This window comes from Aeromonas sp. 82P (assembly GCF_051919365.1).
GTDB classification, from domain to species: domain Bacteria; phylum Pseudomonadota; class Gammaproteobacteria; order Enterobacterales; family Aeromonadaceae; genus Aeromonas; species Aeromonas veronii.
In genome coordinates, this window is the sequence record NZ_JBQBEV010000001.1 from 1,346,428 (window position 1) to 1,401,032 (window position 54,605).

58 protein-coding genes, 1 tRNA gene, 1 pseudogene and 1 other annotated feature (2 of these 61 only partly in view) are annotated in these 54,605 nt (G+C 59.3%); of the genes and pseudogenes, 30 read left to right on the plus strand and 30 right to left on the minus strand.

The genetic code is table 11. The annotated features are described in order from the left end of the window. From ACTG2S_RS06335 to ACTG2S_RS06370, 8 genes and pseudogenes are all read right to left on the minus strand, one after another. Nucleotides 1-106 carry the start of a methyl-accepting chemotaxis protein gene (locus tag ACTG2S_RS06335; protein ID WP_439982172.1) on the minus strand. The gene continues 1,649 nt to the left of window position 1, outside the view, so 106 of the gene's 1,755 nt are visible here — the first part of the coding sequence; its start codon is at nt 104-106; its stop codon lies off the left edge, out of view. A 43-nt stretch (nt 107-149) separates the two neighbouring features. Beyond that, nucleotides 150-719 carry a chemotaxis protein CheW gene (locus ACTG2S_RS06340; RefSeq protein ID WP_268012505.1) on the minus strand — a complete coding sequence of 190 codons (570 nt, stop codon included), beginning with the start codon at nt 717-719 and terminating at the stop codon, nt 150-152. Nucleotides 720-731: 12 nt separating this feature from the next. Beyond that, nucleotides 732-2,657, minus strand: a complete 1,926-nt coding sequence (locus ACTG2S_RS06345; protein ID WP_274160192.1) for a HAMP domain-containing methyl-accepting chemotaxis protein — start codon at nt 2,655-2,657, stop codon at nt 732-734. A gap of 10 nt (nt 2,658-2,667) precedes the next feature. Then, nucleotides 2,668-4,878, minus strand: a pseudogene (locus ACTG2S_RS06350) (chemotaxis protein CheA). 22 nt (nt 4,879-4,900) lie between these two features. Further along, complete coding sequence (locus ACTG2S_RS06355; protein WP_005338780.1) at nt 4,901-5,227, minus strand: STAS domain-containing protein; 327 nt, start codon at nt 5,225-5,227, stop codon at nt 4,901-4,903. A 13-nt stretch (nt 5,228-5,240) separates the two neighbouring features. Continuing rightward, a complete protein-coding gene (locus tag ACTG2S_RS06360; protein WP_005338778.1) occupies nt 5,241-5,609 on the minus strand; it encodes a response regulator in 369 nt (122 codons plus the stop codon). A 9-nt stretch (nt 5,610-5,618) separates the two neighbouring features. Next, nucleotides 5,619-6,833, minus strand: a complete 1,215-nt coding sequence (locus ACTG2S_RS06365) for a methyl-accepting chemotaxis protein (protein WP_047439311.1) — start codon at nt 6,831-6,833, stop codon at nt 5,619-5,621. A gap of 253 nt (nt 6,834-7,086) precedes the next feature. Beyond that, nucleotides 7,087-8,175, minus strand: a complete 1,089-nt coding sequence (locus ACTG2S_RS06370) for a ketoacyl-ACP synthase III (protein WP_047439312.1) — start codon at nt 8,173-8,175, stop codon at nt 7,087-7,089. 226 nt (nt 8,176-8,401) lie between these two features. On the opposite strand from ACTG2S_RS06370, the gene ACTG2S_RS06375 reads away from it, so the two are divergent. The 3 genes from ACTG2S_RS06375 (at nt 8,402) to ACTG2S_RS06385 (ending at nt 12,037) form a co-directional block, all read left to right on the plus strand. Continuing rightward, nucleotides 8,402-9,343, plus strand: coding sequence for a LysR family transcriptional regulator (locus ACTG2S_RS06375; protein WP_047439315.1), 942 nt, complete (start codon nt 8,402-8,404; stop codon nt 9,341-9,343). A gap of 128 nt (nt 9,344-9,471) precedes the next feature. Further along, the gene (locus ACTG2S_RS06380; protein ID WP_047439317.1) at nt 9,472-10,080 is read left to right on the plus strand and encodes a LysE family translocator; all 609 of its coding nucleotides are present in this window, start codon (nt 9,472-9,474) and stop codon (nt 10,078-10,080) included. A gap of 97 nt (nt 10,081-10,177) precedes the next feature. Next, nucleotides 10,178-12,037: a peptidase U32 family protein gene (locus tag ACTG2S_RS06385; protein ID WP_159143111.1), complete on the plus strand. Its 1,860-nt coding sequence runs from the start codon at nt 10,178-10,180 to the stop codon at nt 12,035-12,037. 67 nt (nt 12,038-12,104) lie between these two features. On the opposite strand, the gene ACTG2S_RS06390 is transcribed toward ACTG2S_RS06385, so the two are convergent. Together ACTG2S_RS06390 and ACTG2S_RS06395 are read right to left on the minus strand one after the other, a co-directional pair. After that, nucleotides 12,105-12,578 (minus strand): methylated-DNA--[protein]-cysteine S-methyltransferase, encoded by a 474-nt coding sequence (locus tag ACTG2S_RS06390; RefSeq protein WP_274160199.1) that lies wholly within the window; start codon nt 12,576-12,578, stop codon nt 12,105-12,107. Next, complete coding sequence (locus tag ACTG2S_RS06395; protein WP_274160243.1) at nt 12,575-14,119, minus strand: AlkA N-terminal domain-containing protein; 1,545 nt, start codon at nt 14,117-14,119, stop codon at nt 12,575-12,577. Before ACTG2S_RS06395 ends, ACTG2S_RS06390 begins: the two co-directional genes overlap by 4 nt. A gap of 408 nt (nt 14,120-14,527) precedes the next feature. Here ACTG2S_RS06395 and ACTG2S_RS06400 point away from each other — a divergent pair, with 408 nt between their 5' ends. From ACTG2S_RS06400 to ACTG2S_RS06425, 6 genes are all read left to right on the plus strand, one after another. Continuing rightward, entirely contained in the window at nt 14,528-14,917 is a 390-nt protein-coding gene (locus tag ACTG2S_RS06400; RefSeq protein ID WP_274160200.1) for a type IV pilin protein, read from the plus strand. A 1-nt stretch (nt 14,918) separates the two neighbouring features. After that, a complete protein-coding gene (locus ACTG2S_RS06405) occupies nt 14,919-15,338 on the plus strand; it encodes a GspH/FimT family pseudopilin (RefSeq protein WP_158111416.1) in 420 nt (139 codons plus the stop codon). Further along, nucleotides 15,335-15,727: a type IV pilus modification PilV family protein gene (locus ACTG2S_RS06410; protein ID WP_120414906.1), complete on the plus strand. Its 393-nt coding sequence runs from the start codon at nt 15,335-15,337 to the stop codon at nt 15,725-15,727. The genes ACTG2S_RS06405 and ACTG2S_RS06410 overlap by 4 nt, the downstream gene beginning before the upstream one ends. After that, nucleotides 15,721-16,281 carry a PilW family protein gene (locus ACTG2S_RS06415; protein ID WP_274160201.1) on the plus strand — a complete coding sequence of 187 codons (561 nt, stop codon included), beginning with the start codon at nt 15,721-15,723 and terminating at the stop codon, nt 16,279-16,281. Before ACTG2S_RS06410 ends, ACTG2S_RS06415 begins: the two co-directional genes overlap by 7 nt. After that, nucleotides 16,278-17,897: a DUF7305 domain-containing protein gene (locus tag ACTG2S_RS06420; RefSeq protein ID WP_274160202.1), complete on the plus strand. Its 1,620-nt coding sequence runs from the start codon at nt 16,278-16,280 to the stop codon at nt 17,895-17,897. Before ACTG2S_RS06415 ends, ACTG2S_RS06420 begins: the two co-directional genes overlap by 4 nt. A gap of 94 nt (nt 17,898-17,991) precedes the next feature. Continuing rightward, nucleotides 17,992-18,393 carry a VOC family protein gene (locus ACTG2S_RS06425; RefSeq protein WP_181269725.1) on the plus strand — a complete coding sequence of 134 codons (402 nt, stop codon included), beginning with the start codon at nt 17,992-17,994 and terminating at the stop codon, nt 18,391-18,393. Between the two features lie 107 nt (nt 18,394-18,500). Here ACTG2S_RS06425 and ACTG2S_RS06430 read toward each other — a convergent pair whose 3' ends face one another. From ACTG2S_RS06430 to ACTG2S_RS06445, 4 genes are all read right to left on the minus strand, one after another. Further along, nucleotides 18,501-19,979 carry a carboxypeptidase M32 gene (locus ACTG2S_RS06430; RefSeq protein ID WP_201945745.1) on the minus strand — a complete coding sequence of 493 codons (1,479 nt, stop codon included), beginning with the start codon at nt 19,977-19,979 and terminating at the stop codon, nt 18,501-18,503. Between the two features lie 138 nt (nt 19,980-20,117). After that, the gene (gene smrA / locus ACTG2S_RS06435; protein ID WP_005338734.1) at nt 20,118-20,699 is read right to left on the minus strand and encodes a DNA endonuclease SmrA; all 582 of its coding nucleotides are present in this window, start codon (nt 20,697-20,699) and stop codon (nt 20,118-20,120) included. A gap of 187 nt (nt 20,700-20,886) precedes the next feature. Further along, nucleotides 20,887-21,066 carry a DUF3149 domain-containing protein gene (locus ACTG2S_RS06440; protein WP_005338733.1) on the minus strand — a complete coding sequence of 60 codons (180 nt, stop codon included), beginning with the start codon at nt 21,064-21,066 and terminating at the stop codon, nt 20,887-20,889. A 121-nt stretch (nt 21,067-21,187) separates the two neighbouring features. Continuing rightward, nucleotides 21,188-22,090, minus strand: coding sequence for a TraB/GumN family protein (locus ACTG2S_RS06445; protein WP_274160203.1), 903 nt, complete (start codon nt 22,088-22,090; stop codon nt 21,188-21,190). Between the two features lie 88 nt (nt 22,091-22,178). On the opposite strand from ACTG2S_RS06445, the gene ACTG2S_RS06450 reads away from it, so the two are divergent. Further along, nucleotides 22,179-22,511: a DUF1904 family protein gene (locus ACTG2S_RS06450; RefSeq protein WP_274160204.1), complete on the plus strand. Its 333-nt coding sequence runs from the start codon at nt 22,179-22,181 to the stop codon at nt 22,509-22,511. A gap of 91 nt (nt 22,512-22,602) precedes the next feature. Here the strand turns inward: ACTG2S_RS06450 and ACTG2S_RS06455 are convergent, their stop codons facing one another. The 6 genes from ACTG2S_RS06455 to ACTG2S_RS06480 all read right to left on the minus strand — a co-directional run bounded on the left by ACTG2S_RS06455 (nt 22,603) and on the right by ACTG2S_RS06480 (nt 29,951). Then, nucleotides 22,603-23,430 carry an SDR family oxidoreductase gene (locus ACTG2S_RS06455; RefSeq protein WP_274160205.1) on the minus strand — a complete coding sequence of 276 codons (828 nt, stop codon included), beginning with the start codon at nt 23,428-23,430 and terminating at the stop codon, nt 22,603-22,605. Between the two features lie 128 nt (nt 23,431-23,558). Then, nucleotides 23,559-25,052, minus strand: a complete 1,494-nt coding sequence (locus tag ACTG2S_RS06460) for an OprD family outer membrane porin (RefSeq protein WP_182962977.1) — start codon at nt 25,050-25,052, stop codon at nt 23,559-23,561. Between the two features lie 501 nt (nt 25,053-25,553). Further along, a complete protein-coding gene (locus ACTG2S_RS06465) occupies nt 25,554-27,491 on the minus strand; it encodes a methyl-accepting chemotaxis protein (protein ID WP_274160206.1) in 1,938 nt (645 codons plus the stop codon). 106 nt (nt 27,492-27,597) lie between these two features. Further along, nucleotides 27,598-28,482 carry a DMT family transporter gene (locus ACTG2S_RS06470; protein ID WP_274160207.1) on the minus strand — a complete coding sequence of 295 codons (885 nt, stop codon included), beginning with the start codon at nt 28,480-28,482 and terminating at the stop codon, nt 27,598-27,600. A gap of 187 nt (nt 28,483-28,669) precedes the next feature. Beyond that, nucleotides 28,670-28,746 (minus strand) — tRNA-Arg (locus ACTG2S_RS06475). Between the two features lie 50 nt (nt 28,747-28,796). After that, complete coding sequence (locus ACTG2S_RS06480) at nt 28,797-29,951, minus strand: flagellar assembly protein T N-terminal domain-containing protein (RefSeq protein WP_439982179.1); 1,155 nt, start codon at nt 29,949-29,951, stop codon at nt 28,797-28,799. 206 nt (nt 29,952-30,157) lie between these two features. Here ACTG2S_RS06480 and ACTG2S_RS06485 point away from each other — a divergent pair, with 206 nt between their 5' ends. Both ACTG2S_RS06485 and ACTG2S_RS06490 read left to right on the plus strand, forming a co-directional pair. Further along, on the plus strand, nt 30,158-30,778 hold the full coding sequence (locus ACTG2S_RS06485; protein ID WP_005338718.1) for a FlgO family outer membrane protein: 621 nt from the start codon (nt 30,158-30,160) through the stop codon (nt 30,776-30,778). 10 nt (nt 30,779-30,788) lie between these two features. After that, nucleotides 30,789-31,214 carry an LPP20 family lipoprotein gene (locus tag ACTG2S_RS06490; RefSeq protein ID WP_005349622.1) on the plus strand — a complete coding sequence of 142 codons (426 nt, stop codon included), beginning with the start codon at nt 30,789-30,791 and terminating at the stop codon, nt 31,212-31,214. A gap of 77 nt (nt 31,215-31,291) precedes the next feature. Here the strand turns inward: ACTG2S_RS06490 and pheA are convergent, their stop codons facing one another. Further along, nucleotides 31,292-32,464 (minus strand): prephenate dehydratase, encoded by a 1,173-nt coding sequence (gene pheA, locus ACTG2S_RS06495; protein ID WP_021230338.1) that lies wholly within the window; start codon nt 32,462-32,464, stop codon nt 31,292-31,294. 38 nt (nt 32,465-32,502) lie between these two features. Continuing rightward, nucleotides 32,503-32,624: a sequence feature (Phe leader region), on the minus strand. A 170-nt stretch (nt 32,625-32,794) separates the two neighbouring features. On the opposite strand from pheA, the gene ACTG2S_RS06500 reads away from it, so the two are divergent. The 17 genes from ACTG2S_RS06500 (at nt 32,795) to ACTG2S_RS06580 (ending at nt 45,835) form a co-directional block, all read left to right on the plus strand. Beyond that, on the plus strand, nt 32,795-33,406 hold the full coding sequence (locus tag ACTG2S_RS06500) for an HAD family hydrolase (RefSeq protein ID WP_274160209.1): 612 nt from the start codon (nt 32,795-32,797) through the stop codon (nt 33,404-33,406). A gap of 18 nt (nt 33,407-33,424) precedes the next feature. Continuing rightward, on the plus strand, nt 33,425-33,703 hold the full coding sequence (locus ACTG2S_RS06505; protein WP_005338699.1) for a DUF6482 family protein: 279 nt from the start codon (nt 33,425-33,427) through the stop codon (nt 33,701-33,703). Nucleotides 33,704-33,782: 79 nt separating this feature from the next. Next, a complete protein-coding gene (locus ACTG2S_RS06510; RefSeq protein WP_042054408.1) occupies nt 33,783-34,619 on the plus strand; it encodes a hypothetical protein in 837 nt (278 codons plus the stop codon). 106 nt (nt 34,620-34,725) lie between these two features. Next, entirely contained in the window at nt 34,726-35,298 is a 573-nt protein-coding gene (locus tag ACTG2S_RS06515) for a DUF3157 family protein (RefSeq protein WP_274160210.1), read from the plus strand. 190 nt (nt 35,299-35,488) lie between these two features. After that, nucleotides 35,489-36,130 (plus strand): autotransporter, encoded by a 642-nt coding sequence (locus ACTG2S_RS06520; protein ID WP_019445109.1) that lies wholly within the window; start codon nt 35,489-35,491, stop codon nt 36,128-36,130. 180 nt (nt 36,131-36,310) lie between these two features. After that, nucleotides 36,311-37,258, plus strand: coding sequence for a YbgA family protein (locus ACTG2S_RS06525; protein WP_088869993.1), 948 nt, complete (start codon nt 36,311-36,313; stop codon nt 37,256-37,258). 69 nt (nt 37,259-37,327) lie between these two features. After that, on the plus strand, nt 37,328-38,215 hold the full coding sequence (locus tag ACTG2S_RS06530) for a MerR family transcriptional regulator (RefSeq protein WP_274160211.1): 888 nt from the start codon (nt 37,328-37,330) through the stop codon (nt 38,213-38,215). Continuing rightward, the gene (gene phrB / locus ACTG2S_RS06535) at nt 38,212-39,633 is read left to right on the plus strand and encodes a deoxyribodipyrimidine photo-lyase (RefSeq protein ID WP_439982183.1); all 1,422 of its coding nucleotides are present in this window, start codon (nt 38,212-38,214) and stop codon (nt 39,631-39,633) included. Before ACTG2S_RS06530 ends, phrB begins: the two co-directional genes overlap by 4 nt. Before the next feature lies 1 nt (nt 39,634). Continuing rightward, entirely contained in the window at nt 39,635-40,063 is a 429-nt protein-coding gene (locus ACTG2S_RS06540) for a nuclear transport factor 2 family protein (RefSeq protein WP_005343652.1), read from the plus strand. After that, nucleotides 40,060-40,794, plus strand: coding sequence for an SDR family NAD(P)-dependent oxidoreductase (locus ACTG2S_RS06545; protein WP_274160213.1), 735 nt, complete (start codon nt 40,060-40,062; stop codon nt 40,792-40,794). The genes ACTG2S_RS06540 and ACTG2S_RS06545 overlap by 4 nt, the downstream gene beginning before the upstream one ends. Then, nucleotides 40,791-42,050: an NAD(P)/FAD-dependent oxidoreductase gene (locus tag ACTG2S_RS06550; protein ID WP_274160214.1), complete on the plus strand. Its 1,260-nt coding sequence runs from the start codon at nt 40,791-40,793 to the stop codon at nt 42,048-42,050. The genes ACTG2S_RS06545 and ACTG2S_RS06550 overlap by 4 nt, the downstream gene beginning before the upstream one ends. Next, entirely contained in the window at nt 42,047-42,829 is a 783-nt protein-coding gene (locus ACTG2S_RS06555; protein WP_274160215.1) for a DUF1365 domain-containing protein, read from the plus strand. The genes ACTG2S_RS06550 and ACTG2S_RS06555 overlap by 4 nt, the downstream gene beginning before the upstream one ends. After that, nucleotides 42,829-44,085: an SAM-dependent methyltransferase gene (locus tag ACTG2S_RS06560; protein WP_201937333.1), complete on the plus strand. Its 1,257-nt coding sequence runs from the start codon at nt 42,829-42,831 to the stop codon at nt 44,083-44,085. The genes ACTG2S_RS06555 and ACTG2S_RS06560 overlap by 1 nt, the downstream gene beginning before the upstream one ends. A gap of 2 nt (nt 44,086-44,087) precedes the next feature. Further along, nucleotides 44,088-44,564, plus strand: coding sequence for a DUF2878 domain-containing protein (locus ACTG2S_RS06565; protein WP_263717446.1), 477 nt, complete (start codon nt 44,088-44,090; stop codon nt 44,562-44,564). Then, nucleotides 44,561-44,782: a TIGR02450 family Trp-rich protein gene (locus ACTG2S_RS06570; protein ID WP_005338671.1), complete on the plus strand. Its 222-nt coding sequence runs from the start codon at nt 44,561-44,563 to the stop codon at nt 44,780-44,782. The genes ACTG2S_RS06565 and ACTG2S_RS06570 overlap by 4 nt, the downstream gene beginning before the upstream one ends. After that, complete coding sequence (locus ACTG2S_RS06575) at nt 44,739-45,281, plus strand: chalcone isomerase family protein (protein WP_274160216.1); 543 nt, start codon at nt 44,739-44,741, stop codon at nt 45,279-45,281. The genes ACTG2S_RS06570 and ACTG2S_RS06575 overlap by 44 nt, the downstream gene beginning before the upstream one ends. Before the next feature lie 14 nt (nt 45,282-45,295). Next, a complete protein-coding gene (locus ACTG2S_RS06580; RefSeq protein ID WP_274160217.1) occupies nt 45,296-45,835 on the plus strand; it encodes a DUF3833 domain-containing protein in 540 nt (179 codons plus the stop codon). Between the two features lie 73 nt (nt 45,836-45,908). Here the strand turns inward: ACTG2S_RS06580 and nqrM are convergent, their stop codons facing one another. The 9 genes from nqrM to ACTG2S_RS06625 form a co-directional block, all read right to left on the minus strand. Then, complete coding sequence (nqrM, locus tag ACTG2S_RS06585) at nt 45,909-46,133, minus strand: (Na+)-NQR maturation NqrM (RefSeq protein WP_005338668.1); 225 nt, start codon at nt 46,131-46,133, stop codon at nt 45,909-45,911. 9 nt (nt 46,134-46,142) lie between these two features. Continuing rightward, on the minus strand, nt 46,143-47,180 hold the full coding sequence (locus ACTG2S_RS06590) for an FAD:protein FMN transferase ApbE (protein ID WP_005338666.1): 1,038 nt from the start codon (nt 47,178-47,180) through the stop codon (nt 46,143-46,145). A 3-nt stretch (nt 47,181-47,183) separates the two neighbouring features. Beyond that, a complete protein-coding gene (nqrF, locus tag ACTG2S_RS06595) occupies nt 47,184-48,407 on the minus strand; it encodes an NADH:ubiquinone reductase (Na(+)-transporting) subunit F (protein ID WP_005338656.1) in 1,224 nt (407 codons plus the stop codon). 32 nt (nt 48,408-48,439) lie between these two features. Further along, complete coding sequence (gene nqrE, locus ACTG2S_RS06600; protein ID WP_005338645.1) at nt 48,440-49,036, minus strand: NADH:ubiquinone reductase (Na(+)-transporting) subunit E; 597 nt, start codon at nt 49,034-49,036, stop codon at nt 48,440-48,442. A gap of 3 nt (nt 49,037-49,039) precedes the next feature. Continuing rightward, nucleotides 49,040-49,672, minus strand: a complete 633-nt coding sequence (locus ACTG2S_RS06605) for an NADH:ubiquinone reductase (Na(+)-transporting) subunit D (protein WP_005338644.1) — start codon at nt 49,670-49,672, stop codon at nt 49,040-49,042. Continuing rightward, nucleotides 49,665-50,453 (minus strand): Na(+)-translocating NADH-quinone reductase subunit C, encoded by a 789-nt coding sequence (locus tag ACTG2S_RS06610; protein WP_005358609.1) that lies wholly within the window; start codon nt 50,451-50,453, stop codon nt 49,665-49,667. Before ACTG2S_RS06610 ends, ACTG2S_RS06605 begins: the two co-directional genes overlap by 8 nt. Further along, nucleotides 50,443-51,672 carry an NADH:ubiquinone reductase (Na(+)-transporting) subunit B gene (locus ACTG2S_RS06615; protein ID WP_005338642.1) on the minus strand — a complete coding sequence of 410 codons (1,230 nt, stop codon included), beginning with the start codon at nt 51,670-51,672 and terminating at the stop codon, nt 50,443-50,445. Before ACTG2S_RS06615 ends, ACTG2S_RS06610 begins: the two co-directional genes overlap by 11 nt. Nucleotides 51,673-51,675: 3 nt before the next feature. After that, nucleotides 51,676-53,019, minus strand: coding sequence for a Na(+)-translocating NADH-quinone reductase subunit A (locus tag ACTG2S_RS06620; protein WP_005349684.1), 1,344 nt, complete (start codon nt 53,017-53,019; stop codon nt 51,676-51,678). Nucleotides 53,020-53,453: 434 nt separating this feature from the next. Then, nucleotides 53,454-53,768 carry a BolA family protein gene (locus ACTG2S_RS06625; protein WP_201937325.1) on the minus strand — a complete coding sequence of 105 codons (315 nt, stop codon included), beginning with the start codon at nt 53,766-53,768 and terminating at the stop codon, nt 53,454-53,456. A gap of 203 nt (nt 53,769-53,971) precedes the next feature. Between ACTG2S_RS06625 and ACTG2S_RS06630 the strand changes: the two genes are divergently transcribed. Next, on the plus strand, nt 53,972-54,605 hold the 5' portion of the coding sequence (locus tag ACTG2S_RS06630) for a methyltransferase (protein WP_274160218.1). The gene runs 500 nt beyond the window's last position; the window shows 634 of its 1,134 coding nt (coding positions 1-634); it begins with the start codon at nt 53,972-53,974; its stop codon lies beyond the right edge, outside the window.

Here is a 54,605-nt window from a genome sequence, read left to right on the forward strand (position 1 = left end):
CCAGGACTGCGTGTTGCAGCTGGCCGATTGCGTCGAGTAACTGGGTCCGCTGCCTCACTTCGGTGGCATTGTCTCCGAAGAGTTTTCCTAAGAGTGATTGGGTCATGAGCGTTTCCTTATGCTGCATGTCGTGGAGTATGGAGGCCTGTTCAGGAGGGTTGCAGGCTGCCTTGTGGCAACCTTGCCTGTGGCTGGGCCAGTTCGTTGAGTTGAGCCATCTCATCGAGTGACAACACTTTCCCGGTATCGATGAGGATGACGAATTTGCCGTTGACCTTGCCCATGCCGCTGATGAAATCGGCCCGGATGCGGGCACCAAAACTGGGGGGGGGCTCGATATCTGCTTGTGGGATACCCAGTACTTCCGATACGGAATCCACCACAACGCCAATATCCTGACCTACAGGTTCCTCGCCCTGCGGGGCCACCCCCTCAATAATGACGATACAACTGCGGCGAGTGATGACCGAAGGTGCATTGCCAAAGCGGGCGTTCAAGTCTACGACCGACACTACCGCTCCTCTGAGGTTGATTACGCCGCGAATAAAACCCGGCATCATTGGAACCGGAGTGATATTGCCGTATTCGATGATCTCTTTGACCCCCAGAATATTGATGGCGAACATCTCGTTGTTGATCAGAAATGTCAGGTACTGGGCATCGCCACTGCTCTCGTCAGCGGCCGCTGATGGCACCGTGATGTCGGTGGATGTATGCATGGTCGCCTCCGGTTAAAAGCGGACAAAATCCGCGTCATCAATGGAATGGGATGATGGTTGATTGGGCTGGCTGGCCCGTTGTGGGGGGGCGATGAAACTGCCTCTGGGAGGCATGCCCTTGTGGCCGGTTTCATTGGGCCTGGTGTTGAGCTGCGCACTTTTCTCCAGAGCAAAAAAGGCCATGGTTTGCTGCAGTTCGCTGGCTTGCGAGCTCATCTCTTCGGCCGTGGCCGCCAGCTCCTCGCTGCTGGCCGCATTCTGCTGTGTCACCTGATTAAGCTGGTTCATGGCCAGACTGATCTGGTTGGCTGCGCTGGCTTGTTCCCCGGAAGCAGCATTGATCTCTTGTACCAGGTCAGAGGTTTTGCGAATGGAGGGGACGATCCTCTCCAGCAGGTTGCCAGCCCGCTCTGCCTTGCTGACACTGTCGGAGGAGAGCTCGCCAATCTCCTGCGCTGCGATCTGGCTGCGCTCTGCCAGTTTTCTCACCTCGGCAGCAACCACCGCGAAGCCTTTGCCATGCTCTCCGGCGCGAGCCGCCTCGATGGCGGCGTTGAGGGCAAGCAGGTTGGTTTGGTAGGCAATGTCGTCGATGATGCTGACTTTCTTGGCGATTTGCTGCATGGCGGTCACCGTCTGTTGAACGGATTGGCCCCCTTCGGTTGCCTCCAGCACCGAGTTGCTGGCCATGCTGTCGGTGATCTTGGCGTTCTCGGTGTTCTGATTGATGCTGGCGCTCATCTGCTCGATAGAGGCGCTGGTCTCTTCAACGCTGGCTGCTTGCTCACTGGTGGCCTGGCTCAATGCCTGCGCAGTGTTGCTCACCTGATTGGAGGCATTGGTCAGGTTGTCGGCGGCGTTGCGTACCTCTTCGATGATATTGGTCAGCGCAGTGATGGTCCGGTTGAGGCCGTCTTTGGTCTGGCCAAAAATACCTGGGTAGGGCTCATCGATCCGTTGGGTCAGATCCCCCTTGGAGAGCGCGGTGGCGATGCGCATCACATCTTCCAGGCTGGTATCTGTCACATGGGAGAGGCGATTCAGCAGCTCGGATACCCGCTTGATGTAGCCCTGACGATCCTCCAGCGCAATTTTGTGGCTGAAGTCGCCCTGTTCGACAGCGGCAGTGACCAGCGTTTCGATATCCGTGATCAAGGCCCCCAGTTTCTTGACCATGTTATCCATCGCCATCAAGAGCTGACCCGCTTCATCATTGGACTCTATCTGGATCGATACATCCAGATTGCCATCGGCCAGACTATTGGCCACGCGCAGAGCCTGTTCGATAGGGGTGATGATGCTTTTGATTAGCAGGGTGCCAAACCAAGCTGCGAGTGCGATGCCGACCGCGATAACCACCGCCATGGTTATCAGCATCACGTCATACCAGGATTGCGCTGCGGTATATTCCGACTTGGCCACATTGAGCTGCAGGTTGACCAGCTCGGTGATTTTGTTGCCTATCGGGTCGATGGAGCCATAGAGGGCACCGTCAAAAGTGTTCAGCATGCCAGTAATCATGCCGTGCTGGGTGGCGAGGTATTTCTCCAGCTTGCCAATATCGGTATCGGCCGCGTTGAACAGGGTTGTCGCCTCGGCTGACAAACGCTGTTCATCTGGTGTGAGGGTGGTGGACTGGTAGTGATGCCACTCGTTTTTGATTGTCTGCTGTGCCTGTTGTATCTGCTTCAAAGCCTCTTCTGCCGGGATCAGCCCCGCATTGGCCTTGTTGAGGTTGTCGATGATCGAGACGGCATAGCTGTCGGAGATGGTCTTCAGCTGCTTAAGGGGAACCACCCTGTCGTTGTAAACGCGCTGCAACCCGGTATTGCTGCTCTGCATGTTGTATAACCCGAGGCTGCCAACGGCCAGCAGCAGCAGGCAGAGCATGCAGAGCAGTACAATAAGACGCGATTTGATGGTGGAATTTTTTAACATGATGGTCCCCTCAGTTGATGCTGGATTGAGGCACGTTGCGCGACACTGTCAACCTGTTGAGCTGACAGGATTCCTGAGTGATTGCGTGCTGAATCAGCGAAGGAATGTCGAGGATCAGGGCGACCTCTCCCCCCCCCAGAATGGTTGAACCACTGATGCCCTGCAGGCGCTGGAACAATTTCCCCAACGGTTTGATGACGGTCTGGAATTCTCCCAGCAGTTCATCCACTACCAGTCCGGATTTTTTGCCTGCATGGCTGACCACGACAATGTTCTCGCGCCGCCCCTTGCTGCCATTGGTATCGAAGTAGTGTTGCAGGCGGATAAAGGGCAGCACCTCACCACGCAAATTGATGTAATTGCGACCCTGAGTGTCGGACTGTGCACTCTGGGTCAATTCAACGCACTCGATCACCATATCGAGGGGAATGACGTAGTGGGTGTCGCAGACTCGCACCAGGAAGCCGTCGATGATGGCAAGGGTGAGCGGCAGGCGGATCTGCACACGGGTTCCTTTTCCCGGGATGCTGTCCAGATCGACTGTGCCGCGCAGGGCAGTGATGTTGCGTTTGACGACATCCATGCCAACCCCACGACCGGAGAGGTTGGTTATCGCCTCGGCGGTAGAGAACCCCGGCTCGAAGATCAGGTTGTATATCTCCTGATCCGTCAGCGTGGTGGTTGGGCTGATCAGACCGCGCTCGATGGCTTTTTGCTGGATCCTGGCTTTGTTGAGACCAGCTCCATCATCCCGAATTTCGATGACGATACTGTTGGAGTCATGATAGGCATTGAGATTCAGGGTGCCACGGGGGGGTTTGCCTGCCAGCAGCCGTTGCTCTGCCGATTCGATGCCATGATCCATCGAGTTTCTGACCAGATGCATCAGCGGATCGCCGATCTTCTCTACCACCGACTTGTCCAGTTCGGTCTCGGCTCCGGAGATTACCAGAGTGATATCCTTGTTCAGTTCCTGACTGACATCGCGCACCACCCGCTGGAAGCGGTTGAAGGTATCGCCGATAGGCACCATTCGCAGGCGCAGTGCACTGTCGCGGATCTCTTCCACCAGCATGGCAATGACTGAGGTGGCTTCCTGCAGTTGGCTTTCGCGGGTACGTTGGGCCAGCAGATTGGCTCCTGAACTGGCGACTACCAGCTCCCCGACCAGATTGATTAGATCGTCCAGCTTGTCGGCATGTACCCTGACGTAACGACCCTCTTTGCTCTTGCTCTCCTTGGTCTGGTTCTGTTTTTTCAGGGCGGCATCGACGACGGCTTCGTTGACGGCACCCTGCGCAATCAGGATTTCTCCGAGTTTGGGCGCTTGTTCTGCCGGGGTCGCTTGTTGTGCCTGCAGACCGCTGGCTAACTCCTCTGCGGTGAGGGCGCCGGTGTTGACCAGCAACTGCCCCAGCATAGCGCTATCTTCCGGTAGCGACTCGATCAGGTTGATGAACTCGGTGATCTTGCTGTGGGGCGGCAAGATGGTGATCTGGCAGTCATCTCTGACAAATTCAAAAACATCGCTGATGGCTGCCTTATCTGCCTGCGAGTCGAAGTCTATCTCGTAGCCGAGGTAGCAATTCTCCGGATCGAACTGTTCCCAATCCGGTAGCGCCTGATGGATAGTCTCCACCGAGCATATGGTTCCGAGAGTGCCGAGATAGCGCAGAAATGCGGCCGGATCCATGCCATTGCGCAGCACATCGGGACCAAAACGCAGGGAGATATGCCACAGGGAGGCGGAGCTGGTAATCCCTCCCTCTTTTTCGATCTTGGGTTCCGGCGTATGTACAGTATCTGGCAGCGTGGCATGGGGGACGCACTGATGACGGGTGAGGGTGAGCCTCAGCCGTTCATCCTGGTTGGCATCGCCATCGCTTAACGTGCTGCCCTGTTCTGCAACGACACTGATGAGCGTCTGGATGTGGTCACAGCTCTCCAGCAGATCCTTGATCAGAGGAGAGGTGACGGTGAGCTACTGATTGCGGATCTGGTCTAATAGATCCTCGACGATATGGGTAAACCCGACGATGGGTTGCAGACCAAACAGGCCAGCCGACCCCTTGATGGTATGAGCAGCACGGAAGATGGCACCAATCAGCTCGCTATTGTCAGGGTCAGATTCCAGTGATAGAAGGGCTGACTCCATCTCTTCAAGCAACTCGCGTGCCTCGGCGATATAGGTTTGTAAAGCCTGATCAAGATCGATGCTCACGGTGACTCCTTGTCATGGTGGCTCAGGGCCGTTCGCCATGGGTGATGAGGGTGGGGTCGCCAAAAAAGGCCGAGAGTTGGCAGAGCTCCAGCAGTTCAAGCACAACATGGCTGTGCCAGACCAGCGCCAGGGAGGTGCCCTGCTGCAGAGCGGTCTTCTTCGCTGCCAGCAGCAGTTGCAGCCCGGCGCTGTCTATCTCGGATACCGCTGCCAGATTCAGCTCCAGTTCGTTTCCCTGATGCAATAAGGGCGAGAGAGCATCTTTCAGCTCGCTGACTGTATAAATGGTGATCTCGTCCGGCATGGTCACCACCACCTTGTTGTCGAGTGGCTCACTCTGTAGTTGCATGATGCGCTCCGGATCACGGCATGATGAGCTTGGCGACTGCGGCCAGCATCTGTTCGGGCTGGAAGGGTTTGACCACCCAAGCTTTGGCTCCTGCGGCTTGTCCCTCCTGCTTCTTGCTGTCCTGAGACTCGGTGGTCAGCATGATGACAGGGGTAAATTTGTAGTTGGCCAGCTTTTTGGCCTCTTTGACGAAGGTGATGCCATCCATGTTCGGCATGTTGACGTCACTGATGATCAGGTTGATCTTCTTGCCATCTAGTTTGTTGAGCGCATCTTTGCCGTCAGAGGCTTCCATGACCTCATAACCGGCTCCCTTGAGGGTCATGCCCACGACTTGGCGAATAGTTGCCGAGTCATCCACGATCAGGATCGTTTTGCCCATATCTCTCTCCTAGAAAAATGTGATGTCGGCGCTGCTTGGTTGCGCGTTGACAGAACGGGTGGTGCGACCATGGTGAATATTGCGCTGTTCGTCGGTGGCGTATGAGAGCTCCATCTCTGCCAGCCAGCGATTGGCATCGATCTGGATTGGCCCTGTCGCATTGCTGCTCTGCTCCGAAGCAACCAGATGGCTGGAGAGGCTCTCCATGTTTTGTCTGACGTGGCTGAGGATCTGGCTGACTCTGTCCTGAAATTGCAGCGAGACAATGACGCTGGAGATTTCGCGATGGATATCGGTGCTCTCGTTTTGCAGCAGGGAGGCGGATTCCGCCAGGCTGTCAGTGGCATGGCGAAAACGGGCCAGTACCTGTTCGATTGTCTGCTCCGAGTTGAGCGCCGAGGCGTGATCCCGTGCGGCTGCATTTTCGGCAATCTGGAAGGCGCGGCCGATAGCAGTATTGATGGTGTCTACCTTGTCGGTCATCTTTTGGGCGGTTTCGCTGGAGAGGCGGGAGAGGTTGCGCACTTCATCAGCGACCACAGCAAAGCCACGACCAGCTTCCCCAGCGCGAGCCGCTTCAATGGCTGCGTTGAGGGCCAGCAGGTTGGTCTGGGAGGCGATTTTGGCCACATCCATGGCCATGGTGTTGAGCTCTATGGTGTAGGTGGTCAGGCTTTTTATCTCACCCAGCATGGCGTCCCGATTGGCCTGGGCGGAGTGCAGGATGGCAACTACTTCATTGAGCTGCTGCTGGCTCTCGCTCAAGACTCCAGCCATGCCACGGGAATTGGCATCACCCAGTTCTCCCGCTGCCAGATGAGAAGCATTGACAGCTTCTTCCAGCTTGTTGGCCAAGCCGCTGAAGCGTTGAGTCAGGTCAATCATCGCGGCTTCGGTTTGTTGACGAGAGCTTTCAATTTGCTGGGACCAGATAGGTAGAGCCTTCTCGCACACCTGTTCGAGCCCGATGATGGAGTGGGCGAGAGGATCGGTTGCGACGGTTTGTTCCTCTCCGGCACGATGTCGGAGTGTGTGCTGGTGGAAGTGACTCGATGTCCAGAGCGCGGCGGCAATACCAACCAGCACATTGAGCAGCAGGTAGAGAGGTGACAGCGCATCGGCGAGCTGCAGCAACAGGCAGCTCAGCAGAGCAAGCCCGATGCAGCAAATCCAGCAAACCGATTCCCAAAGCGGTGTGTTCACGCCACTTTTGTGTTGTGCCATACGTAGCTTATCCCTGTGCAATTATTTGGTAAGAGGTAAAGGCGCGGGACCGAAACAGTCATGGTGCCCCTTGACGCTCTTTTCTTTATTTATAGTTGGCACAATAAGGTTAGCGGAAAAAAATTAATTGGCTGCAAATCGGAGTTGTTTGTATCAGCGATTGCCGTATCAAGTGGCTTGCGAAGTGGGGGGAAGAGCCTGGTGGGGATGAAAAGGAGATAAGGAGCCTGAGGATTCAGGCTCCTGATGAGGGTCAAGCCTCGTTGGCGTGAGCCTTCTGGCAACCTTCCACGGCGTGGGCAATCAGTTCCAGCGCGCTCTTGTCACACGGGGGCAGCTCGGCATCGCACGCCTTGATGGGGGTGACGCGATCGCCCCACTTGATGATGGCGGCCCCCCAGGTCAGGCCGGCACCGAAAGCGGCGGTCAGCAGATAGGAGTTCGGTTTGACGCGGCCCTGCTCCAGCGCTTCGCACAGGGCGATGGGCACAGTGGCTGCGGAGGTGTTGCCGTAGTTTTCGATGTTGACCATCACCTTCTCCATCGGCGCATTCATCCGCTTGGCGAGGGTTTCGATGATGCGGATATTGGCCTGATGGGGAACGATCAGGTCGACCTGCTCCGGCGCAATACCGGCCTGCGCCAGCACAGTGCTGGTGGCTTCCCCCATGCCGCGCACGGCGCGTTTGAAGATCTCCGGCCCTTCGAAGTTGAAGGTGAACAGCCCATCGATATCGGCAAAACGCACCCGATCGGTACCGAAGTTCGGTACGTGCAGGATCTCCCGCGCTTCGCTGTCACAGCCCAGCTTGTTGGCGATCAGGCCACACTCCTGTTCGCTTGCCTCGATCACCACGGCACCTGCCCCGTCGCCAAACAGCACGGCGGTATCGCGGCGTGCCCAGTCCAGCAGGTAGGTAAGGCGCTCGGCACCGATCACCAGCACCTTCTTCATCATGCCGCTCTGCACCAGCGAGGTGGCGACGGAGAGGGAGTAGACGAAACCGGTGCAGGCCGCGTTGAGGTCGAACACGGCGGCATTGACGGCACCGAGCTTCTTCTGCACCGCAGAGGCGGCACTTGGCAGCAGGTTGTCCGGGGTTGCGGTGGCCAGGATTATGCCATCGAGATCGCTCGCTTCCAGACCGGCGCAGGCCAGCGCGCGGCGACCGGCCAGGGTGGCGAGATCCGAGGTGCTGACATGGGAGATCCGGCGGGCCTTGATGCCGGTGCGCGGATAGATCCACTCGTCTGACGTATCCATGATGGTGCTGAGGTCGTCGTTGGTCAGCACAGAGGGAGGCAGGCATTTGCCCCAGCCGGTGATATTGGCGTATTTCATCTTGTTACCGCTTCTCAAAGTGGATCGCCCGCGGGCGGAAAATCGTGCAATTATGCCGTACGAGACAACCACTGTCATCTTGTGGTCATGGTTATGTGCGGGGGGATCCGCTGTGCCATCTGGTCGCAAAGGGCTGCAACGTGCTGAACATGGCAGGAAATTTTGCTTAAAACGCGGGACTCCTCTGCCCTAAGATAGGCGTTTCCCCACCGATGAGGGTATCTCCTTGCTCAGAGCCAATCTCAACTTGTTGCCGACCCTCAAGGTGCTGCTGGATACCCGCAATATCAGCCGCGCCGCCGAGCTGCTGCACCTGAGTCAGCCCTCCATCAGCAAGCAACTTGCCCAGTTGCGCAGCGAGTTTGACGACGAGTTGCTCGTGCGGGAGGGGCAACGCTGGCTGATGACGCCAAGGGCCGAACTGTTGGCCGCCCAGCTGGCGGATTCTCTCGGTGCGCTGGAGCGGCTCTACGAGGCGCCCGGATTTGACCCGAGCCGCTGCGAGCGGGTATTTCGGCTCGCCTCCTCCGATTATGTGGCTCAGCATATCCTGCCCGATATCTGTGCCGCGCTCGCCAAAGAGGCGCCGTTGGCGGCGCTGGAGTACAGCCTGTGGGACAAACGTCAGCTGCCGCAGTTGTGGCAGTCCGAGCTGGATCTGGTCTCTACCATCACCGAGCAGGTGCCGGAGCAGATCCGCGGTCTGCATCAGGGGGAAGATCGGCTGGCGGTGCTGATGGGACGTCACCATCCGCTGGCGGGCAAGGCATTGAGTCTCGATGACTATCTCGCCTGGCCTCACCTGCAGGTGAGCGGCGGCGGCGACAAGGACAGCCCGGTGGAGCAGGTATTGGCGCCGCAGGGACTGAGTCGGCGCTGGTTTGCCCGAGTCCCCTTCTTTCAGGCGGCGGTGGAGGTGTTGCTGCGCACCGATTGCCTGATGACCACCCCGGCTCATATCGCCTGGCAGCTCTCCTGCGGCCATGAGCTCACCTTTGTCGATCTGCCCTTTGCTACCCGTGATCAGCAGTATCATCTGCTGTGGCATCAGCGCCACCATCAGGATCCGGCCCACCGCTGGTTTCGCGAGCTGGCCTACCCATTCCTGCGGGATCACCTGCAACGTACCGTCGGCGAGAGTCGCAAGCTGCTCGGTCTCGGCGGTTAGCCCCAGTCAGTTGTGTGGTGCCATAGCCATTGGTTATGGAATCTATTCATAACTTTCACTACTGGCATAATGGCTCAGCCCGTACCCTGAATGCAGGTCATCATATCGAGCATATAAAGAGGAAATGCATGGAACTGACGAGTTGGCTGGCACTGGCCGCAATCTGCGTGATGGGCGCCATCAGCCCGGGGCCGAGTCTGGCGCTGATCATCCGTAACACGGTGCAGGGCGGGCAGGGGCACGGCGTTGCCACCGCGCTCGGCCACGGCCTCGGGGTTGGTATCTATGCGCTGGTCACCGCGCTTGGCCTCTCGATCCTGATCACCCAGACCCCTATCCTGTTTGATCTGATCCACTACGGTGGTGCTGCGTTTCTTGCCTGGCTTGGGGTGAAAGCCCTGCTGGCAAAACCAGCCAGTGACGAAGGGAATGAAGAGGTGCATCAGTTGCGTGGTCGGCAAGGAGCCTTTGAAGGTTTTATGGTGGCCTTCCTCAATCCCCAGCTCGCGGTTTTCTTCATCGCTCTGTTCAGCCAGTTTGTGCGGGCCGATACCGGCTGGAGCGAGGGGGGTATCATGATGCTCACCGCGGGCGGTATTGATGCCGTCTGGTACGTGCTGGTGGCGCTGGTGCTCTCTCGTGGGCCGGTGCTGGCGTGGCTTAAAGCCAAATCCTTTGTGATCGATAAGGTGAGTGGCTTGGTGCTGCTCGGGTTGGCGCTCAAGGTGGTTATCTAATCCTGTATTTCGCAGATACCTTAAGCGGGATCAAGGCACGCAGGCGGTGAATGGGCTAGAGTAGCGCCCATTTGCTGTCCGCCCTGATCCCGAGACCATGCACCAGAACAAGCACCCGTTAAGCCACAACAACCGGTTGGAGCTGCTGGCTCCGGCCAAGAACCTCGCCTACGGCATCGAAGCCATCAACCATGGTGCCGATGCCGTCTACATGGGCGGCCCTGCCTTTGGCGCCCGCAGTGCGGCGGGCAACTCCATCGAGGATATCGAAGCGCTGGCACGTCACGCCCACCGTTTCGGCGCCCAGGTCTTTGTCGCCTTCAACACCCTGCTGCACGATCACGAGCTGGAGCAGGCCCGGCGCCTGACCCACCAGATCTACGAAGCCGGTGCCGATGCGCTCATCGTGCAGGATATGGGACTGCTGGCGCTGGATTTGCCTCCCATCGCGCTCCATGCCAGTACCCAGACCGACAACCGCACGCCGGAGAAGGTGAAGTTTCTGCAGGATGTGGGTTTCTCTCAGGTGGTGCTGGCGCGCGAACTGTCTCTTGCGCAGATCCGCGAGATCAGTGCGGTGACCAATGTGCAGCTGGAGTTCTTTATCCACGGTGCGCTCTGTGTCTCCTACAGCGGCCAGTGCAATATCAGCCATGCCCGCACAGGCCGCAGCGCCAACCGTGGCGAGTGTGCCCAGCTCTGCCGTCTGCCCTGCTCGCTGCAAAAGCCGGATGGCGAAGTGCTGGTGGCCGACAGCCACCTGCTGTCACTCAAGGATATGGATCAGACCGACAACCTGGAGGCCTTGATCGAGGCGGGGATCCGTTCCTTCAAAATTGAAGGGCGTCTCAAGGGGCTCGACTACGTCAAAAACGTCACAGCCTGGTATCGGCAGAAGCTGGACGCCATTCTGGATAGTCGCTCCGATCTGGTGGCCGCTTCGGCCGGCCGTTGCAGCTACAGCTTCACGCCTGACCCCAAGAAGAGCTTCAACCGCGGCAGCACCGACTATTTCCTCCATGGCCGCCAGCAGGGGATCGACTCCACCAAAAGCCCGAAATATGTGGGCGAACCGCTGGGGCGTGTCACCAAGGTGACCCGTGACGGTATCGAGATTGATGGCAAACAGGTCACCCTCAACAACGGCGACGGTTTGGGCTTCTTCAAGCCGAACAATGAGCTGGTGGGGATGCGCCTCAACAAGGTCGAAGGTAAGCAGTTACTCCTGTCAGAACGAATGCCGGGGCTAAAGGTGGGGACAGAAATCTACCGCAACCACGATCAGGCGTTCAGCAAGATGCTGGAGAAGGCGAGCGCGGATCGCCGCATCCGGGTCGATATGGTGCTGGCTGAGTGCGATGAGGGTGTGATCCTCACGCTCACCGACGAGCAGGGCATCAGCGTTGCGGTGACCCTGCCTTGCGACAAGCAGCCTGCCGACAACCCGGAGCGGGCGCTGCAACAGGCGCGGGATCAGCTTGGCAAACTCGGCAATACCCTGTTTGTGGCGCGCAAGATTGAGTTGGCATTCACTCACCCGCTATTTATCGCCGCATCACAGCTCAACGGTTTGCGCCGGGATGGCATCGCTGCACTGGAGGCCGCACGCGTGGCCAGCTACCAGCGCCCCGAGCGACGCATTGCCCTGCGGGATATCAACTATCCCCAGCACCGTCTCTCCTACCTTGGCAATGTGCTGAACAGCGCGGCCGAGCAGTTCTTCCGCGAACACGGGGTGGATCGGATTGCTCCCGCCTATGAGGCGAACAAGGAGGAGCGGGAAGTGGTGCTGATGATCACCAAGCATTGCATCCGCTATAGCCAGAACCTCTGCCCGAACGAGGTGCCAGGTCTCAAGGCCGAGCCGCTGGAACTCAAAATGGGTAAAGACACCTTCCGCCTGCGTTTTGACTGTAACCGCTGCGAAATGCATGTGATGGGCAGCCTGAAACGCTGATCAATGAGCCCCTTTCTCCAGCCGGAAAGGGGCAATTTTTTATCGCAGGTGCTCTACTCAGACTCCTTTAATTGCCCCTCTCCAGCGCCAGCAGCGCTTTTTTAATCTCCAATCCCCCCGCATAGCCGGTCAGGCTGCCGTTTTGGCCGATCACCCGATGGCAGGGGACGATGATCGAGAGCGGATTGCGGCCATTCGCCGCACCCACCGCCCGCACCGCATCGGGTTTGCCGATGGCGCGGGCAATATCGCTGTAGCTGCGGGTCTCGCCGTAGGGGATGTCGCACAACGCTTGCCATACCGCCTGCTGAAAGGCGGTGCCACGGGCGGCAAGGGGCAGGGAGAAGCGCTGCAAGCGACCGGCAAAATAGGCGTCAAATTCGGCGAGGAAGGGAGCCAGCGCTTCGTGATCTTGCTGCCAGCCACTCATATCGGGCAGTGCCCGCAGGCCCGCCACAAAGTCCACGTGCACCAAGCCATACTCGTTGATGGCAACCAGCAGATTGCCGCAGCGGGTCGGCAGGATATCGTAGCGGATCATGGGGTTATCTCCTGTTGTTGGCTATCCTGCTGGTTTTCGTTGCCAGTGGCACGGAGTAGCAAATCGGGCGCTTCACTCATGGCGTGCCACAGCCAGCTGGCTGCATAGCTGCGCCACGGTTGCCATGCTGCGCTTTGCGCCAACACCTCCTTCACCGGCAGCTTGGTGCCGTCGCCGAGTGCCTTTTGCAGCACCAGATCGGAAGCGGGGAAGGCATCGGTATCCATTCCGCAGCGCAGCCGCCAGTAAGAGACCGTCCAGGGGCCTATGCCCGGTAGTGCCAGCAACTGCTCATCACTGGCTGTCGTGAGGGTCAGCTCGCCACTGGCCAGTGCCTTCGCCACTCCCCGCAGGGTACGAATACGGCTGCCGGGCATGCCGATGCCGTCGAGATCGAGTTCGCACAACTGGGCGGGGGTCGGTAGTTGCGCCACCCCGTATTGCGCCTCGGTGCGCGCCACCAGTCGCCCGAGTATGGTGATGGCTCCCTTGACCGAGACCTGCTGGCCGACGATGGCGCGCAGCATCACCTCGTATTCGTCCCAGCCACCCGGCAGCCGAACGCCGGGCCAGCGCCCCAGCAAGCGGGCGAGCAGCGGATCCTGACCGAGCAGATCACCGATCCGCTGCATATCGGCATCGAGATCCCACATCCGGCGCACCCGATAGAGCAGATCGGGCAGCGCCGCGAGCGGCAGATCATGGACGGTAAGCTGCAGGCTATGCCCCTTGCCCTGCGCGATGCGCACCAGCGCGACCTGATCGCCGACCCGGTAGCGCCGCTCATACACCTCACCATCCACCTGCTCCAGCCCGGGGATCGCCCGCAGCCGGTAGAACGCCAGCATGGCCGCCACGTCATACGGAGGGCGGTAGGGCAGTTGCAGCGTCAGGGTTGCGCCGCGCAGCTGCGCGCTCATGTGCTCTGGCGCGTCAGCGTGCTGCTCCTGCTGGCGCAGGGTGCGTGGGGCCAGCCCGTAGGCGTTGAGCCAGGCGTCATTGAAGCGGCGGATGCTGGCAAAGCCAGCGGCAAACGCGATGTCGGTAATGGGCAGCCCAGTTTCAGTCAGCAGCCGTTTCGCGAGCAGCAGGCGGCGCGTCTGCTCCACCTGTTTTGGCGAGGCGCCGAGGTGCTGCTCGAACTGGCGGCGCAGGGTGCGTTCGCTGATCCCGGCCTCTTCGGCCAATTCAGCGAGCGTGCCGTCAGCCAGCTCGCCGCGATCGATGCGCGCCAGCAGACGTGCCAGTTCAACCGGCAGATCGCCACGGGCGGCGGGGGCCAGCTCAGGGCGGCAGCGCAGGCAGGGTCGCAACCCATACTGCTCGGCGGCCGCGGCGCTTTGGAAGTAGCGCACATTGTGCTCGTGCGGTGGCCGTGCCGGGCAGACTGGCCGGCAGTAGATGCCGGTCGAGAGCACGCCGGTAAAGAAGCGGCCATCAAAACGAGCGTCGCGGGCGAGCCGTGCGGCGTGACACTGTTCGCGGCTGAGGGTGTTGATCACCTCATCCGGTGACGACTCAGGGCTTGGCTTTGCATTCATGGTGTTGGCGGCTTTGCTGGAATAGATGGCAAGAGAGTAAGGGGGCTCGGGGGCCATGACTAGCCAGAAACGGACAGAGATAGCAAAAATTGGCCAAAGGTTATTTTGCTCTTTCATTGCACGGCCGGGTTTCACTCTTCGTCACGCTGTTATTCATGTATCGCGGCTCGACAGAAGGGGGCATAACGGACGGGTCGTAGGCACGATTGGCCTAGCTTTATTTGCTTAGCGAGATTAGTGGCGGCGAAAACTGCTTAAAAATTAATAACAGATCACATAACTATCTTTTTTACATTGAGTGTGGCGATTTTGTGTTGTTCAATCGAGTCAGTTAATTTTTGATGATTATTAAGTCGTCACATCTGCGGCCTTAGGCCGACCAATAACAACACTTGCCAAGGATGATAAGTGAACGACTGTAAGGCATGGCCCCATTGCCGGGGCTTTAGTCTGATCGAGTTGTTGATCGCCATGACGGTTGTCAGCATTCTCGCGGCCATCGCGTTGCCAGCGTATCAGGGTTATCTGCAACAGGGACGCCGTTACGAAGCGCAGCAGCAATTGCTGGAGCAGGCGCTCGCCCTCGAACGTATCTATACCCGACAGGGCCGTTATCCCGATACGTTTGCTACCCCTTCCAACACGGATTTCTACCAGTTCAGCTACAGCCAGCAAGATGCTGGCGACTACCTGCTCAAAGCCATTCCAACGACGCGACAACAGGATGAATGCGGCACTCTGACCCTCGATCAGACCGGTTATCGCGCGGCCAATCGCCATGACTGCTGGGGATCATAAGATGAACGTGCGCGGATTTACTCTGATTGAGTTGATGATCACGGTCGGTATAGCCGCCATCTTGCTATTGGTCGGGTTGCCCTCCATGAGTCAGCGCCTCGCGGCCGAACGGCTCGATCGCAGCGCGACCGAACTCGCGTCTGCCTACCGTTTTGCCCGCAGTGAAGCGGTCAAGCTGACCCTGCCGGTGGTGCTGCAGGGCACCGAGAACGGTGGCTGGGTGGTGATGGCTGACAGCAAGTTGCTTCGTCAGGCGGCAGCACCTGCTGGTGGAGTGGTGATCAAGCCGTTTGACCCCATCCAGATCGCGCCAACCGGCAGCAGCAGCCATGCCGAGATCATTCTGGCCAATCGCCTCGGTGAGCAGCGGGTGCTCTGCGTGGCCCCGAGCGGCCAGCTGCTGCAAGGGAGCTGCTCATGAGACACGCCGCACTTGCCCGCCAGCAGGGCTTCAATCTGGTGGAGATCATGGTCTCCATGGTGTTGGCGGTGATGGTGTTTCTCGGTCTCGCCAAGGGGCAGGTGGTCTCGTTGCAGCAGGCGCATTACAGCTTGCAGAGCACGCTGGCTACGATCGAGGCGAGCAACAGCGTGGAGCAGATCTGGAGTTCGCTGTGTGAAGTGCAGCGCAAGCCCGAGCGGTTCACCCAGGCCGATTTTCTTGCCCGCTTCACCCTGCACGAGGGCCACCGGCTGGTGCTACCGAACCGTTATAGCGACAACTTTGTGGTCGCTATCGAGTGGCAGGATGAGCGGGTCTCCGGCGCCAAGCGGGTGGAGCTGAACGCAGGATTTCCGCCTTTATGCTGAGCGTCCCCTCCCGGCAACGAGGTGTCAGTCTTGTCGAGCTGATGATCTCCATGGTGCTCGGTCTGATGTTGATGCTGGCGATTTTTGCCGGTTACGCCCCGATCAAGAGCACGGTCGAGCAAAGCAAGGCGCTGGAGCAGGCGAACGAAGTGTTGCGCTTTGCCACTCTCACCTTTACCAACAGCATCAAGCAGGCGGATCAGCTGATAGCCGTGACCCCTGATCGCCTGACGCTGGCCTTCAAGGTCGAGGGGGGCAGTCCGGTGCTCTCCTGCCTTGGCAACCAGAAAACCGCCGATTTTACCGAGCAGTACCGCTTCACGCCGCCGGTGCTCAGTTGCGATGACGGAGATGGCCCGCGCCTGTTGCTGGCCCATCTTCAGGATCTTGAATTCGGCCAGCAGGGTGCACTGGTCAATATCCGCATCTTGCCCGAAGGGCTGCCGAGCTATCTGGCACCGGGAGTAGATGTGCAGGTGGCCCGCCGCAAGGCGGTCTGGGCAGCAGCGTTGGCCACGTCCGGTGCCAACGCCACAGCAGGGGGATCGGGATGAACAAGGGATTGCAGGGGCAGCGAGGAGCCGTACTGCTGGTTGTGCTGGTGGTGAGCCTGCTGTCGAGTCTGCTGGTGTTTACCAGCATTCAGGAGAACCAGTTGCAGACTCGCCTGAGCGGCAATTTTCACAAGAAGATCAATGCGCAGCTCAGTGCCGAGCAGGGGATGAACGAGAGTTATCGAGCCCTGCATCAGGCCCTTGGCGCTGAACCACGGATAGAGTGGGCTCAACTGGTGCAGAAGGTGCCAAGCAAGGGCGAAGGAGCCATGGCGGGCAGCCGCTTCAGCATCGAGCAGTTGGATGCCGCCACCGGCAGCAAGCTGGCGTTGCAGAGCCATGGCAGCTATCTGGAGGGCAATGCCAGCCTCAACGCCCTGTTTGCCCTTAAGCGCAAGCCTGGCAATCTGATCTTTCAGGATTCGGTGGTGGCATGCGAAGGGCTAAGCCTCTCCGGTAGTGGTTTTATCGACAGCTACGACTCGCGCAAGGGCAAATATGGCGGCACCAACATTAACCAGAATGCCAAGGTGGCGACTGTCAGCGACAAGGCCAATGTGGTGCTCGACGGCAATTCGCCAATTTGGGGCGATGTGCGGGCAACAGGTACCGTGACCCTCAACGGATCTTCTCCCATCTCAGGCAACGTGAATGCCGGGAGTGACGTCATTATCTCCCCCTCTTCGGACAAGATTGTCCGGGTCTCCGGCAATGTGAAAGGGAGCGGCAGTTTGACTCTGAAAGGGGGACGCATCGGTGGTCAGGTGGCGGTCAACGGTAATGTCTCCATGGATTGGGGCACCAGCATCGACAGCGGCAAGCTCAATTATGGTGGCGCTGGTTTTTTTAAAGATCAGGAGAACCAGAAATATCTGGATCCCGAGTACCGCACCCACCCCAAGTTGCCACCCGTGGCCGGGCAGGTGTGTGACCCGCTCAATGTGGTCGCGCTGTCCAAATCGTTCCCTCCTGCCACACTGCCCATCAATGGCCCGCTGACGCTGGGCGCCACCCAGCAGATGGTGCTGACCACGGATCCTGCCACTGGCTCGGTCACCAGCAGCAACCAGCACAAGCCCGGGCTGCCGCTACCCGGCAAGGGGGAGCTGTTTGGCAAGGATCAGACCATTTATCAGCTCGACAGTCTCAATATGGGGGCCGATGCCACACTCACCATCAAGGGGGATGTGGTGCTGCTGATCGACAAGGATTTCACCATGACAGGCAGCAACAAGTTGACGGTGAGCGAGGGGAGCAGCCTGACCCTGATCGTCAGCGGCAAGGTCGATCTTGGGGCCGGTGCCGAGGTGACGGCAGCCAAACAGGGGCTGACCGCTGGCGGTACGCCCGCTATCTCCATCTATTCCGCGTATAGCGGCAAGGATGGGGTCAAGCTGTCGGGCAATACGCCGCTCTATGCTGCTCTCTATGCCCCGCTGACCGAGATGAAGATCAGCGGAAGTGGCGGTCTGTACGGGGCGGTGCGTGCCAAGCACCTGACCGAGAGCGGTGCGGGCGGGGTGCACTATGACGAGGCGCTGGGCATGGCGGATATGGGCGAAGATCAGGGGCCGCCTCCGACGCTGGCACTGCGGCAGTGGCACTTTGTGCAGTGAGGCTGGCGAGCCGCTAAAAAGGATCGAACGGGGCGCGCAACTGTGAGAAGGTGGAGACCTGTCCACCCAGCCGTTCACTGTTGAGGAGTGCTCCATGCCAGGCCCCGCTCGCGCCGGTGCCCTGATCTATGCCAAGGATCCGGGCCTGCTGACCCACTTTTACCGTACATTGCTGCAGATGGTGGTTTGCAGTCAGGATGAGCAGTTGGTGGTGCTGGAAAACAGCGATATCCAGCTGCTGATCCACGCCATTCCTGCGCCCTATGCCGGGCAAGTCGTTATCAAGCGGCCGCCAGCACTGCGGGAAGAGGGGGCCATCAAGCTGTTCTTCACCGTCTCCAGCCTCGCCTGGGCGGAAGCGAAGGCGGCGGATCTCGGCGGCGGCCTGCTGCCACAGCAGTGGACGGGGCCCGGCTTTGTGGTGCGCAACGCCTTCGACCCTGAGGGCAATATCCTGCAACTGCGCGAGTTGCTGGGTTCCCCTGATCCTCTCTGAATTTTCTCTTTTTACAGCATGGTGGTGGTGGCGGCGTGCTATGCCATGCACCGCCATAAAAACGGGGCCTGTCATGGCCCCGTCTTGTTTTACCCGTGTAGCACGCATCACTTCAGATAACGCTGTTCCAGATGCTGGCGCAGCCAGTGCGGGTTGAGCGCTTCACCGGTGGCGCGGCGCACCAGCTCGTCGGTGCTGTGCAGACTCCCCTGTGACCAGATGTTGCGCCCGAGCCAGCCGAAGATCTCCGGCAGGCGGCCCGCCGCGATCACCTCACCCATGCTGCCCAGCTCTTTCTCGAGGGCAAAACGCAGCTGGGCGGCATACATGGCACCCAGGGTGTAACTCGGGAAATAGCCGAACGAGCCGTCGGTCCAGTGAATATCCTGCATGCAGCCATTGCGGTAGTTGCCCTTGGTGGAGAGCCCCAGCCACTGCTGCATCTTGGCATCCCACAGCTCGGGGATGTCGGCCACCTCGATCTTCCCTTCCACCAGATCGCGCTCCAGCTCGTAGCGCAGGATTACGTGGGCCGGATAGGTCACCTCGTCCGCATCGACCCGGATAAAGCCCGGCTCGACCCGGCTGTAGAGCTTGGCCAGATTGTCCGGCGCAAACGCCGCCTGTTCGCCGAAGTGGTGACGAATGTGTGGTGCCAGCAGCGCGAGGAAGGCCGGATGATGGCCCAGCTGCATCTCGCAAAACAGGCTCTGACTCTCGTGGATCGCCATGGAGCGCGCTTCGGCCACCGGCTGACCCAGCAGATGGCGCGGCAGCCCCTGCTCGTAACGGGCGTGACCGGTCTCGTGCACTATGCCCATCAGGCTGGAGACAAACTCCTGCTCGTTATAGCGGGTAGTGATCCGCACGTCGGTCGGCACGCCGCCACAGAAGGGGTGACTGCTCACATCGAGCCGGCCGTGGGCGAAATCAAAGCCGAGCAGTCCCATCACCTCCTGACCGAGCGCTTGCTGGGTCGGGATGGGGAAGGGGCCTTGCGGCAGCAGCAGGGCATCGCCCTTTTGTTGTTCACTCACGGTCTGGATAAGAGCCGGCAGCCAGCTGGCGAGATCGCCGAAGATCTGATCGAGCCGTGCGCTGGTCATGCCCGGCTCATAGAGGGCCAGCATGGCGTCGTAGGGGCGCACGCCAAGCGCATCGGCCCGCAGCTGCGCTACTTCACGGGAGAGTTTCACCACCTCCTCGAGATTGGGAGCAAAACCGGCCCAGTCGTTGTTCTTGCGCTGGCTGCGCCAGGCGTGTTCGCACTTGCTGCCAGCGAGCGACAGCGCTTCGACCAGCTCACCGGGCAGCAGGCTGGCATCTTGCCACTGGCGCTTGATCTCGCCGAGGTTGGCCCGTTGCACTTCATCGAGCGGCTCACTCTCGGCCCTGGCAATCCAGTCACCCAGCTCGGGAGCGGTGCGCTTTTGGTGGATCAGCAGACCGAGTTCGGCCATCGCTTCGGCGCGGGCATCATTGCCCCCTTCCGGCATCATGGCCGCCTGATCCCAGCCGCAGATGGCGGCGAGGTGGCTAAAGCGGTGGATCTGTTGCTGATGTTGTTCAAGCTTTTGATATGACATGGGATTGTCCTTGTTATCGTCCCTGATGGTATGCCGCCCCGTACCTGGCATGCTCGGGGCCGTTCGATGCTAACACCGCCGCCGCATCGTTGACCACCATCATGCAGGCGGGCCAAAGGTGTGGTGGCGAGACGCGGATTAGCCGAGCCGCTTCTGGTGCCGTTCGCGGTTTTCCGCTTTTTTGCGTTCGCTTTTACGCAGCAGCACGTATAGAGCACCGCTGCCGCCGTGGCGACGCTCTGCGCTGTGGATCGCCATGACGGCGGGCAGTTGCGGCAACCAGGCGCTCACATAGCTTTTCAGCAGGGCACGCGGGGTGCTGCGCTCCCCCTTGCCGTGCAGGATAAGCAGGCAGCGGATATCCCGGACTTCACAATCCGCAATGAACTGCACCAGCGTCTGGCGCGCTTCGTTGAGGGTTTTCTGGTGCAAGTCCAGGCTGGCCTGCAGCTCGTATTTGCCGAGCCGCAGCTTCTTGTAGACCCCCTCCTGCACCCCATCACGCTTGAAGCCGACGATTTCGTGCGGATCGCGCATCTCGATGGCCTCCATGGTGAGGTGGTCGAGGGCGAGTTGCTCGGCGGTGGCAGCCTGGCGGCGAGCGAGTTGTGCCTCGGTCGGGGCGGATTTGGCCGCATGGGGATGGATGTTGTCGCTGCGAATGGGCCGCACGTCGGCCACTTCATTCATAAATAGCGAGAGTTCGTCGTTATGAGACACGGCAGGCTCCCCATAAGAAAAAGTGGGGGCCATTATAACGGCCGCAACCGGCACAGAAAACGGGGAAAGGGGGAGGGGATAAGGGGCTCCCAGCATGGACACTGGTGCATCCTGGCCCGGGAATCACAGTCGCGAACCATAAAACAGCACAGGCGGTCAGTGTGAACTGCCGCCTGTGGTCAGAGGATTATTTGCCCTCTTTGGGTTGTTGAGAATGGGGTTGCTGTGAATGAGGCGGTTGCGAGTGCATCACCTTGTAGATGAAGTAGGCCGCGTAAGAGCTGATGAGCAAGAAGGTGCCGATAATCACCAGCATCGACATCAATCCCACGCTGTTGCCAAACATCAGGTCCAGCCAAAAGTCCATTTTATTGCTCCTGTCACCCGGTTGATGACAGGCATGATAAATACCTCTTTGCCCCATCCGGGATGATCCCGATCAACTCCCTTGCAGGTTGTTTAATAACCAGCGCGATCTGTGATCGTTCTCACTGGACTCCTTGCGACCGAGCCTGCACAGGGCCCGGTGTGGTGAGCGGGGTAATGCGCCACCCCTGCTGCTCCAGCAACGCCAGCAACCCCTGTTCGCCGTAAAGGTGCAGGGCGCCTACCACGATAAAGCTCTCGTTGGGCAGGGTGGACCATTTTTTCAGCCAGTTGTGATTGCGCTCGGCCAGCAGGGTCTGCTCCATCCAGCTTTGTAGCGCGGGCGGGGCCATCTCCTCCTTGAGCAGATTGATCAGCGTCGACTCATCCCCCTGCTGCCACGCTTTCATTACGGCGGCGAAACCTGTCTCCAGCATCGGCAGCTCATCCAGGGTGCTGGCGAGCATCAGGGTCTGGTTGTCACCCACGCTGGCCAGATAACCGAGTTGCTCCAGCAGGGTCTCAAAGCCCACCACCGGTTTGCTCTCTTTGGCGGCCCGGGTGGCAAAGTGCTGGTCTATCCCGAGTTCACTTTTGAAGTCGGAGCGGGCCATGGCGGCCTGGGTCAGGGTAATGGCGGCAAACCAGGGGCGCAGGGTGGCGAGGGTCGCCTCGTCGATGCCATAGCGGGCCCCCGCCATCAGGGTGCGTTGATAGAGCTCGGCAGGCAGATGATCCTTGAGCGGTTTGCCATCCACCAGTCGGGTGAGGGAGCCGGTCTGTTGCCACTGATCCGGCGTGATGCTGTTCATGTCCACCTCCATCACCAGTGCGCGACTCTGCAGCCAGGCACGCTCCACCGGCTCGGGCAGAGGATAGAGGGCTGGTTTGCCCGCATGGATGGAGCCCAGCAGCCAGTGTTGCTGGTTGCCCTTGCTCACCCGATAGAAGGCGGGATCGGCAAAGGCGTGCAGCGGTAGCAGCAGGCAGAGCAGGAAGGCAAAGAGGGTGCGATGAAATCTCATGGGGATCCTTAATATGCGCCGGGTGACTTCTCTTGCTGACAATAACCCCTATGATAAGTCCTCATTTCAGATAACCAAGAGGTTTGCCATGCCCCATCTTCGTTTTCGCGCCGTGGCGCTCGAGACCCTGCAACAGGTGAGCGGCCCGCTGCTGGCCGAGCTTTGCGAGCTGACCGGCGGCAAGCCGGAGTTTGTCACCATGGAGCGGGTGGAGAGCTGCTGGATCCGTAACGGCGAGCCAGAGGCGGGATTTCCGTTTGTCGAGTTGCACTGGTTTGCGCGGCCGCAGGAGATGCAGGACGCCGCCGCGCGCCTTATCACGCGCCATTTGAAACGGGTGCTGGGGGAGCAGACCTATGTGGTGGTGCAGGTGATCCCTCTGGTCAAGAGTGCCTACTACAGCAATGGCGAGCACTACTGAAACGAGGGATAAACCAGGTTAGCGGATTGGATTACGTCGCTATACAGCTGACCCAACCCGGGCGACAGGATGCTTGTCGCCAATCACGGGATCAGGCTGATTTGGCCAGCAGTTTATCGAGCCAGCGAGTGGGCAATACCCGTCGCAAGAAGGCAAACAGCCGGGTCGGCGTGGTCACCGGATAGCGTGCCTTGGGATGGGCGTGGGTCAGCGCATGGAGCAGCGGTGGGATGCAGGCTTCGCTCGGCAGGGTAAAGCCGCTGGTGGCCCCCTCTTTTTCCAGCCGTGTCAGAGTCTGGCGGTAGGCCGACTGATGACGGCTCTGGGCCGGATCGATGTGGTGCAGGAAGGCGCTGCGGGCATTGGCACGAAAACGGGTATCGATGGGGCCCGGTTCAATCAGGCTGATATGTACCCCGCTACCCGCCAGTTCGAGGCGCAGGGTATCCGAGTAACCCTCCAGCGCAAATTTGCTGGCGTTATAGGCGCCGCGATACTTCATGGCAACCAGCCCCAGCACCGAGCTGTTCTGCACTATCCGCCCCTCTTTGGCCTCCAGCATCGGCGGCAGCACCTGACGGATCAGATGGTGCCAGCCAAACAGGTTGACATTAAACTGCTCACGTAGCGCCTCGGTGGGCAGATCTTCCAGCGCCCCGGGTTGGCCATAAGCGCCGTTGTTGAACAGGCCATAGAGGCACCCACCCGCCAGATGGAGTGCCGCACTGGCACCCAGTTCGATGGACGCAGGGTCCGCCAGATCCAGCTGTACCGCCAGCAACCCCAGCTGTTGCAAGCGTTCCACATCTTCCGCCTTGCGCGCCGAGGCGATCACGGTAAAGTCGTGCTGGCCCAGCGCCTGTGCGGCGGCGAGGCCAATACCGCTGGAACAACCGGTGATCAGAACAAATCGCGACATGGTGACATCCTCGTCATGGCAGGTCTGTAGGTGTGTTGAATCCTAACCCAAGGGTGGATGTTAACCCGCTGATCAGGAAAAAGAAAACCGGGCCAAGTAGCCCGGTTTGCTGACATGGTATTGCCTGATTACATGATGGTAAACGGCATGATGATGTGGAACTTGACGTCTTTTTCGGAGGCGAAGATGTTGGGATACTCGGTCCAACCACCTTTTTGGGTGATATCGTTGTTATAGTCGGTGTAGTGCAGCTTGAACAGGGTGCCTTTCAGCTTGCCATCCTGCACGGTATAGCTGACATCGAAGTTGGTTGCCCACTCGGTATCTTCACCGTTGGTGGCTTTAGTGCCATCGCCTTTCTCGATATCCCAACCGTAGGCACCGGATACACCGACGGACCAGCCAGGGGCGCCAACCAGATCATCCAGCGAACGGGTGACACCAAAGAAGACGGCTTTCTCGTTGTTGGCGTTCCAGTCGGAGCGGGAGTCCCACCAAATTTCGTTGGCGCCTTGGGAGTTGCCGTAGCCACGGGTCAGGCGGGGCAGGTAGTTGCCTTCCGCACCTTCAGCCTTGGTCCACAGCCCTTCCAGACGGAAACCGTACTGGGCGTAGTTCCAAGCTGCGGTCAAAGCCTGCTGCCATGCGAGTCCGTCATAGGTTTCGAGTTGTGAGCCATCACTAAGAGTTGTTTTGGTATCCGTCTCAGAACCGTAGAATTGGTAGCTGGTGGAGAGGCCACCCAGCACGTCAAACTTGTGGGCCAGTTTGACGTGGTAGCTATCCATATAGCCTTCGGACTGACCGAAAGAGCCGGTCACAGCTGTGCCGTTCTCGAAGGTGTAACGGGCTGCGATACCGTGGATATAATCAATAACGTTTGCATCGGAGAACGGGGCGTGCCATGCCTTGCCACGCGAGAAGACCTGGGTCTCTTTGTACCAAGGTGACTTGTACTCATCTGCTATGGCATAGGTCAGATAGAGACCGCCGAAGTTGCCTTCAACTTGGCCACCACGATAGGTACCCGGTTGATAGGACCAGTTAACACCGATCTGACCTGGGACATACAGCTGGGTATAACCACCCTTCGCAGTGATGCCACCATCCATGAACTTCAGCTTCATCGCTGCGTTGGAGAGGCTAAAGCCATTCTCCGGAGAGCCATCTTTAGCGTTGTTGCCCCAGTTGCGACCTGCAAACGAGAATTCGTTTTCTTGGTTCACTGCATGATTTTCTGATACGGCCAAGTCATAAGCACCAAAGCCGCCAACATCTAAACCGACTACATCCCATGCGTAACCAGAGTTAAAGTTAAGGGCAATTTGCGCAGTGGCATGATTAAGGTTGTTCTCGTACTGCCCTTTGTGACGCGACGGGCTGTAGTTTGAATCGCCAGGTTCACCGATTTGACCCATGTTGGGATTACCGTCAATACGCTCACGGTCACGCTGGAAGTAGAAGATACCGCCGGTCAGTTTGGAGTCTTTAACGAAGGTTTCATAGGACTGGCCGTATTCCGGGCTCATCATGTCCTGAGCTGCCAACGCCATACCGGGGGCGACCAGAGCGGCTACCACAGCGGCACTCAAAGCGGCGCGCTTGAAGATCACTTTTTCCATTTTAATTGCTCCTGATTTTATGGACTTAGCTTTTTTTTCCGGCAGTTGGCATCGGGCCTACCGCTCGGTATTGGCATTGCAATCAAAACCCCGAAGGGCAAAAAATCTTGTCTTGGCTACCTGCAAACCCGGATGTCTTGGCACATCTGTAGTTGGCAGTCCTGATCATCACATGTTGTTTTTTATGTTCCGATTCTTGGCTATCGGACAACCCCAAGAGTACGTTCGCGGTGCGAAATATCAATGAAAAGTTCCCTCAACGTTTCAAAAGTATGACCGAGTGCAAATAATCATGGGCAAGGTCGTAAACAGCCTCATGGCAGGTATCACGGTGATGAGAGCGTTTTCTTGAGGCTGCGGGCAGCGCCAGTGCGGGTTTTCATCCGGTACGGGGGACGAGGTGTCAGTTAACCTGCCGATAACAGATAATTTTGTGCTACAAAAAAACTTTCCCTCTGGTCGAGGGAAAGTGATCTGGCAAAGATGTGGGGCGAATAGGGTTCAGCCTTGCTGGCCGAGGATGCGGGGGATCTGTTGCGCCTGATGGTGAATATGGGACGAGACCTGCACCGAGAGCTGACTCACCTGACGGGCATGCTGATGGATACGGGTGATCAGATCGGCAAAACTGGCCAGCTTGTGCTCCTGACTTTTGGCATTGTCGGCGCCTTGCAGGGCGATCACTGCGGTGTTGCGGGCGATCTCCCTCACCGCCTGGGTAGTCTGGCGCAGTTGTTCCGCCTGTGCCCGCTGGCGGCTTGATTCGCTGGTGATTCGGTTCAGTACAGTGCCAAGTTGTTCGCCGGATTGGGTCAGACGTCCCAGAATATCGGTGATCTGGTTGAGGGATTGCTGGGTATTGGCCGAGAGGTGGCGTACTTCATCGGCGACCACCGCAAAGCCGCGTCCCTGTTCCCCTGCGCGGGCCGCTTCGATGGCGGCGTTGAGGGCCAGCAAGTTGGTCTGCTGAGCGATATGACCGATCACATCGACAATGGCTGTCACATCGGCAACCGAGCGGGTGAGGGCTTGCAGCGCCTCATCGCTTTCGTCAATCGCCAGTCCTGTCTGATGAGTGGCGTGTAGCATGCTCCCCACCAGATCTTCGCTCTGGCTCATCGCCTGTTCGTTATGGTGGGCATGCCGGGCGATGTCGGCGGCGACCTGATGGACCTCTTCGGCCAGCTGGTTCAGCTCATCCATCATCTGGCCGCTCTCGTCGACCACCTGTTCGGTGGTGCGGGTGCTGTGGTGGATCTCGTCAACCTGGCTGACCATCCCTTGCAGACTGAGGGATACCGCTGACAGCTGTCCCTCTTTCTGTTGCTGGTCCAATTGCAGGCGACCGATCAGCCGATTGTAGCTGGCAACGATATCGGCCAGCTCGTTGCGATCGCGCCCGGCAGGCAACGGCTCGGCCTGCCCTGTCTGATCGAGTTGCAGAAAGGCTCCGCGCAGTCGCAACAAGGGGGTGAGCAGCCAGCGTCGTTGCACCAGCGCAAACAGCAGGGCGACTATCACCAGACAGAGCGCCAGCGTGCCGAGGATGGTGGCCAGCTCCTGATTGACGGTTTGCCGCTCGCGGGAAAGTTGTTCCCCCATCTGTCTGGTCGCTTGCAACATCGCCATGATGTCTTGCTGCACGGTCTGGCGGCCAGCCTGTTGTTGCTGAAGCGCCGTGCGGCTGTTGGCCAGCTCCTGCGGATAGCGGCCCAGCAGCGAGCGTAATTCGCTGCGCGGTTGATCTCCCAGCTCCTTGCGTACCGGCTCCCCCAGAGTGAACTCATCGGCGGGCGCCTCTTCATACAGGCCGAGCAGCGGCAAGACTTGCAGTGCTTGCGCCTGTTTTTGCAGTGCCTCCAGCTCGAAGCGGATCCCTTCGAGCAGCTTTTCATTGCCCTGCTCCATATAGCTTTGGCGCAAATGGGCGAGGCGCGGCAGGCCCGCCAGGATCTCGGCTGCGCCGCTGCGATATTGCTGTGCCGCGGCAGATTGTTCCGTGCTGGCGCCTTGCTCCCCATAGCGGATCAGCGCCATAGCTTGGCTGCCCAGCTCACTCTCCGCATTTTGCAGTAGCAGCTGGCTGTTGCCCGAGAGCTTGCCTGCGGCCTGATAGTCGTGCGCGATGCGCTGCGCCATCTGCTCGAGTTGCTGCCTGAGCGGGGCCGCCACGGTATCATCCTGAGCTGCCAGCGAGGAGAGCGCTTGCTTGCGGATCTTCTCCGCAGCTGTCAGTTGTTGCGGATCGCCGCTGTTGAGGTAGTCACGCAGACTGTTTTGCAGGGTCACTGTCACCAGTTGTTGCAGCGTCTCGTGCTGATGCTGTGCCTGATTGGTATGGGCAAGCTGTTGCCAGCCGTGGTAGAGGGCCAGCGCCTGTCCTCCCGCAACCAGTAACAAAACAAGGGAGGAGAGGGTGGCGTAATGGGCGATTTTCACGGGGTAATTCCTGTCAGCACAGACCATGGGGGAGCGTGGCCCGAGCCTAAACAGGGATGATGGCGTTTTTATGACAGCATGGTCATGTAGCCCTATTTTTGCCAGATTAACTGGCTGGGGATGCCAGTGCTCTGTTGCGTTGGCCAAGCATACCGAGCAGGGCGCCGCCCATGATAAGTGCACCGGCCAGCAGATGGCGCGAGGTCAGCGTTTCTCCATTGAGCAACACCAGCAGCAAGGTGCTCAGCAGAGGTGTCAGGTAGGCAAGGGCACCGATCCGGCGTGGATCGCCGTCTCGCAGTGCCAGATACCAGGTCACAAAGGCCGCCCCCATGGGGCCCAGCGCCAGCCCGATGATCAGCCACCAGTCACTGGTGGGGATCTGCGCGAGCGGCAGGGGCCCCTCCAGCAGACGGGCGAGCAGCAGAGCCAGCAAACCAGCGGGCAGGCAGGCTGCCGCAGTGACCACGGCAGGTGCCGGTGGCAGACGGCGTGATAGCACCGAATAGGCCCCCCAGACGACAGCTGCACCGAGTGCCAACAGGTATCCCGGCAGATATGGCTGCTGCAGTTGTAGCTCGCCGTTGACCATCACCAGCATGGAACCCGCCAGACCAAAGGCGCCAGCCAGCAGATGACGGGCATGGAGTGGATGGCCGGGCAACAACAGCGGGGTGAACAGAATGATGCAGAGCGGCCAGAGGTAGTTGATGAGGTTTGCCTCCAGCACCGGGGCATGGCGAAAGCTCATAAAGAGCAGCAGATGGTAGAGCAGCAATGCAGTAACCGTCACCAGCCAGGTAATAGGGCGAGCACGCCACTGGCGCCAGAACGGCAAGGCCCCGACCCCGCAGAAAAACAGCACCAGCCCGACCAGCACCAGTGGTGACACGCTGGTGACCCGTGACGTCAGCGCCGCCAGCGAGGCCCACAGCACAATTGTCAGCAAGGCAAAACCGGTGGATCTATCCCACCAGGAACATCCGGACATCCAACACTCCTTTGCAAGATGAAACAGGGCTTGGCCTCAAAGACAAGCCGAAGAGAAGCAGTCTATCAGAGAGCGCATGCTCTGAACGCAGAAAGGAGAGGGTCATTACGGTTGGATGGTCGGATTTATTGTCGCCAAAAACGATCAAGGGGTTGGCACCATGATGATGCCAACCCCTTGTTTTATATGGCGCTCCCGACTGGAGTCGAACCAGTGGCCTGTCCCTTAGGAGGGGACCGCTCTATCCTGCTGAGCTACGGGAGCTGTGTGGCGGGCATTATACAAGAAGCAACTCCCTTTTAAACCCTTGATTCTTATTCCAATACTGCCAAATCCCCATTCTGGATGTTAAACGGCGAATATTTGTTCTGGCTGCTGATGATGGCGCCATCGTCGAATACCTGCACCACCTCGAATAGGCCATCGGCTGGGTTGCGCATCATGCGCGACTTGCCGTATGGGTCGATGAAGTCAGCGTTGTGCTGGATGCGGAACTGATCGCCAAGCTTGACACCGTTGCGCCGTCCCAGATTGATGTAGGGGCCGCGTTCGTTCTGGCCGACCACTCTTGCGGTGACCGGGGCACAGGTGAGCTGGGCCACCAGATCCTGAGCCGCCTGCTGCAGCTGGTAGTCGACCTCCTGGCCGTAGCTTGACTGCCAGAACTGGCCGCTGCTGCTGCCCACCTGTTCCCGCTTGCCAAAGGTCCAGGTGGCACGCCCTTCGTAAACTTTGCGGTTGATCAGACTGCCGTTGATACCGTCGAACAGGTAGAGCTGCATGCGAAAGTTGCGTACGGGATCCTCATACCAGCTGGTCAGCTGGTTGCCCTGCGGCTCGATGGAGAGATCATCGATGCTGCCGAGTACCAGATACTGGCTGTCGGTGCGCAGGCTGAGCGCCTTGAGCTCTTCGAGGGCGCTGCGATCCCCCTGTTGCAGATGGAGCGGATCGATGCGCAGGTTTTCATCCAGCCACTGGCGCACCGCGACCCCTTGCCGCGCGTTGGCGAGAGTCTCGAACAGTCGTCGCGAGAGGTTTTCCGGCATGTCGTCCATGGCGCCGTAGCTGGCTTGGTCCGGATAACGCATCCGCAGCCTGACCAGTGTCAAATCCTTGGCGAAGTGCTGGGTCTGGCAGATCTGGCGCTCGGCCTGAATGTCGGCCACTAGCGTGATATACATGCGGCCGTTGCGCACCTCTTCCCGCTTGAGCCGGTACTGGCGAATGTCGCCGCCGGAGCGGATCTGGATCTGCTCGGATCGCAGGCTGCCATTTTCCAGACGCTGGACGCTGGAAACGGCCGCGCCGCTAGCCAGCAGCGCCTGACGCAGGGCGTCGCGGGTCGCCTGCTCGCGGGCATAGACCTCATCGCCCCCCAGAATGGCGGCGCTGCCCTGCGCTTCTATAAGCTCGGCTCGGGCGCTCAGGCTGGCCAGCAGCAGGGTCAACAGCAGCGGTAATTTCATAGCAGATACCTTGAGTTGGCGGGCAGCCGCGCCATTTTGAGGAAATGGCGCCTGCTGGCCGACATGGATCACAACACGTTCCAAGTGGCAGCGCACGTTGGCGCTGACGATGTCCATTAAAAAGCAAGAATCATGCCTCATTCCCGGCTCAAGCTTTGTCCGGCGCGTCCGATAATAAGTCAGGTGCAGATACAGGAAAGGTATCCATGAACAAACTCATCACGGCGTTGGCGCTTGCCCTGGCATTGACCGGGTGCGGCTCCGACCCTATCAATCGGGATCAGGGTGACCCCCGCCAGGCGGCGCAGGGGATGGAGCTCAACTGGCTGGTGGCGCGCATGACCGATCAGCTGATGGAGCGCAAATCGCTGACCACCCTGACCGAGCCCATCGCGGTGGCCTCTTTCGTTGATCTCGACACCCTGCAGGATACCAACTGGATGGGGCAGCAGATTGAGGAGAGCTTTATCTACGAGCTCAACCGTCGCGGCGAGGTGGTGGTGGACTTCAAGCTGACCGGCAGTATCAAGGTGACGCCGCAGGGGGACTTCGTGTTGAGCCGAAACTACAAGGAGCTCTCTTCCCGTTTGCCGATCTCCCGCATTCTGGTCGGCACCTTCAGCCGCAACAGCAAGGGAATTCTGGTCAATGCCCGCGTTATCGACATGCGCACCAAGATGGTGGAGACCACGGCCCAGAGCCTGATCCCGCAAAAATATCTGTTCGGTGCCAACAATTCGTTTGGTCGGGCATCGATCAATCGCGGTTATCTGATGCGTGACAGTCAGGCCCGGCCGGGCGGTCATCTGGTCAACCTGACCCCGTGAGGAGCGAGTCATGAAGATCCTGTTTGGTTGCCTGTTGGCACTCTTGCTCACCGGTTGCAGCTACAACCGGGTGGTGGATTACACCCAGGGTGGCAAGCCCGATGATTTTCCGGTGCTCAAGGCGGTGGGCTATGCGGTGATAGACATCCAGCCTGGCCCCTCCCAGTCGGAGAAGATGCTGCAAGCCATTCGCGCTTCCAAGATGGATGCTTATCGCGAGCTGGCCGAACAGCTCAATGGTCAGCAGGTGCGCGGCCAGAGCAGCTATCGTGACCTGACCCAGACCTCCAACTCACTGGATGTGTCGGTCGCCGGTGTGGTGCGTGGTGCCCGGGTGGTTGCCTCCTATCCGCGCGGCAATACCTATGCCACCGAGATGGAGCTCGATACCCGTGCCCTCTACAACATCAACCAGCTGATGGCCGGTCAGTTCTGAGTTGATGGGCTTGCCGTGAAAACCGGCATCAAAACAAAAGGCGAGCAGGGTGCTCGCCTTTTGTCGTTGTGGGCTGGTTAGCTCCCCATCAGCACCGGCGGCACTGCGGTGGGTTTCACATCCTCGCTCGGGTAGCAGCCAAGCACCTTGATATAGCGGGTGATCTTGGTCAGCTCCACCAGTGCGGCCTGCATCGCCGGGGTCTGCAGGTTGGCGGAGACATCGAGGTAGAACATCTCTTCCCACGGGTTGCCCTGCACCGGACGGGATTCGAGCTTGGTCATATTGATCTCGTGGTTGCGCAGCACCAGCAGCGCCTCGACCAGCGAACCCGGTTTCTGGGAGGTGGACATGATGAGGGTGGTCTTGGCCGGGATCTGCGGCGCCACGTCGATGGGCTTGCGCGCCACCACGATGAAGCGGCTGTAGTTCTCTTTCTGGTTGGCGAGCTGCTCGGCTAGCACGTCCAGACCATACAGTTCGCCACCGGCGGCGCTGCCGATGGCGGCGGCCTCCGGGCTGGCCAGTTCTTTCACCTTCATCATGGCACTGGAGGAGGAGTCGCAGATCTCGTGGCGCGCCCCTTCCAGCTTGCTCAGATAGTGGGAGCACTGCTGGAACACCTGCGGGTGGGCATAGAAGGTCTTGATGCGGCTCAGCTCGGTCGGCACGGCGGTGAGGATGCAGTGCTCGATGGGGTAGGTGAGCTCGCCGACGATGGAGAGGCTGGTGTGCTGCATCACGTCATAGACTTCGTTGATGGAGCCAGAGCTGGTGTTTTCGATGGGCAGCACGCCGAAGGCGGCGCGACCCGACTCCACCGCATCCAGCACTTCGCGGAAGTTCTGGCAGTTTACTTCGATCACCTGATCCTTGTAGCGCGCTAGATATTTGCGTGCGGCCAGGCTGGAGTAGGAACCACGCGGCCCCAGATAGGCGACGCTGGTCATCGGCTCCTGCTGCTCCGGGTTGAGCAGGCTCTGCAGATAGGCCTGCTGGGAGAGCACAGAGTCTTCGATGATGGTGTGATAGATGCGGGTGATGTACTGGGCGTCCAGTCCCAGCACGCGCCCTTTCTGGATCAGGGCGACCAGCAGCTCCTGCTCCCGCTGGTGGTCACGAATGGGGCGGGGGTTGGCTTGCTTGGCACGGGCGACCTCGATGCTGAGGGTCTTGCGTTTCGCCAGCAGGGCAAGCAGCTCCTGATCCAACCGGGTGATGTCTTGTCTGATCTCGTCGAGCGTTGCCATGATTGTTCCCTATCCAAGTAATCGATTGATATTAATGCAAAAAAAAGCCTCCGCTAGGGGAGGCTCGATTCGTCTTTGCTTTCTGTTCACACGACGACAGGCCTTCCCTCAAGCGGGCCGGATAAACGAGAAAGCAAAGAAGAATGGTGCGTGCATAGGTGTGTCCTTGAAGTAACGTCATAACCATTAAGGGATTTGCCGGTCTGATGCAAGTAAAACTTGCCCGCGGGCGGGGATGGGGGCAGGGTATCCGGTTAAGAAAATGGCGAATGAGCGATGTTCTATTGACTCTGTTTTGATGACTGAAACCCAGTGGGGGAGGTAAAGACGATGGCGATTATTTTCGATCTGGGACGGGTGGTGGTGAGCTGGAATCCGGTAGGCATAGTGCGTTCGGTGCGTGGCCCGCAAGGGGCTGAACAATTGGCCGAGCAGCTCTTTAACCACCCGGACTGGCTGGAGGTGGACAGAGGCACCATGTCGCTCCACACCATGGCCCGGGAAGCGCAAGCGCGCACTGGCCTCTCGACGGCGGAGAATCTGGCCATTTTACAGGCAGTTCCCGCTTCCCTGCTGCCAGATCCCGCTATGCTAACCCTGATAGCCGAGCTGCACGGGGCGGGGCACACCCTGTATGCCCTCTCCAACATGGGTCATGCCAGCATCGACTGGCTGGAGCAGCATCAGGATTTCTGGCGCTTCTTTAGCGGCAAGGTGGTGTCGGCGCGGGTGCGGATGATGAAGCCGGAGCCGGATATCTATCGCTATCTGCTGGTGTCGTTCGACCTGAAACCGGCAGAGTGCATCTTCATCGATGACAGTCCCGCCAACATCGCGGCCGCCGAGGCCCTCGGTATCAGGGGGATCGTCTTTACCGACGCGGCGAGTTGCCGCCAGCAACTGGGTGAGCTGGGCTGTTTGCCCGCCACCGGCAGGGGGTGATGCCCCTTTAGGAGCACTATGGAGCATGGCCGGTTTCGCAATTGGCTCAGTCACTATCCCGAGGCGACCCTGATCATCGCCTGCAAGGATGGCAGCGGTTATCAGCTCTGTGTTGAGGCAGAAGGGGAGTGCCTCTGCCTGACCGACAGTGAGGGAGGGCGCTTGACCTTCACCTCGCTGGATCAGGCGCAGGGTTTCTTGCGAGCCCATCGGGTTCACCAAGCAAGATTACGAATTTATGACGCCCAAAATGAAGATTTAGCAGCAGAATCACAGGAAATAATCATCAAGTTTTAATTTTAACCAGACTCTTTAAGGGTCTATTCAGTTTGCTTGCCGCACAATACTGCACCTGTTCATCATCCGGAGCTGTTTAATGGGTGCCAATGTAGTTGTACTGAATCAGGGATATGATCACTCTTTTCAAGCCAGGGAACAGCTGCTGATTGAGCGACTGGCAAGTTTTGACGAGCTGGTTGTCTCTTTTTCGGGACGGTTGGAATCCTGCTACAGCATCGAGCTGTGCCGCGCTGCCGGTGTGAAAATCCACGCAATTACCCTCGATAATCCGACCCGCAGTCGTAGCGAAGTGGCCCGTGCCCGCCGTTATTGCCAGCGTTATGGCATCGATCACTGGGTCATCAAGAGTGACGAGATCGTCTTTTGCGATCGCCTGCCAAATATTGAAGGGCTGATCGACCCGGTTCGCCGCATTGGTGAGTATGTGCAGACTCGTTCTGAGTGGGCTCATCTGCCGTTGCTGGTTCCGGCAGCGGTGGAGGAGCGTGATGATTATCTTGCCCAGTTCGGGTCTCTGCCTGCCAACTCAATCTGGTTTTTTGCCGACAACGGATTGATGCGCCGCGATTATCGTTACGGCTTCAACAAGCGTCAGCTCGGTCGCTGGGGCAAGGGGAGCAACGGTTGCCTTAGCAATCGCTTCACCAATCCACGGCAGCTTGAGCAGCGTTATCTACGAATGGTGGATCAGGCCGAGCAGATGCTGGCCGACATGGGGCTGGACGAGGCACAGGTCTTTTTCCATACCCTGTGTGACTGCTCCACCACCCTAGCCCGGGTGCGTCTGCCAGAACATCAGCGTGCGCAGGCATTTGATATGCAATCGGATATTTTGTCTGCCCTCAAGGGGAGCAAGTTCGATCTGGTGACCCTGGATATGGCACAGAAAGAGCGGCACGATCTCGCCATCTAGCCTGCGGGCAAGCGATGCGGGTGCCAGAACGTGAGTGCCGTCATAGGCAAGGGGCGACGGGACTGTTTATACTGTCGCCCTTTCACCCGTTACCGAGCTTCGCCCAATGAAACCCTTCTCCCGTCTGCTGATTGCCCTGTGCCTCTCCCCCGTATTGGCGCAGGCTGCCCCTCTTTCTCAGGTGACGCTGCCCGATGGTCGGCAGGTTCAGCTCAACGACGACTTCACCTGGGAGTATCTGATGGTCAAACCGGCCGAACCCGTACAGGGCGTGGCTGCTGATGGGAAGGCTGGGGCCGTGGTGGCCGTCGCTGCTCCGGTGCTGACCGATCAGGCCAAGGCCAATCCGGAACTGCTTGCCCAGATGGCGCGTGACGGTGTGGTGGTCAAGCTGGACAAGATCGAGGGATCTGACCCGCTGGTGCTGACCTTTATGGTGAGCAATACCGGTACCCGCAATGTAGTCGGGGTGCGTGGCATGGTGACCCTGTTCAGTGCTGACGGGGTGCAGCTGAGCCGTCAAGAGGCACGCTTCTGGGTTGCCGAGAATCGTCTGCCGGAGACCTATCTGCGCAAGGGGCAAGCCCGTCCGTCGCTGGCCCTCGAGATCCCCCGTCCTGCCGGATTGACCGGTCAGCCGCTGGTGCGGGTCGAAATTGACGAGGTGGTCTTCCGCTAATTTTTTCGCGGATCCGGCCCATGCAAACCGTGTGGGCCGGCAACTTGTTGCCGCTGACACCCCCTGCAATATCTGCTTACATCTGACATGGTTCTGCAACAGCTTGCAGCTCGGCAAGCCGGGAACCTGATCGCACAATGACTCCATACCAGCTCGCTAGCAACGGGCCCAATCACATGGAGTTATCATCATGAAAAAAGCAACTGTCTCTCTTCTGGTTCTGGCCGGGTTTGCCTCTACTTCCGTCATGGCGCAGGATGCCTTCAGCTACGCCAAGGGCGCGGCTACCTGGGCGCACACCAAATCCGATTATCTCAACGGTACCTTCAGCAATGACAGCAAAGGAACCCGTGATTTTGGCGGTCTGAGCTTGGATCTCTCCAAGAGCTTCGGCTCCAATTTCTATGGTCGCGGCAGCACTGAATACACCTCTCGCAGCAACGGCAACGACAGCATGTCGATCTCCAGCATTGGTGTCGGTGTATTTACCCCGCTCAGCACGGGTCTGAACCTCTACGGTGAAACCGGTGTGACCGGCTACATGCTGGAGCGTGAACTTGCCAGCGATATCGCTAACAAAGGGTGGGATGCTGTTGCTCGCAAAGATAGCGGCAGCATGTACGGTGAAGTGGGTCTGCGCTACGACATCGGCAATGTCGAGCTCTCCACCGCTTATCGCTACGCCAACATGACCGACGATATGCACGACTTCAAGGTGGGCGGTGCCTACAAGCTCAACCAGAACTGGGCGCTGACTGCCGATTACACCTATCGCAACTGGGATCTGCAAAAAGGTTCCATCTCCAGCCTGGGTGTGAAGTACAGCTTCTAATCCCCCTTCCCGTAGTCCGTAGTGTCTTGTTTTTTACCCATGGCGTTCGCCATGGGTTTTTTCTTTTTCCGGTGATCCCTTTTTTCTCCTTGTGTCGTATCAGTCGCAAATAGTTATACAACTTTCATTTTTTTGTATAACTGCTATAACTGAATCAATGCTTATACAAGGAGCGTCATCATGTACAAGATTAAAGTCGGTATCAGTGCCTGCCTGCTGGGACAAGAGGTGCGTTTCGATGGGGGCCACAAGCGCTCCAGCTTCTGCGAACGGGATCTTGGCGCTCACTTTGACTACCACCCCGTCTGTCCCGAGATGGCCATTGGTTTAGGGGCGCCTCGCGCCGCCATCCGGCTGGTCAAGCGCAACGGCGAGATCCGCGCCGAGGCGAGCAACGGTAGCTTCGATGTCACCGAAAAGCTGATTGCCTTTAGCGAGCAGAAAGCGCGCCAGCTCGACTTTATCTCCGGTTATATCCTCTGTGCCAAATCACCCAGCTGTGGCATGGAGCGGGTCAAGGTCTATGGCGCCAACAACGAGGGGAGTGCCAAGGAGGGGATTGGCTTGTTTGCCAAGGCGTTGATGGAGGCCAACCCCCTGCTGCCGGTGGAAGAGGATGGTCGCCTGTGCGACCCCATCCTGCGAGAGAACTTCGTGCTGCGGGTCTTCGCCTACCACGACTGGCAGCAGCTCTGCGCCCGCGGCATTACCGCCTCTGCGCTGATCCGCTTCCACTCCCGTTACAAGTATCTGGTGCTCTCCCACGCCACCACCCACTACCGGGCGCTTGGCAAGCTGCTCGGCAATCTGGGCAAGTCCGCCAACTTGCAGGAGGTGGCCGACAACTACATCAAGGGATTGATGACGGCGCTGACACTGCGAGCCAACCGCCGCAGCCACACCAATGTGCTGATGCACCTGCAGGGCTACTTCAAGCGGGTGCTGACCCCGGCCCAGAAGCAGGAGCTTGCCGATACCATCGACAAGTACCGCACCGGCATATTCCCCTTGCTGGTGCCGCTCACCCTGATCCGCCACTACCTGCGCGAGTACCCCAATCCCTATCTCGCCGAGCAGGTTTATCTCAATCCGCACCCCGATACGCTCAAGCTGCGTTACGGGCTCTGAATCCGTTCTGTTGCCCCGGCGCATGGTTTGCGCCGGGGGGCTTTACCCCTCTGTTTGATGGACGTTGTCATGTCTGATTTATCGCAAGAAGTTGCTCCTCTCGCTGATGAGGGGATCTACCCCATTCGCGAGGTCTCCCGTCTCACCGGCGTCAACGCCGTGACCCTGCGTGCCTGGCAGCGCCGCTACGGTCTGGTGCAACCGGCCCGCACCGAAAAGGGCCACCGCCTCTACAGCGAGCAGGATATCCGCCAAATCGGCGAGATCCTGAGCTGGCTTGAGCGGGGGGTGAGTATCGGGCAGGTGAAGGGGCTCTTGAGCGAACCACATTCCGAGCCAGTGAGCGATCACTGGCAGCAAACCCTGGAGCAGTTCAGTCAGGCGCTGCTCGCCTTCAACCAGCGCAAGGCGGAGGCCGAGCTTAACGATCTGCTGGCGAGCTACCCGTTCGAGCTGGTGCGCAGCCGGGTACTGCAACCGCTGGTGGAGCGGCTGCTGGGGCTGTGGCGCGAGCGGCCCGATGGCGAGCTGCTGCAACAGGTGTGGCTGGGCTGGCTCCATACCCGCTTCGCCCGCCACCTGATCGAGCAGGAGAAGGGCGTGCCGATCACGCTGGCGAGCTGGGGACAGGTTGGCCCCCTCGATCTGGTCTGGGCCGCCTACGAGCTGATCGGTCAGGGCTATGAGGTGCAACTGCTGGGGGCGGTCGAGCCGCGCCATGCCAGCTTGCTGGAAGGACGTGCCGTAACCCCCTGGCTGGTGCTGCTGGGTGCCGGGCTCGGCAAGCAGGAGCTGGCTACCGGCTGGCCCGCCGGCACACGCCTGTTTGGCGAGCTGGGGCGCCTCTACGACGATGAGTGGCTTAAAGCCCACGGCTGGCAGGCGAGCCTTGCCGAGCTGATGGCAGATACACCTGCTGCGGCTGGCGCCAGCGGACGCGGGAGGAAAAAATCATGAAGCTGGTCTGGTTTCGCAATGATCTGCGCCTTGCCGACAACCCCGCGCTGCGGCATGCCTGCGCCGGTGATGAGCCGGTGGCCGCGCTCTTTATCATCTCCCCCACCCAGTGGCGGCAGCACAAAATGGCCCCCATCCGTCAGCGCTTTATGTTGGCGCAGGTGGATGAATTGGGCCGCGAGCTGGCGGCCCTTGGCATCCCGCTCCATCTGCTGCGAGTGGAGACTTTTGCCGAGGCGCCCGCTGCGTTGTCAGACCTCTGCCGCGAGCTGGGGGTGACCCAGCTCTATGCCAATCAGGCTATCGAGATCGACGAGCAGCGTCGCGACCATGCCGTCACTGCCGCACTGGCAGAGCAGGCAGTGAGCTGTCACTGGCTCAACGGCTGTTGCGTATTGCCGCCGGGGCGGGTGCTGACCGGCTCGGGGGATATGTTCAAGGTGTTCACCCCCTTCAGCCGCGCCTGGCTCAAGGCCCTCGATGAAGAGGGGTTTGTCATTCATCGGGCGCCGACACCGCGTGGCGAGCCTTTGCCTTGGCAGCCGCTGGCTGAGCGGGCGTGGGTTGATGAAGCTCTCGGCGAGCTGACGGTTGATCCGCATTGGCCGGTGGGGGAGGCGGAAGCTCTGCGCCGTTTGAACATTTTTCTGGAACAGGCAGTGCTCGACTATGGGGAGACCCGGGATTTTCCTGCCATCGCGGGCACGTCCGTGCTCTCCCCCTATCTGGCGGCGGGCATCATCAGTCCCCGTCAGTGTGTGGCGGCGCTCCAGCAGCGGCTCGGCTATCGGCCCCAGTCCAAGGCTCAGCCCGGCTTTGTCTGGCTCAACGAACTCATCTGGCGCGAGTTCTATCGCCACCTGCTGGTGCTGATCCCGACTCTTTCGATGAATCGCCCCTTCAAGCCCGAGACGGCGGCCTTGCCGTGGAGCTGGGATCCGGATGCCTTCGCCGCCTGGTGCGAGGGGTGCACTGGCTACCCCATCGTCGATGCGGCGATGCGCTGCCTCAACGCCACCGGCTGGATGCACAACCGGTTGAGAATGATAGTGGCGAGCTTTCTCACCAAGGATCTCCATATCCACTGGCGGCTCGGGGAGGATTACTTCATGAGTCGGCTCATCGATGGCGATCTGGCGGCCAACAACGGCGGCTGGCAGTGGGCAGCGGGTACCGGCGCCGATGCGGCCCCCTACTTTCGGGTCTTCAACCCCACCACTCAGGGGCAACGATTTGATCCACAAGGGGAGTTTATCCGTACCTGGGTAACTGAACTGGCCGATATTCCTGCCGCTTATGTGCATCAGCCCCACGACTGGCTGCGACTCAAGGGGCGACAGGATTATCCGGCACCCATGGTGGATCACGCCGTTGCCCGGTTGAGAGCCATCGAGATGTTTCGCTCTCTGGAGAAATAGGATGAACGAGCCGCTGGCACGCTTTATTGGCCTCTATCAGCAACTGGACAAACAGCAGTTGCACCGCTTGCCCGAGGTCTATGCCGAACAGGTGGTCTTTACCGATCCGGCCCACCGTATCGAGGGGCTGGCGGCCCTTGGCGACTATTTTGCCGCCCTCTATCAGCGCCTCGCCTACTGCCGTTTCGTCATCACCAGTCAGCAGCAACAAGGGCAGCAGGCCTGGCTCGGCTGGACCATGACCTTCTCTCACCCCAGATTGCGTGGTGGTGAGCCGGTGACGGTGGAGGGGGCCACCCGCCTCGAATTCGACGAGGCGGGCAAGGTGTGCCAGCACAGGGACTATTTTGACCTGGGCGCCATGCTCTACGAGCAGTTGCCGCTGCTCGGGCCCGTGGTGCGCACTATCAAGATGAGGCTTGGCGCATGAGCGGCCGGGTGCTCATCACCGGGGCGACCTCCGGCATTGGTCGCCAGTTGGCGCTGGATTACCGGCGGGCAGGCTGGCAGGTGTGGGGTTGTGGCCGCGATGGTGAACGGCTGCAGGAGCTGGGGCTGGATGGCGTCACGCCGCTGCAGTTCGATGCCCGGGATCTGGCCGCAATGAGCGGGGTGGCTGCCACGTTGCCATCCCTCGATCTTATAATCCTCAACGCAGGCAACTGCGAGTACATGGATGTGGCGGAGGGGTTTGACAGCGAGCTGTTTGCCCGTGTCATCGACACCAATCTGACAGCCACCGGCCATGCGCTGGCCGCCTTCTTGCCGTTGCTAGGGGCGGGATCTCGGCTGGCCATTGTCAGCTCGTCGGTGAGCTGGCTGCCGCTGCCGCGAGCCGAGGCGTATGGCGCCTCCAAGGCGGCCCTCGACTATCTGGCGGATACCTTGCGCCTCGATTTGGCCTGCAAAGGGATCGGGGTGACCCTGATCCGCCCCGGCTTTGTCCAGACGCCGCTCACCGCCAAAAATGATTTTCCCATGCCCTGTCTGGTGACGGTGGAGCAGGCCTCCCGCGCCATCATGGACGGGCTGACCGCTGGTCGTCACCAGATCCACTTTCCCCGCCGTTTCATCTGGTTGCTGCGCCTGCTTGGTGCGCTGCCGGTGGGGCTCTGGCTGCGCCTTGGCCGCGCACTCGTATCGAAAGGAAGCCATTCATGAAGAAAAAGATCGCCATCGTCGGTTCAGGGATCTCGGGGCTCACCGCCGGTTTTCTGCTCCACAAACTCCATGACATCACCCTGTTCGAGGCGGCGCCGACCCTGGGCGGCCACACTGCGACTGTCGATGTGAATCAGGCTGGCCGCAGCTATGCCATCGACACCGGCTTTATCGTCTTCAACGATCGCACCTACCCCAATTTCTTGAAGTTGCTGGCGCGGATCGGTATGGCGCGCCAACCGGCCGAGATGAGCTTCTCGGTAAAGAGCCCGGAGGGGCTGGAGTATAACGGCCATAACCTCGATACCCTGTTTGCCCAGCGCAGCAATCTGTTGAGCCCCCGTTTCTACGGCTTTGTCGCCGAGATTTTGCGGTTCAACCGGGAGGCACGGGCCTGGCTGGCAGATGGTCAACATCAGGGTGCTGGCCCCGAGCTGACCCTGGGGGACTTTCTGCTGGCGGGGGAGTTTAGTGACTACTTCGCCCGCCACTACATCTTGCCGATGGGGGCGGCGATCTGGTCATCGACCCTGGCCGATATGCGTGCCTTCCCCCTTGGCTTCTTCCTGCGCTTTTTTGCCAACCACGGCCTGCTGGATGTGGCCAATCGCCCCCAGTGGTACGTGATCCCGGGTGGCTCGCGGGAATATATCGGCCCCCTTACCGCCGGATGGCAGTCGCAGATCCGCCTCGCCTGTCCGGTGCAGAGCGTACGGCGAGACGCGGACGGCGTGGTGATCCAGAGCAGTTACGGTGAGGAGCGGTTTGACGAGGTGATCTTCGCCTGCCACAGCGATCAGGCGTTGGCGCTGCTGGCGGATCCCGGCGAGCGGGAGCAGGCCATCCTCGGCGACATGCCCTATCAGGCCAACGATGTCTGGCTTCATACCGATGCGCGTTGCCTGCCCAACCGCCGCAAGGCATGGGCCAGCTGGAACTATCAGCTCGATGGCAACGATGAGGCGCGGCCGCTGGTGAGCTACAACATGAACATCCTGCAGGGAGTGAACTCGCCGGAGCCCTTCTGCGTCAGCCTCAATCCCAGGGGCAAGGTGGATGAGAGCAAGGTGCTGCGCCGCTTCGTCTACCACCATCCGGTGTTCAATCAGGCCTCCATCGCCGCTCAGCAGCGGCGCGCGGAGATCTGCGGCCAACAGCACACCCATTTCTGTGGCGCCTACTGGTACAACGGCTTCCATGAGGATGGGGTACGCAGCGCGCTGGATGTCGCCAGGCGCTTCGGAGCCGAGCTATGAACGGCGCCACCGTGGCCACCGAACATGAGCGTACAGACGAACTGGCTGGCGTCACCAGCGCCATCTGGCAGGGCTTGGTGCGCCACCGCCGTTTTGCACCGCGGCCCCACGCCTTCTCCTACAGCCTCTTTATGCTGGGACTGGATCTCGACGAGCTGCCACAGCTCGATCAGGGGCGCTGGTTCGGGGTTGAGCGAGCTGGGCTGCTCTCGTTTCACAGCCATGACTATCTCAAGGGGAGTGAGGGAAGCCTCAAGCAGGCGGTGTGGCAGAAGGTGAGCGAGCTGGGTGGCGATGCCGAGCCCGAGGGGCGGGTACTGCTGCTCGGTAATGTGCGCTGTTTGGGGTTCTACTTCAGCCCGGTCAACTTCTACTTCTGCTACCGGCAGGGCGAGGCGCGCTATCTGCTGGCGGAGGTGTCGAACACCCCCTGGAACGAGCGTCACTACTACCTGCTCGATCTGGCGGCGCTGGCGCCCCATGACAAGGATTTTCACGTCTCCCCCTTTATGGGGCTGGCGATGCGTTATCACTGGCGGATCAGGCCGCCCGCGCAGGAGACACTGATCCACATCGAGAGTCATCCCGTATCCGGTGAAGCCAAGCTGTTTGACGCCACCCTGGCGCTCACGCGCCAGCCGCTGTCGCGCAAGGGGCTGGTGGCCCTGCTGGCCCGCTGGCCATGGATGACCATGAAGGTGCTGCTCGGGATCTACTGGCAGGCCCTGCGTCTATTTATCAAACGAACCCCGATTTTTACCCATCCGGAGAGCCGCTAATGGAACTTGCTCAATCAACCCTCTCTGCCTCTTTCATCGACAAGGGGGCAAGACAACTGCTGCTCAATCTGCTGGGTCGCCTCGAACATGGCCAGCTGCTGCTGCGGGATGGCGGTGAGCGCCACAGCTTTGGCGTCGCGGGTACCGATCTGCATGCCGAACTGGTGGTGCAGGATCCTGCCTTCTATCGTCGCCTGTTGCTGGGGGGCAGCATTGCCGCTGGGGAAACCTGGGTGGAGGGGCTCTGGACCAGCCCGGACCCGGTGGCGCTGGTGCGGCTGCTGGCCCGCAACCTGACCCTGCTCGACTCCCTCGAGCGGCGCCTTGGCTGGCTCAGTTTCCCCTTCAACAAGGTGCGCCACTGGCTCAACCGCAATACTCTAACCGGTTCGCGCTCCAACATCGCCGCCCACTACGATCTCGGCAATACCCTCTATCAGGGGTTTCTCGACAGCCATATGCAGTACTCGAGCGCCATCTATCCGAGCGCCGAGGCCACTTTGGAAGAGGGGCAGCAGGCCAAGCTGCGCACCATCTGCGAGCGGCTCGAGTTAGGGCCTGACGATCATCTGCTGGAGATCGGTACCGGCTGGGGTGGCCTTGCTGTCTATGCCGCCCGCCACTATGGCTGCCGGGTGACCACCACGACTATCTCCCGGGCCCAACATGACTATGCCAAGGAGTGGATTGCGCGGGAGGGGCTGGGGGATCGCATCACCTTGCTGCTGGAGGATTACCGCAAGCTGGAGGGGACGTATGACAAACTGGTCTCCATCGAGATGATCGAGGCGGTGGGTCACGCCTTCCTGCCCGACTATTTCCGCCAGTTGTCACGGCTGCTCAAGCCCGGTGGCCGCCTGCTCATTCAGGCCATCACCATCGCCGATCAGCGCCATGCCCAGTATCTGCGCGGAGTCGATTTCATCCAGCGCTACATCTTCCCCGGTGGTTGCCTGCCGAGCGTCTCCCAGATGGCGGGGTTGCTGGCGCGGGAGACCGACATGCAGCTGGTGCGGTTGCACGATCATGGTCATCACTATGCCCGCACCCTGGCTCACTGGTGCGATCGCTTTCTGGCGTTGGCGCCCGAGCTGCCCAAGCTAGGTTACAGCCAGGATTTCATCCGGCTGTGGCACTTCTACTTCGCCTATTGCGAGGGGGGATTCTGGGAGCGCAGCATCAGTCTGGTGCAGCTGGAGGCCGCCAAGCCGGGGCCCGCTGGCTGGTCGGGTGATGTGCCAGTAAGCGGTCACTGACCATGTGGCAGTGGGCTCACCTGCTGGGGTTCAACCTCTACTGGTTGCTGGCGGTGAAGTGGCAGCAGCCGGGCCCGCTGCTGGCAATGTTGCTGCTGCACTTTATCTTCTCACCCAGCCGCCTGCGTGACTGGCGGCTGCTCCCCATCGCGGTGGCTGGCTGTCTGCTGGATGTGCTGCTCTGGCAGCTCGGCCTGTTCCGGTTCCCGTCCGGTTTTCCCCTCTGGCTGGTGCTGCTCTGGCTCGGTTTTGCCCTGACGCTGGCCCACGGTATGCGCTGGCTGCTGCGCTTGCCTCGCTGGCAGCAGGCGCTGTTTGGCGTATTTGGCGGTGCCTCCTCCTATGTGGCGGGGGCCGCCATGGGGGCAGTAAACTTACCCTGGGGCATCTGGATCAGCACGGCACTGCTGGCAGTGATCTGGATGTGGTGGTTACCCGTACTCCTGTGGGTAATGGTCAAGCTGGAGGGTGAGTCATGACAAACACCTTTTCGACCGACTCGTTGCTTTTTTCCAAATGGACCAAAGAGAGCCAGCATGAGCTGACTGATCGCTTCTATCTGGTGGTTGCCTGCCAGCGGGATGCGCAGGGGCAGCTGGTGCAGGTGGTGATGCAGGATATCAACACCCTGCAAGAACAGGAGATGGACTGGCATGAACTGGAAGATCCCAACCACTGGCATATGGGGTGGAATTAACCCGCTACTGCTGGCGTTTACGCTCTTTGCTGCAACCGCGGTGCAGGCTTCTTCCGCCCCCTGGCAGCAGCTGCGCCCGGTCGGGCAGGGGGAGATGAACTGGCTATGGTTCAAGCTCTACGATGCCACCCTCTACAGTGAAAGCGGGCACTATCAGCCCGGTCACTATCCGCAGGCCCTGACCCTCACCTATGCCAGATCCATTGAGCGGGAAGATCTGCTGAGCGCCACTGCCGCCGAGTGGCAGCGACTCGGTCTTGGCTCCGACGCCGAACGTCAGCGCTGGCTCGGCCAGCTCGCAGCACTCTGGCCCGATGTGCAGGCAGGCGACAAGCTCACCTTCTATGTCGACAAGGTCGGGGCAGGCCACTTCTGGTGGCAGGAGAAGTCCCTCGGCACCCTGGCCGATCCGCAATTTTCGGCCGCTTTTCTCGCCATCTGGCTGGCTGACAACAGCCGCGATCCCGCCCTGACCCGCCGCCTGCGTGGCCAACCCTGAACATGGAGTTTCCAATGTTTTTCTATCGTGCATACCGCTGGTTGTTGTTGCTCCCTTTTTTGCTGCTGAGCGGCTGTGGTGCCAGTCTCGATGATTATCGGGGGCAGGGACCAAACTGGGATCTCGCCCGTTTCTTCAACGGCAAATTGGTGGCTCACGGTCTGGTGACCGACCGCAGCGGCGAAGTGACCAGTCGCTTTCGGGTCGAGATGGTGGGTCGTTGGAAGGACGGCAAGGGAGAGCTGTTCGAGCAGTTCTACTTTGATGATGGCCGCCAGCAGACCCGTACCTGGTATCTGAGCAAGGGGGTTGACGGTCACTGGCGAGGTACTGCTTCCGATGTGGTGGGGGAGGCGGTGGGTAAAACCCAAGGGTTCGCCCTCAACTGGCGTTATCAGCTCGATCTGGCGCTGCCGGATGGCGAGGTGGTGCGGGTGAGCTTCGATGACTGGATGTACCTGTTGGACGAAGAGCGTCTGATCAATCGTGCCGAGATCAGCAAGTTCGGTATCCATCTTGGCGAGGTGATCCTCTATATCGAACGTCAGCCCTGACCGTTAACGCAAGATAACGGCCAATAAAAAGCGCGCCGATGGCGCGCTTTTGTTTACCGAAAAACCAGAGTCATCAGATGATGCGGTTCTCTTCCAGCATCTTGCGACGGGCCTCTTCCTTGGCCATCTTCTTCTTGCGGTTGTCACAGGGTTCCGGGCAATCGCACTCTTTCTCGATGCCGACACTACCCAGACCGCCACAGGAGCCGGAGATGGTCTTCTTCTGGAAGATGTAACCGATAGCCATGGCGGCTATCACCAGCATGAATACCCCGAAGGTGATCAGAAAAATCTGCATCTCTACCTCTTACTTCTTGACCAGATAGGGCTTGAAGGCATCGGAGTAAGCCTCTTCAAAGCCGTTGTCCGTCTTGGTGATCACGAAGATCGCCAGGCCGCGCTCGTTGGCATAGGCCAGGCTCTTCTCGGTCCCCATCACCATAAACACGGTGGCCAACCCGTCTGCGGTCATGCAGGAGGGGTGTATCACGGTGACCGATACCAGACGGTGCTGGATCGGCTTGCCGCTGCGCGGATCTATGGTGTGGGAGAAGCGCTGACCATCCAGTTCATAGTAGTTGCGGTAATCGCCGGAGGTGGCTACCCCGTTGTCACCGGGCACGATCACCTCTTGCACCGTGCCGGTGCCTGCAGTGGGCTTCTCGATGGCCACGCGCCAGGGGTGCCCCTTGCCGTTGACGCCATTGATCCGCAGCTCGCCGCCAATCTCCACCAGATAGTTGCGTGCACCCAGTGACTCCAGATACTCGGCTACCTTGTCCACACCAAAGCCCTTGGCGATGGCGGAGAGGTCAACGTAGAGATCCGGAATGTCTTTTTGCAGGGTATCGGCATCCACCGAGGTGATGACGTGCAGGTTGCCCAGACCGGTCTTCTGGCGAGTCTGGGTGATCAGCTCGTCGGAGGGGACCTTGGTCGGCTTCTTGTCCGGGCCAAAGCCCCACAGATTGACCAAGGGGCCAACGGTGACGTCCAGCGCCCCCTGGCTCTCACGGCCAATGTGAATGGCCTCTGTGACGACCCGTGCGGTATCGCGGGAGACCACAACCGGTTTGTTGTCACGGCTCTGGTTGAAGCGCGACAGTTCGGAATCGGGGCGATAGGTCGACATCTGGTCGTTGACCCGCTCCAGCAACACATCCACCTCAGCTTGAAGCTTGGCCGGATCGCTGATGGCGCTGTCCGCCACCTTGATGGAGTAATAAGTGCCCATGGTGCTACCGGTGATGTGGATCTCCGGTTTGGATTGGACCGTCTCCTGACCGCACCCAGTCAAGAAAAAGGCTAGCCCGAAGGCTAGCCAGGTCTTTACAACACTGTGCATGGATTAACCACCAAAGTCATCCAACAGGATGTTTTCGTCTTCAACGCCCAAGTCTTTGAGCATGTTGATGACGGCAGCGTTCATCACCGGAGGTCCACACATGTAGAACTCGCAATCTTCCGGTGCTTCGTGGTTCTTGAGATAGTTCTCGTAGAGCACGTTGTGGATGAAGCCGGTGTAGCCGTCCCAGTTGTCTTCTGGTTGCGGATCAGACAGCGCGACGTTCCAGGTAAAGTTCTCGTTCTCGGCGGCGAGCATGTCAAAGTCTTCGACATAGAACATTTCGCGCTTGGAACGGGCACCGTACCAGAAGCTCATCTTGCGCTTGGACTTCAGGCGACGCAGCTGGTCGAAGATATGGGAACGCATCGGCGCCATACCTGCACCACCACCGATGAATACCATTTCGGCATCGGTGTCTTTGGCGAAGAACTCACCGAACGGACCGGAGATAGTCACCTTGTCGCCAGCCTTCAGGCTGAAGATGTAGGAGGACATCTGTCCCGGAGGGGCAGTCCAGTTGCTGGGCGGCGGGGTCGCGATACGCACGTTCAGCATGATGATGCCGAACTCTTCCGGATAGTTGGCCATGGAGTAGGCACGGATGATCGGCTCATCGACCTTGGACTCCAGCTCAAAAATCTTGAAGCGATCCCAGTCACCGCGATACTCCTCGGGAATATCGAAGTTCTTGTAGTGCACGTGGTGAGCCGGGGCTTCAATCTGGATATAACCACCGGCGCGGAACGGCACGCTCTCGCCATCGGGGATCTGCAGCTTGAGCTCCTTGATGAAGGTGGCCTTGTTATCGTTGGAGATAACAGTACATTCCCACTTCTTCACCCCGAAGATCTCTTCCGGCAGTTCGATATCCATGTCGGAGCGAACGGTAACCTGACAGGCCAGGCGCTCGCCATGACGGGCTTCGCCCTTGCTGATGTGATCCAGTTCGGTCGGCAGAATGTCGCCGCCACCGGATTTCACCCGTACCTTGCACTGGCCGCAGGAGCCACCGCCGCCACAGGCGGAGGAGACGAAGATACCGCTGCCAGCCAGCACGCCGAGCAGCTTGCCACCGGCCGGGCTGGTCACAGCCTTGGCCGGGTCACCATTGATGCTGATTGTCACGTCGCCCGCGGTCACCAGCTTGGACTTGGCGAACAGAATGACTGCCACCAGTGCCAGCAGGATCACGGTAAACATGACCACACCCAAAATAATTTCCATCTATCGTTCCTTTCTGATTGCAGGAAAGCCGATTACAGGGAGATACCAGAGAAGGACATGAAGCCCAGCGCCATCAGACCGGCGGTGATGAAGGTGATGCCCAGACCGCGCAGGCCTTCCGGAACATCGGAATACTTCATCTTCTCGCGGATACCTGCCAGCGCAACGATCGCCAGCATCCAGCCTGCCCCTGAACCCACACCGTAGACCACAGACTCCATGAAGTTGTAGTCACGCTGCACCATGAAGGAGACGCCACCGAAGATGGCGCAGTTCACGGTGATGAGCGGCAGGAAGATACCCAGCGCGTTGTAGAGTGCCGGGAAGTACTTGTCCAGCGCCATCTCCAGGATCTGTACCAGTGCTGCAATCACACCGATGAAGGTGATGAAGCTCAGGAAGCTCAGATCCAGACCGGATACCAGAGCGCCATCTTTAAGCACGTAGTTGTAGATCAGGTTGTTGGCAGGAACCGCGATGGTCTGCACCACAATAACGGCAATACCCAGACCCATGGAGGTCTTTACCTTCTTGGACACCGCCAGGAAGGTACACATCCCCAGGAAGAAGGAGAGTGCCAGGTTTTCGATGAAGATCGATTTAATCAACAGACTCAGATAGTGTTCCATACCTTAATCCTTCGCCTCCACCTGCTTGGGATCCTTGGTGCGAACGCCCCAAATGATCAGACCAATGATGAAGAATGCACTCGGCGGCAGCAGCAGCAGGCCGTTGGGCACATACCAGCCACCGTTGTTCACCAGCGGCAGCAGCTCGATGCCGAACCAGGTGCCGGAGCCCAGCAGTTCACGCACGGTCGCGACACTCAGCAGAATGGCACCATAGCCCAGACCGTTGCCGATACCATCCAGGAAGGAGGGCAGCGGGGCACTCTTCATGGCGTACGCTTCAGCGCGGCCCATTACGATACAGTTGGTGATGATCAGACCCACGAAGACCGACAGTTGCTTGGAGATGTCATAGGCGTAAGCCTTGAGCACCTGGTCAACCACGATAACCAGTGAGGCGATGATCGCCATCTGTACGATGATCCGGACGCTGTTCGGGATCTGGTTGCGGATCAGGGAGATGAACAGGTTTGAGAAGGCGGTGACCGCCATGACCGCGAGGGTCATTACAAACGCAGTTTTCATCTGGCTGGTAACCGCCAGTGCAGAACAGACACCCAGCACCTGCAAGGCGATGGGGTTGTTGCCCAGCACAGGCGTCAACAGCAACTTCTTCATTTCGCTCTTGTCAGCCATTGTTGATTTCTCCTGCACGAACCTTGGCCAGGAAAGGACCGAAGCCCTTGGGACCCATCCAGAAGTCGAAGGTATGCTGTACGCCGTTACCGGTCAGAGTGGCACCGGAGAGACCATCGATCTCGTGCTCGGAGCCCGCCGGAGCATGGCCCTTGATGACGCGCAGCGCCGGCATGCCATTCTGGTCGAACAGTTTCTTGTCCTTGAACAGCGCCTGCCAGGCCGGGTTTTCGATCTCGCCACCCAGACCCGGGGTTTCACCGTGGTCATAGTAGGTGATGCCCTTGATGGTCTGGCCATCAGCGGCAACGGCGACGAAGGCATACATGGTCGACCACAGACCCTGACCGTAGATGGGCAGGATGATGCTGTCGATCTTGCCTTCGGCATCCTTGGCGAAGAATACCGGGATCTGCTTGGAGATCTGACGCAGGCTGGCCTTGTCGTCAGCGGCGGCAAGACGGATGCTGCGGGCCGGATCTTTGGCTGCTTGCTTGGTGTCGAAGTTGTCGGCATCGCCGTCAACAAAGTCACCGGTCGCCAGATCCACCAGACGGGCTTCGATCTTCTCGCCATACAGTTTGGCCAGGTCGCGCTTGGCCACTTCGCTCACATCCACACCGGCTACGGAGAGAATGTTGCTCTGCTTGTCCAGCGCCTTGTTTTCCTGCTGGGTAGAACGCAGGCCCACAGCGGCAACGGATACCACGATGGAACAGGCCAGACAGAGGCCGGTGACCACGCTGACGGTGCCGAGGGTTGAATCTTTATTAAACGCCACGAGCAATCCTCCGCTTGATGTTTGCCTGAGCGACGAAGTGGTCAAACAGGGGAGCAAACAGGTTCGCAAACAGAATGGCCAGCATCATGCCTTCCGGGAACGCAGGGTTGACCACGCGAACCAGCACGACCATTACGCCGATCAGGGCGCCATACCACCACTTGCCTTTGTTGGTAAAGGCGGCGGAGACAGGGTCGGTCGCCATGAAGGCCATACCGAAGGCGAAGCCACCCAGTACCAGATGCCAGTGCCACGGCATGTTGAACATGGGGTTGGTATCGGAACCGATGACGTTGAACAGCAGGGAGGTGGCGATCATACCGATCATCACGCCGGCGATGATGCGCCAGGAGGCGATGCGCATGTAGACGATCATGGCGGCACCCAGCAGGATCATCAGGGTAGAGACTTCACCGATGGAACCCGGCAGGTTACCCAGGAAAGCGTCCATCCAGCTGATAGCCTGGCCGGTTGCACCGTTGATCAGCGCCATCTGGCCGCCTTGGGCCCACTGGCTCAGGGCAGTCGCGCCGGAGAAGCCGTCAACGGCAACCCATACGGCGTCACCGGAGATCTGGCCCGGGTAGGCGAAGAACAGGAACGCACGACCAGCGAGCGCCGGGTTCAGGAAGTTCTTGCCGGTACCACCGAACACCTCTTTGGCCATCACCACACCGAAGGTGATACCCAGCGCAGCTTGCCACAGGGGCAGCTCGGGCGGCACGATCAGGGCAAACAGGATTGAGGTTACGAAGAAGCCTTCGTTGATCTCGTGTTTGCGCACCATGGCGAACAGCACTTCCCAGAAACCACCGACAAAGAAGACGGTGATGTAGATCGGGAAGAAGTGGGTGGCGCCAATCAGCATCTTGCTGCCGATACCGGCTACAGCCGGATCGAGGGAGGCGCCCAGCATGGTAGCCAGGGCATATTGCCAGCTGCTGGCACCAGCAGCCGAGCCCATGTGGGCAATGGCGGCAATCGCCTGGTTACCAACGTTGTACATGCCCCAGAACATGGCCGGGAACACGGCCAGCCACACCATGATCATCATGCGCTTCAGATCGAGCGCATCACGAACGTGGGAGGCGTTGCGGGTAACGCTACCCGGGGTGTAGAACAGGGTGTACGCCGCTTCGAACAGGGCATAGTACTTGGCGTACTTTCCACCCGGTTCGAAGTGGTGTTCCATATTTTCAAGAAGTTGCTTGAAACTCATCGCTTAACCTTCCAGTTCAATCTTGGTCAGGCACTCACGCAAGATCGGGCCGTACTCTGTCTTGCCGGGGCAGACAAAGGTACAGAGCGCCAAATCTTCCTCATCCAGCTCCAGGCAGCCCAGAGCTTGCGCACCGTCGGTATCGCCGGAGACCATGTCCCGCAGCAGCAGGGTTGGCAGGATGTCGAGTGGCATCACCCGCTCATAGTTGCCGATAGGCACCATGGAACGGTCACTACCGTTGGTAGTGGTGGTGAAGTTGATCAGCTTGCCCTTCATCAGATGAGAGAGGGTGGTACGGGTGATAGAGAACTTGTTGGCGCTGGGGTTGATCCAGCCCAGGAACTCTTTCTCGCGACCTTCACCCAGCACGCAAACCTGATTGTGGTAGCGGCCCAGGTAGTCGTGAACACCTTCGGCTTTGGCACCACTCAGGATAGAACCGGAGATGATACGGTTTTCGTCGGCACGCAGCTCATTGTTGGTGAGCTGGCTGATGCAGGCGCCCAGACGGGTACGCAGCAGACGCGGCTTGAGCACGTTCGGGCCAGCCAGCGCGATCACCTTGTCAGTGAAAATCTGACCGGTGGTGAACAGCTTGCCGAATGCGATCACATCCTGATAGTTGATGTGCCACTGCACCTTGGTGCTGCTGACCGGATCCAGGAAGTGGATATGGGTACCCGGCAGACCGGCAGGGTGCGGACCAACGAAGATCTCTTCCTTGACCTGAGCCAGCGGAGAGTGGGGCAGGCTGCCTTCGCCTTTACAGACGTAGACGGCGCCGTCGGTCAGGCGGGTCAATACGGCCAGACCATCGAGGAAGGCCTGCGGCTGTTCCTTGATAATCAGCTCGGCATCGGCAGCCAGCGGGTTGGTGTCCATTGCAGTCACAAAGATGGCGCGCGGGGCAGACGCTACCGCGGGGACTTTGCTGAACGGACGGGTACGCAACGCAGTCCACTGACCTGATGCGACCAGGATCTCTTGCACCTTGCTGCGCTCGAGCTTGGCCAGCTCGGCAGAGGCAAAATGCTCAAACGTCACCTGTTCATCGGAACCGTCCAGGTCGATGACCACAGACTGGAGAACACGTTTGGCACCACGGTTGATCTCTGAAACCACACCGGTGGCAGGAGCTGTGAATTTAACGCCCGGATTCTTCTTGTCTTCAAAAAGATCCTGACCTTTGATGACGCGATCACCTACTTTGACGAACATAGTAGGTCGCATACCCACAAACTCCTCGCCCAGTGTCGCAACACGGGTGATGGCGGGGCCATCGTAGATTACTTGCTCTGGCGCACCCAGCACGGGGATGTCCAGTCCTCTTTTGATTGTAATCATACTTACTTGCACTACCGTTACGGGAGAGGTTGGTTAGCGCCGAGAAATACATCACGACGGGTGGTTGAATGAGTCGGTGTTGTGGTTGCGCCAGGTGGGCAGGCTCAACAATTATTCAACATGCAGGCTCACTCAAAAGCGCTTGAGTTTACCACTTAAGGTGCATTTTCTGCCATGCCAAATGGGCAAAATCCCCGTGCCATCACAAAATTAACCTGCAATGAATAAGCCCCTGACACCTTGTAAGTAGTGGTTTTAAAGGTTTTTTTATTTCGATACCTCGATGGGGGTATTTGCCTTTGTCTCCACTATCAACAAAAAGCCTTGATGCCGAAATATACCCCCTTGGATGTAGCCTTTTCGGGGCCAATGGGGGAAATATGTTTAATTTTTGTTGGCAGGTTCTCGAGGGGAATCCTGTGGTACAACCGCTTTCAGGAGAGTGACGGTTTGCCAACGCAGCTCGGGGTGCGCGGGGCGTGGCCTTTTTCCTGCCACTCGGTCTCGGTGTAGGTATGCAGCGCCAGTGCATGAACGGCACCGGCCAGCTCGTCGGCCAGCACAGCATTGACCTGACGATGTCGTGCCAGCAGCCGCAGCCCTGCAAATTGCTCGCTGACGATCACCACCTTGAAGTGGCTCTCAGATCCCGGTTCCACACGGTGCATGTGGCTCTCGTTGATCACCTCCAGCACGGTGGGAGAGAGGGCGGCGGTCAGCTTGGCTTCAATCAGTTGTTGGATGGTCATCGGATCGGCTTCCAGAGTGAATGTCGGGCCATTCTATCGGCAGTTGTGGGGCTGAATAACCCCCTTGCGAGGGAAATCATCCATCAGCAGCGCGCTCTGACGCGCTTGCAACTGGTGAAATTCCTGCTCCTCGCTAGAATAGCGCCACTTTGCGTCGTCCCTGGCGCCTGTTATCCGAATCAAGCCGAGGTTGGACTCATCCTATGCAAACCCTTCTCGAGACGCCCCATTGCCAGCTCACGCTCTACCGTTATCCGCGCCAGAGTCAGGAGACCCTGCAAGCTTGGGATGCGGCTGACGAATACCTGATCAACACCCTGGCGGAGTCTCCCCTCGAGCAGGCGGGCCCCGTCATCATCATGAATGACGGTTTTGGCGCGCTGGCCGCCTATCTGCATCCGCACTCCCCCTGCTGCGTCACCGACTCCTACATCAGTGAGCGGGCGACCCTGGCCAATCTGGCCGAAAACGGACTGGATGCAGGCGCGATCCGCTTGCAGGATGCGCTGGCGCCGCTGCCCGATGCCCCTGCGCTGGTGGTGATCAAGGTCTCCAAATATCAGGCTCTATTGGAGCAGCAACTGCTGGCATTGCGTGCGGTGGTGACACCGGCAACCCGCGTTATCGCTGCCGGCAAGGCGAAGGATATTCATACCTCCACCCTCAAGTTGTTCGAGAAGTATCTGGGGCCTACCCGTACCTCGCTGGCCTGGAAAAAGGCGCGTCTCATTCACTGCGAGCCGCAGGCGGGGCAACCCGCGCTGGCCAACCCCTTCCCGACTGTCTGGCCGCTGGAGGGGAGTGGCATGCTCATCCACAACCATGCCAACGTCTTCT

Excerpts from the sequence above, each read along its gene's own strand:
- ACTG2S_RS06340 (WP_268012505.1), bottom strand. The coding sequence starts at position 719 with ATGCATACATCCACCGACATCACGGTGCCATCAGCGGCCGCTGACGAG.
- ACTG2S_RS06345 (WP_274160192.1), bottom strand. The coding sequence starts at position 2,657 with ATGTTAAAAAATTCCACCATCAAATCGCGTCTTATTGTACTGCTCTGC.
- ACTG2S_RS06355 (WP_005338780.1), bottom strand. The coding sequence starts at position 5,227 with ATGCAACTACAGAGTGAGCCACTCGACAACAAGGTGGTGGTGACCATG.
- ACTG2S_RS06360 (WP_005338778.1), bottom strand. The coding sequence starts at position 5,609 with ATGGGCAAAACGATCCTGATCGTGGATGACTCGGCAACTATTCGCCAA.
- ACTG2S_RS06365 (WP_047439311.1), bottom strand. The coding sequence starts at position 6,833 with ATGGCACAACACAAAAGTGGCGTGAACACACCGCTTTGGGAATCGGTT.
- ACTG2S_RS06370 (WP_047439312.1), bottom strand. The coding sequence starts at position 8,175 with ATGAAATACGCCAATATCACCGGCTGGGGCAAATGCCTGCCTCCCTCT.
- ACTG2S_RS06380 (WP_047439317.1), top strand. The coding sequence starts at position 9,472 with ATGGAACTGACGAGTTGGCTGGCACTGGCCGCAATCTGCGTGATGGGC.
- ACTG2S_RS06385 (WP_159143111.1), top strand. The coding sequence starts at position 10,178 with ATGCACCAGAACAAGCACCCGTTAAGCCACAACAACCGGTTGGAGCTG.
- ACTG2S_RS06390 (WP_274160199.1), bottom strand. The coding sequence starts at position 12,578 with ATGATCCGCTACGATATCCTGCCGACCCGCTGCGGCAATCTGCTGGTT.
- ACTG2S_RS06395 (WP_274160243.1), bottom strand. The coding sequence starts at position 14,119 with ATGAATGCAAAGCCAAGCCCTGAGTCGTCACCGGATGAGGTGATCAAC.
- ACTG2S_RS06405 (WP_158111416.1), top strand. The coding sequence starts at position 14,919 with ATGAACGTGCGCGGATTTACTCTGATTGAGTTGATGATCACGGTCGGT.
- ACTG2S_RS06410 (WP_120414906.1), top strand. The coding sequence starts at position 15,335 with ATGAGACACGCCGCACTTGCCCGCCAGCAGGGCTTCAATCTGGTGGAG.
- ACTG2S_RS06415 (WP_274160201.1), top strand. The coding sequence starts at position 15,721 with ATGCTGAGCGTCCCCTCCCGGCAACGAGGTGTCAGTCTTGTCGAGCTG.
- ACTG2S_RS06420 (WP_274160202.1), top strand. The coding sequence starts at position 16,278 with ATGAACAAGGGATTGCAGGGGCAGCGAGGAGCCGTACTGCTGGTTGTG.
- ACTG2S_RS06425 (WP_181269725.1), top strand. The coding sequence starts at position 17,992 with ATGCCAGGCCCCGCTCGCGCCGGTGCCCTGATCTATGCCAAGGATCCG.
- ACTG2S_RS06430 (WP_201945745.1), bottom strand. The coding sequence starts at position 19,979 with ATGTCATATCAAAAGCTTGAACAACATCAGCAACAGATCCACCGCTTT.
- ACTG2S_RS06440 (WP_005338733.1), bottom strand. The coding sequence starts at position 21,066 with ATGGACTTTTGGCTGGACCTGATGTTTGGCAACAGCGTGGGATTGATG.
- ACTG2S_RS06445 (WP_274160203.1), bottom strand. The coding sequence starts at position 22,090 with ATGAGATTTCATCGCACCCTCTTTGCCTTCCTGCTCTGCCTGCTGCTA.
- ACTG2S_RS06450 (WP_274160204.1), top strand. The coding sequence starts at position 22,179 with ATGCCCCATCTTCGTTTTCGCGCCGTGGCGCTCGAGACCCTGCAACAG.
- ACTG2S_RS06455 (WP_274160205.1), bottom strand. The coding sequence starts at position 23,430 with ATGTCGCGATTTGTTCTGATCACCGGTTGTTCCAGCGGTATTGGCCTC.
- ACTG2S_RS06460 (WP_182962977.1), bottom strand. The coding sequence starts at position 25,052 with ATGGAAAAAGTGATCTTCAAGCGCGCCGCTTTGAGTGCCGCTGTGGTA.
- ACTG2S_RS06470 (WP_274160207.1), bottom strand. The coding sequence starts at position 28,482 with ATGTCCGGATGTTCCTGGTGGGATAGATCCACCGGTTTTGCCTTGCTG.
- ACTG2S_RS06480 (WP_439982179.1), bottom strand. The coding sequence starts at position 29,951 with ATGAAATTACCGCTGCTGTTGACCCTGCTGCTGGCCAGCCTGAGCGCC.
- ACTG2S_RS06485 (WP_005338718.1), top strand. The coding sequence starts at position 30,158 with ATGAACAAACTCATCACGGCGTTGGCGCTTGCCCTGGCATTGACCGGG.
- ACTG2S_RS06490 (WP_005349622.1), top strand. The coding sequence starts at position 30,789 with ATGAAGATCCTGTTTGGTTGCCTGTTGGCACTCTTGCTCACCGGTTGC.
- pheA (WP_021230338.1), bottom strand. The coding sequence starts at position 32,464 with ATGGCAACGCTCGACGAGATCAGACAAGACATCACCCGGTTGGATCAG.
- ACTG2S_RS06500 (WP_274160209.1), top strand. The coding sequence starts at position 32,795 with ATGGCGATTATTTTCGATCTGGGACGGGTGGTGGTGAGCTGGAATCCG.
- ACTG2S_RS06505 (WP_005338699.1), top strand. The coding sequence starts at position 33,425 with ATGGAGCATGGCCGGTTTCGCAATTGGCTCAGTCACTATCCCGAGGCG.
- ACTG2S_RS06510 (WP_042054408.1), top strand. The coding sequence starts at position 33,783 with ATGGGTGCCAATGTAGTTGTACTGAATCAGGGATATGATCACTCTTTT.
- ACTG2S_RS06515 (WP_274160210.1), top strand. The coding sequence starts at position 34,726 with ATGAAACCCTTCTCCCGTCTGCTGATTGCCCTGTGCCTCTCCCCCGTA.
- ACTG2S_RS06520 (WP_019445109.1), top strand. The coding sequence starts at position 35,489 with ATGAAAAAAGCAACTGTCTCTCTTCTGGTTCTGGCCGGGTTTGCCTCT.
- ACTG2S_RS06525 (WP_088869993.1), top strand. The coding sequence starts at position 36,311 with ATGTACAAGATTAAAGTCGGTATCAGTGCCTGCCTGCTGGGACAAGAG.
- ACTG2S_RS06530 (WP_274160211.1), top strand. The coding sequence starts at position 37,328 with ATGTCTGATTTATCGCAAGAAGTTGCTCCTCTCGCTGATGAGGGGATC.
- phrB (WP_439982183.1), top strand. The coding sequence starts at position 38,212 with ATGAAGCTGGTCTGGTTTCGCAATGATCTGCGCCTTGCCGACAACCCC.
- ACTG2S_RS06540 (WP_005343652.1), top strand. The coding sequence starts at position 39,635 with ATGAACGAGCCGCTGGCACGCTTTATTGGCCTCTATCAGCAACTGGAC.
- ACTG2S_RS06545 (WP_274160213.1), top strand. The coding sequence starts at position 40,060 with ATGAGCGGCCGGGTGCTCATCACCGGGGCGACCTCCGGCATTGGTCGC.
- ACTG2S_RS06550 (WP_274160214.1), top strand. The coding sequence starts at position 40,791 with ATGAAGAAAAAGATCGCCATCGTCGGTTCAGGGATCTCGGGGCTCACC.
- ACTG2S_RS06555 (WP_274160215.1), top strand. The coding sequence starts at position 42,047 with ATGAACGGCGCCACCGTGGCCACCGAACATGAGCGTACAGACGAACTG.
- ACTG2S_RS06560 (WP_201937333.1), top strand. The coding sequence starts at position 42,829 with ATGGAACTTGCTCAATCAACCCTCTCTGCCTCTTTCATCGACAAGGGG.
- ACTG2S_RS06565 (WP_263717446.1), top strand. The coding sequence starts at position 44,088 with ATGTGGCAGTGGGCTCACCTGCTGGGGTTCAACCTCTACTGGTTGCTG.
- ACTG2S_RS06570 (WP_005338671.1), top strand. The coding sequence starts at position 44,561 with ATGACAAACACCTTTTCGACCGACTCGTTGCTTTTTTCCAAATGGACC.
- ACTG2S_RS06575 (WP_274160216.1), top strand. The coding sequence starts at position 44,739 with ATGAACTGGAAGATCCCAACCACTGGCATATGGGGTGGAATTAACCCG.
- ACTG2S_RS06580 (WP_274160217.1), top strand. The coding sequence starts at position 45,296 with ATGTTTTTCTATCGTGCATACCGCTGGTTGTTGTTGCTCCCTTTTTTG.
- nqrM (WP_005338668.1), bottom strand. The coding sequence starts at position 46,133 with ATGCAGATTTTTCTGATCACCTTCGGGGTATTCATGCTGGTGATAGCC.
- ACTG2S_RS06590 (WP_005338666.1), bottom strand. The coding sequence starts at position 47,180 with ATGCACAGTGTTGTAAAGACCTGGCTAGCCTTCGGGCTAGCCTTTTTC.
- nqrF (WP_005338656.1), bottom strand. The coding sequence starts at position 48,407 with ATGGAAATTATTTTGGGTGTGGTCATGTTTACCGTGATCCTGCTGGCA.
- nqrE (WP_005338645.1), bottom strand. The coding sequence starts at position 49,036 with ATGGAACACTATCTGAGTCTGTTGATTAAATCGATCTTCATCGAAAAC.
- ACTG2S_RS06605 (WP_005338644.1), bottom strand. The coding sequence starts at position 49,672 with ATGGCTGACAAGAGCGAAATGAAGAAGTTGCTGTTGACGCCTGTGCTG.
- ACTG2S_RS06615 (WP_005338642.1), bottom strand. The coding sequence starts at position 51,672 with ATGAGTTTCAAGCAACTTCTTGAAAATATGGAACACCACTTCGAACCG.
- ACTG2S_RS06620 (WP_005349684.1), bottom strand. The coding sequence starts at position 53,019 with ATGATTACAATCAAAAGAGGACTGGACATCCCCGTGCTGGGTGCGCCA.
- ACTG2S_RS06625 (WP_201937325.1), bottom strand. The coding sequence starts at position 53,768 with ATGACCATCCAACAACTGATTGAAGCCAAGCTGACCGCCGCCCTCTCT.